We start from the raw sequence: 57,671 nt of genomic DNA, 5'->3' as shown, positions 1-57,671 counted from the left end.
GAGAAAGTTATTTAATTAATACATCAGATACTCATACAGAAAAAGGTTATGAAGAGTTTAAAAAAGTCAGTTTCGAAAGATTTGAAGATATATTATCCAAAGAATACTGGGTAGAAGATCCCTTTGGGAACAAAGAGAAGGTAAGTAGAAATAAAGAATGTATTGAAGAGTGGCCGGTAAGAAAAAAAGAAATCGAAGATAAAGAGGGGCAAGTTTTGCAAGAGGAGATATTACCAGCGGAAACAGTTGAAAATAGTATCCCTGCGGATATATCTATAAAACAATTATTATTCTCCGTGAATTCATTGCTATTAATTTTAATTTGGCATATTTTTCTCTACCATAACCAGGTCATGATTTTATAGATTTCAGAAATATTAAGTGTAACTTATGTCCAATCTTAATAATAGAGCGTATTATTGTCCATTCTGGCTTGATATTTGTCCAATCTGGATAAGTGCACTTTAAATTCATATTAAGGCGAGTCTGACAGGCGAAAAACCAGGGAACGTGTCTATTTTTTAAGAAAGTATGACTCTGGTAAAAAATAGAAACGTTCCCTATCTAACTTACGTTTTGGAGGCCAGAAATGACATTGTTGCCTATGATCCGGGGGATGTTTTAATCACTTAACTATTGCATATCCCGAGGGTTTTGGCTCTGATAAATAAAAAAGAAAAAAAGTTAAAAAAATACTTGACAAGGCTTTTAAATATTGTATACTTTACAACGAATCTGAGAGAAATAGTTTTTAAAAGTTTTTCTGAAGCTTATAATTTTCTAGTTAGGTAATTAAAGACAGCCACGGTTTTTAATTGAGCTAACAACTCCGGCTTTTCGCCGGAGTTGTTAGCTCAATTAAAAAAATCGCGGCTGTCTTATTTGTTGCCGGCCGCGAGAAAGGAAGGAGAAAATGTTGGAAAATAAGCCTCATCGCGGAAAAATTCTAATATTCTTAGCGATCCAATTCTTTTTCTTCTTTGGAATTAGCTTAGCAAGCCCAACCTCATTAGTAAAAACCATCAATATTCCCTCCATATTCGGAAACATCAAAGAGGTGTTTGATAGCCAGGACACTACACCTGTCAATACGCAGAATTCTAATTTAGGTAAGACGATTATCCATATCCAGGATGCCCATTGTAATTATGAAGCCCAGAAAAATATGGCGCAGTTGTTGGATTATCTGGCCAAGGAGCAAAATCTTAAATTGATCATGGTTGAAGGCGGCAGCGGAAATGTCAACCTTGAGTTTTTGCGCAACTACGCTGATAAAAAAGCCCGGGAAGGCGTGGCGGATAAATACCTGAAGCTGGGAAAAATCTCAGGCGAAGAGTATTTGGACATTGTTGCCGATTATCCTCTTGACCTTTACGGGATAGAAGATGAAGCCTTGTATGAGGCGCATTTGGATGTTTTTCATAAAGTAGATGCCCTTAGGGACGAAAGTTTAAAATACTTAGAGGATTTAGCCAAAGTTGTCAACGCTTTAAAGCCAAAGATCTACAGCGAAGAAGTAAAATATTTAGAGAGCGCCAAGAAAAACTATGAGGATAAAACTTTATCTTTGGGGGAATACTGCGGCTATCTTAAAAATATTGCCAGTAATAAAGGTTTTGACCTTCAAAGCTATCCTTTTTTAAGCGCTTTCGCGGAGCTTGCCCGGATGGAAAAAGAGGTTGATTTTAAGGAAGCGGAAGCCCAAAGGAATGAGTTTATCAAGAGCTTAGCCAGCCTGCTCAATGAAAAGCAGGTAAAAACTGTAGTTGACAAGAGCCAGGATTTTAAGGCTGGAAATATCACCTCCGGGGAATATTATTCATTTTTGAAAGACCTGGCGGCAAAGAAAAGAATCAACCTTGAACAAAATTATCCCCAGTTGGCCGCCTATATCCGCTACATAAACGAAAACAAAAAAATAGATGTCGCCCAGCTCTTAAAAGAAGTCGGTTCTTTGGAAGAGAAAATAAAAGAGGAGCTTTTCGCCAACGCCGACCAGAAAAAATTGTATGAAATTTCAAAAGCGCTTGATGTGCTTAAAGGTGTTGTCAGTTTAGAGTTGACCCCCGAAGATTACGGATATTTTAAGGCAAACCGGGCGGATATGTCAACCGGTTCCTGGTTAAGTTTCTTAAGCGATAACTGCGCCAAATACAATTTAGCGCTGCGGCCGTCGGCCTCCGGGGTAATCGATGAGAACATGAGTAAATTTGAGGAATTTTATAAATTGGGTTCTGACCGCGAGCAGGCGTTTATTAAGAACATTGTCAAGAAAATGGATGAATCCGGAGAAAAAATAGCGGTATTTATCGCCGGCGGGTTTCACACGCCCGGTATGACGCAGATGTTTAAAGAAAAAGGCTATTCCTACGCGGTAGTCACCCCGACAATCACTAAGAAAACCGACTCCAGCGTTTATCTTTCCGTCTTAAGAAGCGAAAAGAAAAACCTGCAGAGCGAGAATATAGATAAAGGTAACAGCGGTACAAATGGCAGTGATGAGGAATAAATAAATGAAAATTAAGAAAACAGGAGGAAGGAAAATGTTAGGGCAATTAAATAAAAAGATGTGGTATAGGTTAGTTTCATTGGTAGTTACAGTAACTTTTGTTTTTAGCAACATTGCTACCGCAGGCGTGGTTTCTACGTTTAATTTAAGAAATAACTCAGCTAAAACTAATCCTACGACCACAGCAGACGCGGAACAAATTTTTGCTATAAAAAACGCGATAAAAACCGGAGTTGGAAAAGGCGACTTAATTGTTACGAAAGAACCTTCCGAAGGGCTTTTTGCTTTATTAACAGCACAGGAATTGAATCCTTTGCCTTATTTATTAGCCCTGAACAATGGCACCGCGCACGGTAATAATTATGATGCAGACGGCAATTTAATAGAAACAAAGATGAATTTACCGGGTACTGATGCTATTTCTCGTATTCTTGCTTATTATGGAATACTTGTAGTTCAGCATGGCATAACCGGCACACCGATTCCAAACATTCCGTCCCTTAGAAAAGTAGGGATGAGGATTGGCCATGTGGGAACTAATTGGCAGAATATAGCATGGGAAGTTATAATTCAGGAAGCAAAGACAACTCACCCTGAACTGCAAAATTTAGTCAATAGGATGATCGATGATTTGATAAAAACTTACGGTAAGAAATACGATGTTACCCAGAGAGAAGGAGCTAGCCAAAAGAATTTAGAAAGACTTATTGGTAAAGAGCTAAAGAATCTCATAGGTAAATATAGTCAAGAGTGGGAAAATTTACCTCCCGATGTAAAAGAAAAAATTGATATAGCTACAGAAAAAAGTGCTACTGAACACATGATCGCTTTTGGCAGCGCGGGAACGGATGCTTTAGTGAATGATTATTTAAAATCCGGCCTTGTTGTTCCGGTTCGAAAAAGTTCGGTATTTAAAATAGGATATGAGCCGCTTAAGCCCTTAGTAGATGATTTTTCTCTTCAGATCACAGGCGCAACCGCTGCTGTTTTAACTGTAAAAGGTTTACGTGGGAAAGCGCTAGATTTAGTAATAAAGAAAGAAGCTTTGGAAAAGGAAGTAAAAGAACTAGAAAAGGCGGGAAATAACGAATTAATAATTAAAACAAAAAAAGATGAAACAGATGCTCTTAAAAATCAAATAAACCTTATTAAAGATGAAGCAGATGGAGCGGCAAAAGCAATATTCCAAGAAATAGTGAATCGTGAAAAAATTATTTTAATAGCGCGTGTAAGTGAAGGATTTGGCAGGGATGCGCTAAAAGCCAGCTTTAAGGCAGGCGATGTTATAATCCCGGAAAGCCTTAAGGCGGAAGAAGCAGCGATTATTAAAGCCGCGATAGAGGATGGTTTAGATGAATATACATCAACAAGCGGAGAGAAGTTTAGAATAGAATATGGGATTATGGATGTAATCGAGGGAACAAACGCGTTTGTTGCTAATGTATATGGAAAAGCAACAGCAGATTTAAAAGAAAAAGAATCTGGGGCAACCAGCATTATGCTTTATGGGCCCGGTGTTAAAAGATTTATGCGTAATACCTTAGATGCTTATATAGATCAGGTTGTTACCCGGGTGCCTCCTGAGAAGTTGATAGAATTTATTGCTAATCCATTAGACCCGGAGTTAACCGCGGATGGTGATATTAATAAAATAGAAGCAATGCTGGATAGGATTGCAAAAGCTAACGGGAAAACCATTGGCGACTTAGAAGTTGTAATAATGGATAGGCCCAGAGAAACAGCAAGAATAGCCGCAATAAAGCAATTGCAGGAAAAATATAAAGGATTAACGCTTACGACTATCAAAGACGGAACGGTAGCGCATGGTATCGATGCCATCCTTGGTATTAAAACAAGAGAGAAACATAAAGTTATGATGACTTTAGTCGGCGCTCCGGAAGGAGAATATATTCGCGCCATAGGCAGTGGATTTAAGGCATTAGGCGCGCTTGTCTTTAATCGGTTAGTTTCTGAGAATGTAAATAAGGCTTCGGATGGTAAAGATGCAAAGGATTTAAAACGCAGGTACGCTTTTAGCGACAAACCAAAAGAAGGGGAGCAAGAAAGTGAAATAGACGCCATAAAGAAAGCCTATCCCGAAGAATGGAAGGATATTATTGCCGGTAAAGTATTGTATATGCATAGCGATATAGATGCCAGTATTCGTGGATCTATGGCATTTATCAGCAATAATGGCGTATTCAGAACAGATGGCGTAGAAATTGGAGAGCAAGGAAGTAAAATCAATTTTTTGCGTTTAGGTGTGGTAAACGGGAAGCCCTGCGCTTGGTTTGAAACCAGATTAGTCGATAATAATGGCGGCATTATTGATTCTGTCAAACCCGAGCCTTTTATAGTGCCGGAAGGCGCCTCTTATCCGGGGCGTATTGTTTTGGACGCATTAAAAGACACAGATCGCATCATTATGGCTGATAATATTCGAACGCCTTTGAGTATAGATGGAATTATTAAAGCGGCAATCAACACAAAGAGCTTTGTTATATTCCAGCAGGCAATGAGCGAATTGGATTATACCTATGCGGGCGGTTTTTCGTTCGACAATCCTAAAAAGTTTGCTGAATTGATAAAAGCAAGAACTAAAGCGCTTGGGTTTAAAAATTTCATTATCAAAGGAGACCATGTAACCGTAAAAGCGGATAAGGAGTTTTTGAAGGATAAGGAAGCCCAAGAAGAAGTTGCCAAGCTTCTTAATAATATTTTAAAAGAAAAAGATATTGTTCAGAGAAAAGCGATTTTTGCAAGTAAAGTTAAGGAATTAAAAGAGTTATCCAATCCTACTCAAACTCAAAAGAATGTATTAGGCGCGCTTAAAGCAATTGAAAAGGCGTATAAATTAGTTGAGGTGGAAGTTGCAGCTGGTTTTACCGAATTTGCTTTAGATGCTTCATTTATGCCAATGAGGTTAAACGCATTGGTTAGCGCGTTTTTGGCAACATTAATACACCAAGACAGCGGAGTCGAGACTGAGGTAGGTGAGATAGGCGGGGATGAAAACTCTACAATTGCCGATGTTTTAGAGCTTCTTTTCGGTAAAAGGTATTTAGAGAAAGTTTCCTTTAAGGGCGGGGCCAAAGTTTCTAAATTAGTTAAGTATGGCCCGGCGGTGCCGATTATGGATGCATTCTCAGATGATATCGACGTTAATGTCCCTGATGCTGTTGTGGAAAAAAATACGCGTGGTGATAAGGCCATCCCAGTAGTTATAAACTATGCCGCTCTTGTTGAATCAGGCCCTGATGGGGTTATGGCTTTGGAAAACGTGCTTAAACAACTTCTTGAAAAGCAGGGAAAGTTTCTTAAGAAAGGCGAGCTTAGCAAAAACAACATTAAGTTTATTATCGATGTTCCTAGTAAAATAAGTGCTGAAGAAGCGAATAAGTTGGTGGATAAGTTCTTTGCGAAAGTAAATGATATCAATGGAGATTTCACTAACTTAAACCGGGATATGTTCGCCAGTATTGTGGTAGGCAAAAATCCCGCGAATGTAGTTAACGTTGTAAACGAGAAATTCGGCACGGGTATTTATGTCGTAATTGGTTCTCAGGGCTATATTGAACAGTTCAAGGGTTCTTCTGAGAATATGATCGTACTTGGGGAAACAAAAGAAAAAGGACAGACAGTTTCAATGGCTAAGGCATTGAAACTAGCGTTAAATCTCATTTCAGAGGGTACGTTAACCAATGATAAATTGACGGCATTGGATGCATTATTCGCTCAAGATGCAAAGGGCAGTTTTACAGTTAAATCTAATGCGGTAATACCTTCTATTGCAAATGCAGTTGAAGAATATAAAGCAGAAGTCGCGGCTGTAGTTGCAATTTAATTCATTTAAGGAAAAATCGGGGACGGGAATTTCCCGTCCCCGGTTACAAACATATAATCAACAGTTTTTTGTCCTCATAATTAATTAGCGCATGCATAAAAAATCAAAAACTTATTTAAAAAAGGAGAAGAAAATGTCCGCGCAGTTTTCTAAAGACGGCCTGGTTTCAAAGTTTATTATAGGAGTTGTGTTAGCCAGTTTTATTCTCACTAATGCGTCTATTAAACAGGCCTATGCAGCTGCGGACAAGCTAAGACCAGAAGCGTTCACAGAAGATTTGAGCATAACCAGCATTAAAAATGACTTTATGCGGGAAATGCTGGGTGATTATAAAGTTTCTTCAACCGTTAATTTTTCATTCGATACTTACTCTAAACAGGTAATTGATTTAGAGCATTCTCCTGAAGCGAAAAAGAAAATGGAAGAAGTGTTTGGCGCTTCGGTAAAGGACGGAGAAGAATATTCTGTGCTTTATTTTATCGGTGAACCGGTGGCCTTCGTGAAAAAAGACAACGCGGGTTTTAGCATAAAGAAAATTGGTGAAGACATAAAGAAGATTCCGCTTGAGGCGTTCGTTGAAGATGCCGCTAAGGCTAAGGCAGAAGGTATAAAAGCTATAGATATTGTATTATCCGATTATCTTTTCTTGGAAAAGAGAGCTACGATAGCTGTCGCGGACAGAATGACTCTGGATTACCGTGAATTAAGGCTATATCACGATCAGGAATTTACGAATAAAAACGAAGAATATAAAGAAAAAATAAAACAACTACAACAACAAAATACCCCAGATGCTAAAAACCAACTTAAAATATTAAAAGAAGAATATGCGGTTTTCTTAAAAAATGACGGGTTGAGGCTTGCGGGCGGCAAGGGGTTGAGCCTGGCCATTATGGATGATGTAGTCAGCGTTCCCCCCGGATTTAATGTTACCACAACCGCTTATTTTAAATTTGTGAAAGCAAACCCTGAACTGTATGACTTAATCAAAGAAGAATTAAAAGTATTAGATACGATGGATGACCAGAAAAGGGACGCAATAACTAGAAAAATCCGAGAAGTCATGAAACGTTCTTCGATTCCGGATGATATCAAAAACGAGGTATTAGTAATGTATCGCCAGTTGAATGTCCTGCGCGTTCTGGCGAAAAAAGACATCCCCGCAAGAGTTGCGGTGAGAAGCTCGGGTATAAAAGAAGATATCAAGGTCTCGTCTTGGCTTCCGATTACTACTGGTTCCCAGGCAGGCCAATCCGATACTTTTCTTAATGTCAGCGGTGAAAAAAATGTGCTTGATAAACTGAAAGCTGATTGGGCCAGCCTTTTTACAGATAGGGCAGTAAGCTATAGAGATGATGCTATATTTTTGATTTTTTCCAGCGCAATCGAATTTGAAGGCAAGCAGCCCAAGCGCGTATATTATGATTTAATCAATAAGCTCCGCGAATACGCTGTAAGATTGAACAAGCCGGAATTTACCGACTATGCCGAAACTTTAACTAATTACCGCAATCCCGGTTCGGTAAATTTAATGAATGCGATGGAAGAGATTTTAAAATATGAAAACAATCCCGAGATAAGACACAGTTTGGAAACGATGCAAAAAATCGCTTTGGAATTTATCCATCCTGAAGAGATCGGAATCGACGTTGTGATTATGCAAATGGTTAGGAGTTATTTGGCCGGTGTAATTTTTTCGGTTAACCCGGCGACCAAGATGGCGGGTGTTTCACAGGCATTATATAAGGCCTGGAAAGGCGACAAAAGCCTGGTGCAGTTAGATAAAGAAGGCAATATAGTCGGCACAAAGCCGATAGTAGTCAGCTTTGAAATCGCTTATGGTTATGGAGAAAATGTAGTTGGAGGGAAAGTCGATCCGGATAAATTTGTTATGGCTACTTATGACGGCATAAACTGGTTTTTCTTAGAAAGGCATAAGGGCACTAAGCTTATTCAGATGATTAACATTGAAAAATCGATCGACCTCTTAAAAAGCAAACTAAGCCAGGATAAGATACGGTCATTGGCAGGTATGGTGGAAAAAGCAATTAGTTACGATGAGGTTGACAAAAGGATAAACGGCATTTTGGTCACAAATTTATACGGGACACGGTATTTAAACGAATTACCGGATAAAACAGAAACCGAGAAAGATAAAAAAGCGCGAGTACAAAAAATCGCCACAGATATAGCGAATATGATCAAGGCGAATAGTTCAATAGGCGCGGTACAAGAATATATCAAGCAGAATTTCCATGTTTCTCCTAATAATGAAAAGAATGGACTAAAGGAATCGGCAGTTAATAAATTAATACAAGAAGTTTTTGCTTCGGTTGAAAACGCCAGCAATGAGGCAAAAGCCGGGATGAGTAGTTTGCATGAGTTTTTTGGCAATAGCATAGAAACAGCCGAAGCGTTTATACTGATGACAAAAGAGGTGTGGGAAAATAAGGAATTCGATTTAGTGCATAGAGGCGACGTATTAAAAAAATTGGGGTTAGAAGCTAAAGAAATGAGGAACTTAAGTTATCTCATAAGGGCGCTGGTAGATAATAGCTTTACCTGTAATTTGGAAACCACGCCTACTCATCAGGACTCATTTAGTATTAACGATGAGGAAGCAATTGAGATTGCCCATATGGCATGGAACATTGCAAATTTTTATAAAGACCAGAGAGATATTGAGTTCGCGGTTGAGATAGACCCTTCTGTGCCTAAAGGCCAGGAAGGCCGGCTCGAAGCATATACTGCCGATGTGGATGGCGCTCGCCTTAAAATGCAAAAAGACGGCAAACTGGTAAAAGTTGAAGATACAGCTAGGGGAGGAAAAGTTGTTTTAAAACTCTATAACGTGCAGGCGCGTCCTTATACCGCCGCTATTCAAAAAACCGATGTTGTCCGGCAAAGAAGTGAAGTGGACGAGAAATTTATTGAGGATAATAATATAAAAGCTATTACCAGCGGTACAAAAGGCGAAAATGCGACCGAAGCGTATGTGCTGGTATTTGACCCAAATAAAACCATTGATTGGCATGCTGAGACAATAAGAAGATTAAAGGCAGGACAGTTTAGCGATGAAGAAAAGAGGCAGATAAAGAAACTGGGATTTAATCCCGATGAATTCGGTATAGGTAAAGATAAGGTTTTGCCGATAGCGTTATATTTGTTAGAAGCGGATCCGAACCATGATCCGATTATGCGGCTGGTGGACGCGGTAATTACTATTAGAGGAGGAGATACCTGCCACGCGGCAATTTTCTGCAGAGAGCAGGGTATTCCGGCTGTAACAGGGGTGGGTAAGTTTACACTTGAGGAAAGGCTTGTGGCTACGGGAGATGGTTTAACTGTAGACGCCAATAATGGTCTTCTATACAAACTTGAACCTGATCCAGCAAAGAGAATCCCGGTCAATTTCGTAAAATTCAGGATTAAGCCATACGGTATCCCGGGAGATGACGATGGAATGCCATATCCCTCAATCGGCCAGATTATTGCTTCGGATTCGACCGCTCAACAGAATGCGCCGATTATGCTGGCTGAAGATGACGCGGGTAATGCATTAACCCGCGCTGAATTTAAAGCGGAGCAATTAGGTTTGAATGTATTCGCGGGTTACGGCTACGATCTTATTCAGAATATTAAAGCGGGCCGTTCAAAAATGCCGGAGCTGGTAACCGTAGAGCAGTTAATTGAAGGAAAGATTGAAGGCTCTGAAAAATTTGTTTCTAAAGTAAATAATGAAATTTTTAAATATTATAAGGATAAGCCGGAGATTTTAAATGGCTTTAAAGAGCAATTTAGCAGGGAATATAAGATTGAAGACGGCATAAAATTGTTAAGTATTTTCGATCTTATGAAATTACGAGAGCAAGATTCCCCGCTAAACAGGGAGCAACTGCGTTTATTAGATTATTCCATGAAAATACCCGGTATAGTGTCAGCGTTAACAGATCAATACGGCGCTATGCAAAGAAGATTTAATTTTGATTATAATATTATTTCTCAATTAAACAAGAGCCCTTGGATTCTTAAAGAGATAGAAAACAAGTTGGTAGAAAAAGGGTATTCGTCATTTGGGAAATACGTCGGGACAGAATTTCGTACTTTCTATAACTTAATGGGATTTAGTGTTAGTCCGGATCAGAAAGCAAAGAACAGGGCCTATGACTTCGCGCAGGATAAAATTAGGGGGATGCCCGGCTCTGAAATATTTTCCTGGCCCGGTGTCAATCCATTAGTGGGCTTAAGAGGCGCCTCTCTGGAAATTGAGGGAATAGATGAGGATTTTGATGGTAATCAGAAGGTGTTGAGCTTTTTGTTGGACTCGGTTATTGATGCTAACCAGAACACCCATAACCAAGCCTGGTTTTATGTTTTTATACGATTCGTCAGGGAATTGGACATGTTAGATATCGCTCTTGAGAGAATAGCGGCTAGAAAAGGAAAGCTGCCTAAACAGATCGGTATTATGATTGAAGTTCCCAGTGACGCTATACTGGCGGATAAACTCGGTAAGAAATTGCTGGCAATGAGGGAAAAATACAAAAAATACGGGGTGGAACTTACCTTTTTTTCTTTTGGAACAAACGATTATTCTCATCTTGCCGGTAAAGGCGACAGAGAAGATCCGCGGATGAAGCTGGAGCTTCTTGACCCTGCGGCTATTAAAGCGATTAACGCGATTAAAGAGGCGGGATTTTTCTATAATGATAGCATTAAGAAGTTGCCTTTAATTGACGAAGGTGCGGATGTAATGATTCAGTTAATGGAGGCGGTAGTAAAGGAAGCGAAAGAGCTAGGTATCCGAATAAACCTTTGCGGAGAATCGGTTACCAGTTTAGTGGGAAGAGGGGATTATGATTCTGCCGGAAAGATTATGAATTTATTGGATTCTTTTGGCATAAGCATGATGTCGGTCCGGCTTTTGGCATCGATGACCCGGCTCGATACAATGTCGGCAACAAAAGAAATCATCGCGCCTGAATCGGAAAAAGAGGTATTGTTTGATCTAAACGCAGGGGAAGTTAAACAACGCACAGGAGTTATTAAAGGCGAAGTGATTTACGTAGAGAAAGCGGAAGATTTATTGCCCGATGCGTTAAAAGGGTTGGAAGGCGCGGAGTTAGAAGAGAAAAGAGAATTCTTAAAGTTACAAAGCTTAGAGAGCGCGCGCAGCACAATGAAAACATATAATAAGGTCGTTGTTTTAAACCGAAACCTTGTCGCTATTTCTGAAGATGAATTAGTGAAAGCGATGACCCCGGCATATTTTGAACAGTTTAAACGAGAGGGGTTGCTTAAGCCTATAGGAAATAATCTTTACGTATGGACCAATCTTAACGTGCACGCTAAGAAATTTTCCGCTCAATTAAAAGATAGAAGATTCAGTGATGATGAGCGGACTAAAATAATGGCTATTTGGCAGAAATGCTGGGACAATACCATTGAAGGGCTTGAAAGAAGGGGCATTGATTGGGATGATTTGCAATACGCGAAGGCAATTATTGTCGATGGCGACGTAAATCTGGATGGCTGGGATGTGTTTCGCCGCGACAAGGGTATCGTACCTACAAGAATAAAAGCTATTGCCAAGGGTATAGGCGCGATGCGCCCGCAATTAGAAGGGCAATTTGTCACGATTGACTACGCAGCCAAGAAGATTTATAAAGGTAATCTTAAGGTTGAAAAGAAAAAAGCAATTGTCCGCTCCTTGCCAATACCGCAGTATGACCCGCAAATAGATACAAAACAGGCCGTTGAAGAAAATGCGAATAGCGTTTATTCGAAGATTGAGTTTAACCCGTTAGTTCTGTTGGCGTTTGAAAATGAACAGATAAAAGGTAAAACTTTAGAAGATTCTTTAGGAAAAGTATTTGACGAATATGTGGGGAAATTAATCGATGAGCTGGATAAAATCGCAAAAGAGAAATACCAGGATAAGAAACTGAGTTTAATTAACGAAATACAGGAAAAGATTAAAAAAGAACCTGAGAAAATCATAAAAGAATTTTTACAGGATAAACTTGATAAAATAACCCGTAATGATGGAGCAGCGTTATCTAAAAATTGGCTGGAAGAATTAAGGAATAGATATTTCGCGGACATGAGGAAGAGAATTGTCAGCCGCCTTAACGGAAAATCCGCTAAGGAATTCATAAAGGATTCGTTTAAGCAGCAGATGCAAGAAATTATAGAGAAAAATAAAGGGCAATTTGTGGTGCATAAGACAACAAGTTTGAATTGCCTGGTATTTAGGAATATGAATTTCGGTTTCTTGGTGGAACAGGTTAATCCTAACCCTGACTATGGTTTATTAGGAGCAGCCAGGGCGATTGGCGATTTTTGGGAGATCAACCGCCTTGAGTTAGAGGCATTTAAAGAAGTAAGAGCGGCATTGCCTGTCAAAGAAAGAAAGGATTTTGGTTTACAAATTACCGAACTTAAAGGAACTCAGAGCGGCGCGGTAATTATTGCTTGGAAATATATCTTGAAAGATATGGGTATTATTCCCGGCGAAGACGGCTTACAGCTGGGTGTTAATATTGCTACGCCTAGCGATACACTGGCTGTGGATAAATATTTCGAATATTTCAAAGATCTTGGAACGGGTTTAAATTTTGTAACTTTTGACAAAATAATGTTGGGAGCAGCTTGGGCAGGCGTCGATATCTACTGGAAAGAGTGGAGAAGATTGGCTAAAGAAGGAGAATTACAAGAGATCGGCGATGTCGCCATCAAAATCGTTAAAGGAAAGATGGAAGATATAAATAAGAATGACGATCAAAATAAAAAAATAATAGTTTCTTTCGCGCCACTAGTGAAAGAAACCAAAGAAATTAATGATGCAGCTGAGAAGCAAAAGATAGAAGAGAACGCAGTAAGCGGTAAAAATTAATTTTATAAGGAGGAAGAAAAATGTTCGCACAGTTTCCTAAGAAATCATTGTTTTCAAAATTAATTTCCGGCCTCGCCGTGGTAAGTTTTATTATTACCAGTGTTCCGGTGAGAAGCTATGCCGCTTTAGGTACTGTGGATAAGCTGCGCGCTCCGGTAGTAGAGAGTAATTCTGGCATGATAGATTCCATTGAAAGGGAACTAAGTGGAACGCCTTTACCTAACGTCAAGATTTTTGCAGAAAATTTTAAAGTTGGAGGTAAGACTACTAAGGAGCAAGAGAAAAATGTTGGTCAAATTATACTCTTAAGTCAATTATTAGAGAGAAAACTTGCAGGTGCTCTTTTAGGACATTCGGCAACAAGGGAAGATTGTATTAAGGAGTTAACTAAAGTGGGAGAGCGCCTTTTAATTTCCGGCGGCATTGATAAAGATTTAGCTAAGATCAAGATTAAAGAAATCGCAGAAAATAGTTTTAATTCAGCTGTAGGGCCAGTGAAAATAGGTGATTCGACATTAGGCACTGTTCCTTTAATAGTAAGAGATGCTTGGATTAAGACAATGACTAAAGCAATGGAAAATCTATTAACAGAAATTCCTGTTGCGAATGATAAGGCTCGAATTGAAGCTAAAAATATCGCTTCAGCAAGATTTAATGAAGTTATAAATCATCGTATCCTCGCATTGCTTGATGCCGGAATCAAAGATATACCCATTTGCGTTGGAGGTTCCAAAGAGGAGATTTTAGCGCAGTTAAATGCTTATTTTAATCATATTCCGGCAGAGCGGTTAAAAGATACTAAGTTTTATGTCGCTAATGAACCTCCGGACAAAATCGGAAAGGTCGCAGATGCGGGAGGTAAGGATGTAGCCGCAGATACTGATGAGGTTCGCGATGTCCATCAAGCTATATATAATTTACTTGAAGTAAAATACGGTAAAGATATTGTTAACTCAATATGGGGTAAATCATTTTTAATGCTTTATGGCGCAAGCGTAGACGGCAAGAATATCGATAGGATTATGTCGGTTAAAAGTAATAGGCCGGATATGGCGGGCGTTCCGCTTGTCCATGGCGTATTATTTGCCTCTTCAGGCAAAAAAGTTCCCGGTTTTCTTGCTGTGGCTAAAGGGGTAAGCAGGGCAGCCATAGCAGACAATAATAAGTACGTTTGTTTCGTTAATTTAAAAGCATTTGACAATAAGGATAAAACACCTCCGGATCAATTCTTGGCAGGAATTTATGAAGCAATAAATAAAGGAGAAATTGATGCTTCCAGGACATCTTTGTTTATTGCCGAACAAGATTCTAATTTGGGAGATTGGCAGCAGGCATTAGCAAAAGCAGAAGCTGAATTTATGCGGACTAATCCAAAGTTCTTATTGGCTTCTTTGAATATGGCGGAACTCAAGGAAATTTTAGCTTCCGATGTCAAATCAGCAGAAATCTTAGACGGTATAGCAAAGAAATTGAATAGCCTCCCCAAAGCCGAAAAATTAGAGTTGAGCAGGCTGGAAGCGGTGGTTGTGTTGGGGAAATTGGCTAACCTTACTGAAACCGAGACGTTTAGCCGGATAAGAAAGATAGTCCATCGTTTAAGCGCTGAGCAGTTGGCTGCGTTAAAAGGCATTGCCAAAGCGGATTTGTTCAAGAATGATGACTTGGATAGGAAATTAGCCATTGCTTTGAAACCGACAAATATCTTTGTCAGCGCCGGCAACGCGGTTATTTTTTCGGAAGGCGCGTTTAATTCATGGCTAAATGAATGGGAACCGGGGCAAAACATCGTTGCCATAAAAACACTCAAAGGAGCTAAACAACTTAATGCTGCGGCATTTGTTCGGCAGAATTTTTATTCCGGCGGAGTGTTCGCGCGATATCAAGTCGCCGGCTTACATCTCGGTGAGCCTGTAAATGTAGATGGGAAGAAGATAGATACTATTATTGTTCCTGAAGATAAAAATTCAGGCCGGCCGGAAATGCGCATTCTTTATTTTGGCCCGGAAATAAGCAATAAAGACGCAGTGGGAATAATGAGGCAATTAGGAATCGGCCCGGATGTAGTCGCGGAATATGGCCCGGGTAAAGATGAAGGAGGCGGTAAAGGCGGCACTTATCAGGCGTTGCGTATCAAAGAATTCATACAGATGGGGTTGCCGGTAGCCTGCGCTTCTCCGGTGAATAAAGACGGAATAAAAGTCGGGCTTAAGGCAGCGGGTTTGAATCCTAAAATTGCTTTCAAGGAAGCATTATTTTCTTTTAACAGAGATAAGGTGACTTCGAATACCTGGGCAGTAGATACTTTATCTTGTACTTCTAATGCCATGATTTCTGCGATTGTCGCTGCGCATGAAGCTTTTGGCGTTGAGTCAGGTTCTGGTGAGACGGTTCATGCGCAGACCGCTTCTAACGCTGTTTTCCCTGAACCTAGCGGCAGGGAAAGAGATCCGGTGGATGTTTTGAGAGGGTTCTCGATAATCCAGGATATCCAGGAAGCTTCTACCGGAGCGGCCAAGAACCTGTTTAAGATAATCCCGGAATTGGAAGGTAATTTCCCGATTACGGCTAAACGGGTTGGCGCAATCACGGGGAGCGCCTTTACGATCACGATGAATCTAAAAAAAGAAGTTACTGAAAAAGAAGTCAGAGACGCGTTGAGGAACTTTGCAAAAAATAAATCAAATGGTATGGTCAGGTTCTATGAAGGAATACCCGGTGTTGCCGGCACTCCTTTAGATACCAACTCTATTGTAGGATGGTCTAGTGTTTCGATTATTGACGGGTTTATGATCCAAGTGCTTAATAACAAGAAAACCATAATAATCAAAGGCCTCTATGATAATCAATCCGCGGCACCTGGCCAGATTGCGCACAGATGGGCGCCCTGGATGGTTGACGCAAGAAGGGCAAAGGAAATTTTGACGCCCGCTCCTGTACAAATTAAAACCACGGAAGTTGCAACTGTTCCTTATATGAGCAGTTGGGGTAAGGCAGAGCTTGAAGGTAAAAGTGTCCTTGAACGTGTAGACCTTAATGTTTCCGGCGCAAAGGGAGAAATTAAATCAACAAAGAAGATCTTTGAAGCCGTACGCACCATGGTTTATCCCTTGGAAAACGGAGCTAAGACTGTGGTAGTTATCAGCCATAATGGAAGGCCCGACGGGAAAGTGGATAAAGCATATTCTATGGGGCCGATTTCCGTAGAAATCCAAAAAGCTTTAGAAGCGCAAGGATACAATTATAAAGCGGTGTTTCATGAGAATAGCATAACGGCTAAGGGGTTAGCAAAAGGATTAAAGCAAAGAATCATTCCTGGCGCGATAAATATCCTTGAGGATAGCCGTTTCTATGAAGGAGAAGAAGGAAATGATCCGTCTTTTGCCGCGGGGCTGGCGGATTTAGTGGATAATGAGGTATTTATTTTTGACGCCTTTGGCGCGGCGGAAAGGACCGGCGGATCATTGGATTTAGTCGCCAACTACGTGGAAAAGATCGCCCTTGGCTTGATAATGGAAAATGAGGATAAAAATCTACAACTTGCTTTGCAAAATCTTCACGGAGTTATTATCGGCGGAGGCCCCAAGGTCAGCGAGAAGGTGCCGATGCTGCAAAAAGTCATCCCGAACATGAAGGAGGGCGGATTCCTAATGATTGGAACCGGGCCGGTTGCTCCATTCTTAAAAGCACTGCATAATATCGAGGTCGGAGCAAAGGTCGGCGAGAACGATCTTAAACAAGCCCAGAGTATTATTGATCTGTCTAAGCAATATAACATCAAATTGGCGTTGCCTTCTGATTTTGTGGTGGTGAATATGGATTTAACCAAACCGGCTGAAGGCAGTGAAAAATCCTGGCTTGAGTTAAAGAAAATTCCCCAAAACGCCAAGATTTATCATGTAACCCTGGAGCAGTTGAAGCAGGGTACATTCGCTGATACCGAATCAGGAGATACATTAATCGCTAAAAATCTTTTCATCTATGATATTTATAAACAGAGTATTGAAGAGTTTAGCAAAATTATTCTTCAGACTCCTGCCGGAAGATGGAATGTTTGGAATGGCGCGCTAGGCGTGAGCGAAATACCGCAGTTTGAGGTTGGCTCAAAAGAGGTTGGCAAGACTTGCCTGGAAGCCGCCAAAAACAAAGCCAATATCGGATTAGTGGGTTCGGATACCGGAGCAATGGCAGAGCAGTTTGGCATCTCCGGCGAGGGGATTTATATCTCAACAGGCGGCAGTTCAGCGCTGGCAGTTATGCAAGCCAAAGAATTGTTAGTAATGATTGGATTGAAAAAAGCGCAAGCTCTAATTGATATCGCCAATGGATTAAAGGTGAGCGCGAAAAAAGTCAGGGATTTTCTACTTGTAAATAAGGCGTCTCTGGAAACGCTCAGCGATAAGAATCTCATCGCAGCGATTAGCACAGGGGTGAAAGCCAAAGATGTTGAAAAAGAAGCTGAAAAAGTAGAGACAGCTGCAGGTGAAGTGATGACAAGGAATTAAATTTGGAAAAGAGATAAAGCCGATGAAAAAGGCAGTTGCTTTATTAATAATAGCGATTTTTCTGTCGCAGCAGGTATGCTTAGCCGTTGGTATCACCGATGAAATTACATCTCGTCTTCCCAGCGTATCCAGCCTCAAATCAAGCGTTCAATCCAGCCTATCCAGCATTAGTTCTACCGCCCAATCTTATGTTTCCAAAGCCAGCAGCACCTATACTGCCGCAAGCAATGTCTACAACACAGTTAAGTCTGTAACTGGCATTTCTACAACAAATTTTACTTCTCCTTTTAGTAATATCAATATCCAGGGCATTAAATCTACTGCTGGCTTGGTTACTGGTGTACTGACCAATAATCCCCAAGCGGGAATCGCAGTAGCTAATACCAATTGGACTAAAACAATATCTAACCAGCTCCCCGGAATAAAAAATGCTATTTACGATAAGGCAAACTGGGCAATAGACCAAACCATATTTAAGCCGGGATTTTGGGATACTCCCGAAGGCAGAGAGCATAAGGAGTTTCTTAGTCAGTATTTTGCATTTATAACCCTCCCGGGTGGAGCAGCTGAAGGAGTACTTTCAAGCGCCGGCGATTTATTAACCACTGGGGTTTCCAGATACGTGCCTTCTTTAGCAATAGACAGCGGCTCTTGGGCATTACGGAGCGGCCGGGTAGCGCAAGGGCTTAATTATGCCTGGCAAGGTAGCAATATGATTTGGGGGAATCCTGCCGTAAGAAGCTATATCGGCCTTGCCGGCGCAGGGGTTTTGGTCAATACAGTCTATGGTCTTTCTCCGCTTAAATCCCCTGCCTATAATACTTTTGCCGACAATAACGGGAGAATCGGTTACCTGATGAACGAAATCAGGCAAGAGGAGCATTTGCTTGCGCCGGGAAAATATAATGATGATATGCTCAGCGGCCTATCTGAGGTAGCCGCTACACCGCAGGGAGTTAAGAATTATTTAGAAGAGAGAAAGATTAAGACTAATGAGCGGGTAGTGGCAGATGCGACTGAAATAGCCAGTCTTAATGTTCAGAACCAAAATTTAACCAATGGTTTTAATTGGTATGAAAAAGGTTTTACCGGTTTGGCTGGTATTAGCGATTCTCTGGTTGTTCCGATTAGTAAAGGATTGGATAATTATGGCGTTCCGTTTGCCGGAGCATTTATAAAGAGCGTAGGGTCTTTTAGCCCGCTTACCGGTTTATCTATTGGCGCCAACGCGGGCGCAAGTCCGAGTTATAGCTGGCGCGGTTTTGCGGATTTTGTAGCTAATCCTCTTGAAGCAGGCGTAGGGTTGCGCCGCGGTTCAATTGTTGACGGCAGATGGGATTACGATTCCGGTTACCGTAACTTAGGTGAGGCAGCCGGTAGTTTATTTATCCTGCGCGGCGGCAGCGGAGAAGCCTTGCGCGGGGTAAAGTCAGCTAAAACGCAGTTTAGCTTATTGTCATTACCGCCCGCGTATGAAAAATATAAGGCGCCGGTAACTATGGCTGTAGTAACTCTGCCATTGGCCGCGGCTGCTTTATGGGAGGGCGGAAAAACCGGCAATTTGGGGACAGCGGCTAGCGCAACAGCGGTGATGGCGGTGAATATGTTTGGGCCGGGTATTGTAAAAAATAAACTTACTCCTGTCGATTTTTCAGGTATAAATACAGGCGGCACAGCCGGAGGTTCCGCTCCGGAAAATATAAAAACCGTCCCCCTGCCTTCTTCTATCGAAGTAAACCCATTTGAATTACCGCGCATCCACGGCGATGATAATTTAAAGGGCGTAGGAGATAATTTAAGGAACGAGTTGGCTGGCATAAAACTTGAGGTTTTAACCGTAGATAATTTAAACGCGATCGGCAAAAGAATAGCGGAGGAAACAAAAAATATATTAGCAGGTAAGGTAGGCAAGGATATAACCATAGATAATTTAGTGGCGCGTGAATTTGCCGGCCTTGTTAAAAACAGGAATTTTAATATCCGTCCGGACCAGCTGGCATTTACATATAGCGTAGCAGTCCATCTTGCCCAATCAAATTTGGAAATGCCTACCAAAGGCCTGGCAGTGGGGCTGGAAATGAGCGGCGGGAAGATGGATGGTTATCTAAGCGGAATAAAGGTGGCTTTGGATATAACCCAAAAGATAAACGCTAATCAAGAATCCAAAATTAAAAATATTTACATCGACCCCGATTCCAAAAATTTAGAGCAGCTTAAAGATAACCCTACGGTGGAAAGGTTAGCAAAGGACTGCAACGTTTTTAAAATAGAGGATGCGCACGCGCCCGTCTTGATAGGTCAATTTAAGCCGCAGAAACCCCAAATTTATCTTATGGAGAATTATGACGCTAAGAGCATTGGTTTGGATGAAAAGGGAGCAAGTGCGCGACAAAAGAAAATTTTAGAAGGCGTAACCGGCGTAATCGTCAATGAAATCCAGCTTGTTTTAGTGGATGCGGATTTGATTAAAGGCCCGCGCGAAGGTATTTATTCCAAGCTTACCGATGAAAACGCAAAGAGTTTGGTAATGAAAGAAGTAAAACTTCTCAGGGTGATTAATGAAGAAATCAACAAGGAGGCGGGCTTGCATGATAATGGGATCGAAGGCATAACCAAAACCCGTTCTCTTTTAAGCGGACATGAGGTTCGCTCGGAATACCAGTTAAAGCCGGCAAGCAGAGGAAAAATTATTGAGAGTATCTCTATCAGCCATAAAGATTTATTGAAAGATTTGGGTTATGGCCGGGCTAAAGAGGAGTTTTCAAATCTTATAGATTTAGCCGCGGATACGCTATTTAATAAAGAAAAAGGCAAACATTATTGGATAACCAGCGATAAAGAAGGCAAATACGTGGATTACCGTATCGCCGATAGCGACGGCACAGAGCGGCCGAATACCAGGTTTGGCAGCCAGGAAGTAGCCGGGCTTATCGCGTTAAAAGAAGGCGCAACCGATGAGCAGGTGGCGGATAATTTATTACATAAACCTACAGACCGTATTACCACCACTGAGCTGTTGAAGAAAATAGGGATAGATAAGGCAATTTTCGGCTCTGCTACCACTGAGGGACAGGGCAAGACTTTAAATGAAATGGGAGTCAGCACGGTAAGAGTTACGCCGGAAGAAAAAGTGGATTGGGATAATGGAATCAATAAATTAGACGTAATATCAACGGATTTGCCTGATGTGGCGGCGGCTGTAAAACACGTCGTGGAGCTTATAAAAAGTAAAGAAGTTTCCCAGGTTGCGGTTACCGATATCAGCGCGTCTAAATTGGAGGAGGTGCGCGCGGGGATACTTAAGGCAATGGATGACGGCATTATCCCGCGCAGTGAAATAGAATTTGTAACCGGGGAGAATCGCGAGTTGCAGGGAAGAAAATTCGAGGAGATAAGGGAGAATAATAAAGTTGACCCGTCAAAGAAGCCGATATTGATTATCCAGGGTATGGGCGCGGGCGTCAATACTTTTAACGCGCCTAACGGCAAATACAAAGTGGCGTTGATTAAGGTGGGAGTGGATTCTAAGGATAAGCTTACTCAGCTTAGCGGCCGCATAAATAAAGCTAACCGCGCCGAAGGAACTTTTTCGGTTATAGTAAATGAAAGAAAAGATAGATTAATTACCACAAAAGAAAAAGAAGAGTTAGGCAAAATTTCCTCTCCTGAAGCTAAGAAGGAAGCTGTATTGGCGATATCCGAGAAGATAAACAAAGAGCAGGACGCGCAGGGGGTAAGCCGGCTGCGGCAGGAGGCGGGAAAATTGGTTGATGTCAGCCGGCATCAGGCGGAAGTTACCGATAAAGATATCGAATACTTACAGTCGGAATATTTAAAAAAGATTAGGCAGCGCGCGGGGGTAATTGCGCAAGGAGACATCGCCACGGCTGCGCAATTAGAGAAATATTTATCTCAAAGAGGGCTAAGCCAACCGGTTGAAGCCCTTAAGTCCCTGGGCCTGGTATTTGACGGACGCGTAAGAGGAACACAGGATGAGCTTACCTTGCGCGGTAAGCGCTTCCTGGAATTCTTGGCAAATTTTGAAGAGCAGATAATGAGAGGATCGGCCAATCCTTATCAGTTCCTTAAAATAGCCAGAGACCAGTTAAGGATCAAGCAGGATGTTTTGCTCGGGCAATTAAATGATCCAAATAATTTTTCAACGGATCTGCCGGATAAATTGAGTATTCTAGCCAAGGAAGAGGATGTTTTAAACAAGATTTTAGAGGATGGCAAAGATATTCCCGCTCCCTACATAATATTGAATATGTGGTCTTTAATAAATAACCCAATATTAAAACCCCAAGTATTAGAAGCGCTTGAAGAACAAAATATTTTTATTAAGTCCAAAGACGTGGAAAATCTACAATTAACCGACCTGCCGCAATATTCTCAGCTTAAGGATGCGCAGGTAAAGGAAATAAAATCCGATTTGTTTGAATACCTTTTAAATATTGAGTCAGTCGGCGGAACCGGGGCGCTGAATAATCTTATAAAAGAGGTTTCGATAAAAGAAACGGATATTCTTGCCGCATCCGAGGGGCAAATCAGAAATTGGTTAAATGCCGAAAATTTCAAAAATGGCGACTTGAACAAGCTCTTTAATAGCGGATATGGCAAAGAGATTATCCTAAAGCTTGTTAAAGAAACCGCGGGTAATCCGGCGTTGTTCAAGGCATGGTTGGCTCAGGTGATTAATATGGATACGGCCGATTTAAAAATCGACTTTACTGTTGAGAAAGCAAAAATGGAGTTCTATAAACAGGCAAAAGTAGACGGGATTGATGAAAAGAAGATAGAGAATATTATTGGAATTATTGATGAAAGATTGGTCGCTCAGCCGGCAATTTCTAAATTTGCAAAAGAACTTAATAAAACCGTGCCGGAGTTGATCGCGAAACTTATAATTGAGGATATAGGATTGGGCAAATTGGATAATCTTAAAAATAAATTATATTATTCTTTTTCTAAAGAAGCAATAACAAAATTAGCCAATAAATATGGGCTTAAAGAAATAGAAGAAATACTTACGCTGAATTTGATTGAAGAGAATAAAAGTATTGTAAAAGAGACCAAAGATTTTCTAGCACAGCCCAGTAACAATAGCTATCCGGCTTCAGCAAATCTTAAGCTTATTGCCGAGGCAATTTTTAATACAAATTCTCCGGAGCGGCTCAATCGGATTATTAGCGATATTAAAGAAACCCTTAGTGTCCTTCCTTCAACAGTATCAACCGCGCCCGTCTTACCCGCAGTAACTAATCTTGAAGCAGTTAAAACGGCCGTAATCGGCGACTGATGTATACAGATATTTTTTTCTTGATTAATTTAATAAATAGGAGATAATGTATGTGTAACTTAGCTTGGTTCAGCAGTTTAGAATTAGGAGTAAATCATGCAGGAACGCAGAAGATTAGCCAGATGGCAGGTGAATCAACACGCCGCGCTTAAGTTAGAGCAGGTGACCGAGGAATTATTCTGCCAGATCAAGGATATCAATTCTAAAGGAGCAAAGGTTACTTTAAATACAAAATTGCCGCAGGATCGCCAGCTTAAGATGAGTTTACGGCTCTCTGAAAATTATACCGTTGAGGCGGAAATTTGGGTTGCCTGGCACAAGGCGGTTAACGGCATTAATCATTACGGGCTTTATTTTAGCAGGATAAAGGACGCGGATAAGGACAAAATTTATAAATTTATCAACATGTATCGTCCTAATGGTTCAAAGCAGAAGCCGTGGCTGGGAGCTGTAAAGGTGGAAAAAGAGAAAGGAGGCGAAGGGATGAATGATCATCGGATCTTCGAAAGGTTCAAGAAGGAGTTTTCCGCCCGGTTTATCGGCTTAGACGGAAGAGAAGGGCAGGCTCAGACATTTGACGTAAGCGCAAAAGGTTTGGGGTTATCCACCGCAAACGAATTGGAATCTAATACTCCTTTAGAGATTTGGCTGGATGTTCCCGGTAGTACCGACCCTTTATACACAAGGGGGCAGGTTGTCTGGTCCAGGTTAGCAGGAGTAACCGGATATCGCTCGGGTATTGAGTTGGAAAGGGCTGATCTTATGGGTGTTTCGCGCCTCCTACGTGCCTGATTTAGCCAATAAAGAACTTGATTTGTTGGCTAAAATATGTTAAATTTTTGTATTATGTCTTTTTATGATCTATTCCTAGGGAATAAATCTCCCACCAAAAACAGAACACTCCGCGCTTATAAGGAATTATGCGGGTGTGCCCGTGTGGGCAAGGAGTATTAAGATGTGGTTTAAGAACTTGTTTCTGGGTATTTTTGTATTATTTTCAGTATTAGGCTGTTCAGGCCAAAAAGTTGATTCCAAGCCCGCCATAACTATTTGGCACTGGATGACCGACCGCGACGCAACCTTTCAGGAACTGGCAAAAAAATATGAGACTTTAACCGGCGTAAAAGTAAATTTCGAGCTTTATGCCCCTTCGGACGCTTATTCGCAGAAGATCCGCGCCGCGGCCCAAGGCATAAACCTTCCGGATGTTTTCGGCATTTTGGGAGAGAAGAGGGATTTTGCTTCTTTTATCAAAGCCGGCCACATCTTAGATCTTACCTCTTATATGGAAGCTAACAATAGCGGTTGGAAGAACAGCTTTTTCCCCAAGGCGCTGGCAGTGAATGAATTTATCTTGGGTAATAGTTATGGGATAAATCCCGGCACATATGGTGTTCCGATCGATATTATGACCATCCAGATGGTCTATAACAAAAAACTTTTTGCGCAATTAGGTTTAAATCCCAATCATCCTCCCAAAACTCTTCCTGAATTCTTGGAAATCGGGGCTAAAATCAAAGCCAACGGATTGCAAGGGCTGGTCTCCGGATGGGGTGAGGTTTGGATGATTGATTGCCTGGCCAACGACTATGCCTTTAATATTATGGGTAAAGACAAGGTAATGGCGACGATAAGAGGGGAAGTCCCCTACACCGATCTGGATTGGGTCAAGGTATTTTCTATCTTTAAACAGATGCAGGATTCAGGTGTCTTAGCTAAAGGCCTGGTAACCATGATTAATAAATCCGCGGAACAGCTTTTTGCCAATGAAAAAGCTGTTTTTGCTTTTAACGGCTCCTGGTGCGTGAATGTTTATAAAGGAATGAATCCTAACCTTGAATACGGGGCGATGCTGCCGCCGCAGGCCTCGGACAAGTATCCGATGTCTATTTGGGGCGGAGCAGGTTCTTCTTTTATGGTTAACGCGCGTTCTAAGAATAAGGAAGAAGCGGTTAAGTTTTTAATTTGGTTGACCGACCAGGACCAGCAGGCGTATTTATCCAAAGCCACCAATAATCTGCCTGCCAACAAAAACTGTCTGGCTAAGATTCCTGAAGTGCTTGCCCAATTTGCCCGCGGTATGGAATATGCGACCCATCCGAATGTCTGGGGGGTTTCGGAGTTTTCTTTGGTCATCGAGGCCTTTGACCGCGGCATCCAGTCCATTATTATCGGAGAGAAAACTCCCGAACAGGTAGCCGCGGAAGTGCAGCAGATTAAGGATCGTGAGATGGCCAAGAGAAAAGCGAAATAATGAAGATAAAAGATACATTAGAAAATTACACCTTTGTCCTGCCGGCAGTAACCATATTTTCCATATTCTATATTATTCCTTTTATTTGGGTTTTTCAGTTGGGCCTCTTTGATTGGGATGGGATTTCTTTTACTAAGGTATTCGTCGGCCTGCAGAATTTTAAAGAGATCTTCCTGCAAGATAGAAACTGGTGGCAGTCAATGTGGAACGCCGGTTATATTACTTTGATTGCCTTGACCTTCCAGAATATCCTGGCTTTTATGCTTGCCTGGGCCTGCGACCGTGAAATCAGGATGAAAAATTTTTACCGGGTGATTTTTTTTATCCCCCCGGTCCTCTCGGAAGTGGTCGTGGGCATGGCCTGGCGTTTTATTATCAATGATATTGACGGAGCAAACGTAATCAACCGGACGCTTACGCAAATGGGTTTTCCGCATTTAGTGCATAATTGGTTATCCGACCCCAATACCGCCCTTACTACCGTGGCGATTGTGCATTGCTGGAAAGGTTTTGGCTGGGGATTTTTAATCTTTCTGGCGGGCTTACAGACTATTCCGCGCGAGCTTTACGAAGCCGCCCGGGTCGACGGAGCCAGCGCCTGGCAGTCATTTAAAAAAATAACCCTGCCTTTAATGATCCCGGTGATGGTGCTGGTTGCCATCCTTACGGTTCTAGGCACGATGCAGGTGTTTGTATTGATTGTCAGCCTTGTCGGGGGAGAATTCGCCGGGCATACTTCGGTTCCGGTTTTAAGGATCCTGGCTTCGATGCGCGGCTCATCGCGTTTTGGTTATGCCTGCGCCCAGGGGATTACTTTTGGCCTGGTATTGATTATAATATCTTTTATCCAATACCGTTTTTCCAAGAAAGGCCAGTAAAATAAAAAATGATGAACTCATTTTATTATAAGAGTAAAAAGATCGTGGTAAATACGCTGATCCATCTTTTCCTAATTACCGTGGCCATAACCTGTCTCTATCCGCTGCTTTGGATGATTGTCTCCAGCCTTAAAACCCAGGATATGATTTTTAAGGATATTTCTTTGATCCCGCACCAGTTCCGCCTGGAGAATTATGTCTTGGCCTGGAAAGAGGGGGGATTCGGCGGCAACTTTTGTAACAGTATTATCTATACCGTATCGGTAGTCTTTGGGATAGTGATCATTTCTTCCATGGCCGCCTATGCCTTTAGCCGCTTACGGTTTGTGGGAAGCAAATTTTTGTTCATCATGTTTATGGCGGCAATGATGATTCCCATTCCGGGAAGTTTTGTCGCCCTCTATGTCTTATTGAATAAATTACATTTAAGGAATACTCCCATTGGTTATATTTTGTGTATGATTAACGTCGGGCTCTCCACGAGTATATTTTTGCTTAAAACTTTTTTTGATAAGATGCCTAAAGAGCTGGAAGATGCCGCGCGCATTGACGGCTGTTCGAAAATCGGGATTTGGTGGCACGTTGCCCTGCCGCTGGCTAAGCCGGTGTTGGCAGTGGTGATTGTTTTTAACGCTTTAGCCGTATGGAATGAATATATCCTGGCGCTGATTATTTTTGATAACCGCAAGTTTATGCCGCTGCAGGTAGCCTTGCAATCTTTTCAAGGCGAGTTTGTTACCAATTATCCGTTATTAATGGCGGGTTTAACGATCACCGCTTTGCCGATTATTTTAGTATACCTATTTATGCAGAAATACATTATTAAAGGCGTTACCCAGGGAGCGGTAGTAGGATAAGATGAAATTCAAGTTTGTAAAATTAATTTTTACGATGGCATTTATCTGCCAGTGTACTAGTGTGTTGGCTGCCCAGCCAATCCCCCTTGCGGCCAAGCCTTCTTCAGGGGAGCTGACCACTAAGGCCTGGATTGCCCACGGCAAGAGGGATATCGAGGCTACGAATAAATATACTCAGGAATGCATTGATCTGTATGCTTCTCAGGCGGATAAAGAGCAGGCAGCTTTAACCGCTTTGCCTAAGAATAAAAAAGAAATTGAGGCAGTGCAGGTATTAAATGATGTGACCACCTGTTATTTTATCCAGGCAGAGAGCCTGATGCGCCAGCAGAAACTTGATGAGGCCAAAAAAATATTCAAATTAATCATCGATAAATATTCTTATGGCCAGGGATGGGACCCGCGCGGCTGGTTCTGGTCGATAAAACTGGCTGCCGAACAAAGCATTAAAAAAATCGAGACCGGCTCCATAGAAGTAGAGCAGAAGAAAAAAGTCAGCCAGCTTCTGACAAAATTATCTCTATTTGATCCGGGTAAAGAAGAATTTGTCGATTACGCCAAATACGGCGAATTTCAAAACACCGGGACCAAAGATTATAAATATGTTATCGCCGACCAGAAGGGTTTAATCGAGGCAGTTGGAGAAGGTGTTTATCCCAACAACAGCGCGGTCAGGAAGGATCCGATTTTTAAGCAGGTGATTAAAGACAAGCGCCTGGAGGGGGATGTTTGGGATTTTCTTTATTCCCCGGATTTAGAGGCGGCGTTTGTCAAATGGACAACCTCCAGCGAGCCGCAAGGGGTAAAGTTGTATGGCACTGGTTTGATTTTGGAGAAGGCCGGTTTAATTACCCAGGCGATTAAATGTTATTATTCGATTGTCGTGCATTTCCCCGGCAGCTACGGTTGGACTTATTGGCATACCCCCTGGTATGTGGGCCAGGCCGCGATTGCCAAAATAAATTTTCTGCTCAGGCGCAATCCCCAGCTGGGTTATAAACTGGAAGGCGCCCGGATCGATATCATTAATGGTTTTGACAATGATATCTCCAATGATATCGCGGTAACTAATCCCGGAAAATTCGTCAAAGTTGACATGGCCCAGGAAGCAGTCAAGCCTAAGCCTACGGCTGAATCGGTGGGGATTAAAAAGAAGATTGGCCATGGTAAAGTGCGTCTAGTGCAGTATAATAATGATGATTGGCAGTTAGTGGTTGAAGATAAGCCTTATATTATTAAAGGGATTACTTACGCGCCGACAAAAGTAGGCCAGTCTCCGGATGACGGAACCCTGAAGAACTGGATGGAGGAGGATCTTGACGGAAACGGAAAAATCGACGGGCCATATGATGCCTTTGTGGATAAGAACAGGAACAATATCCAGGATGCCGATGAGCCGGCTGTCGGTGATTTTAAATTGATGCAGGATATGGGCGTTAATACCATCCGCCTTTACCATCATCCTTTAAAGGTAAATAAAGAATTAATGCGTGATATGTATAATACTTATGGTATAAGCGTAATTATGGGGGATTTTTTGGGCAAATACGCCATCGGCTCAGGAGCAACCTGGAATCCCGGGACCGACTATAATAATGAAGAGCAAAAGAAAAAAATGATTGAGTCGGTCAAAGGAATGGTCAATGAGTTTAAAGATGAGCCTTACATTTTATTCTGGCTCCTGGGCAATGAGAATGTTTACGGGTATGCTTGTAATGCCAATGAATATCCGGAAGCTTATTTTAAATTTGCCAATGAAGTGGCCAGGATAATTAAGTCTATCGACCCAAATCACCCGGTAGCCATATGCAGCGGAGATATTTTATTTTTGGATAAATTCGGCAAGAATGCCCCGGATATAGATATCTTTGGTACCAATGCTTACCGCGGGGATTATGGTTTTGGCGCTTTTTGGAGGCAGGTTAAGGAGCAGGCAGGCAAGCCGGCTTTTATTACCGAGTTTGGCTGCCCGGCATACGCTGAGGGAAAAAGTGTCGATGAGGCTGAGGAACTGCAGGCGCAATATCATTTAGGTTCCTGGGAAGATATTCAGAATAATATGGCATTTGAAAATGGAGCGGGTAATGCCATAGGCGGAGTGGTCTTTGAATGGCTGGATGAATGGTGGAAGGCTTATGAACCGGCAATTCATGATACCAAAGGTTTATGGACCGGGCCGTTTCCCGATGGATATATGCATGAGGAGTGGCTGGGTATGGCCGGCCAGGGGGATGGTAAACTAAGCCCGTTTTTGCGGCAATTGCGCAAAGCGTATTATATGTATCAGAAAAAGTGGAGATAAAGGAAAGTTACCCCGCGCTTATAATGAATTGCGCGGGTATGCCCTTGTGGGCAGGAGGTGTGGTATGAAAAAGTTGTCAGCAGTATTACTGGCTTTAAGTCTTTTGGTTTGCGGCATGGCCGCAGCCGAAGAAAAAGCCGCAGGCCCTAAGGAATTTGTGATCTACTTGGATAAAAACGCCAAGGATAATCATTATATTCCTTCCGGCTGGATGGGTGATTACGGCGATATTAAAATGAATGACCAAGCAGCGGATAATCCGCATAGCGGGACAACCAGCATTCAATTTATTTATAGCGCCAAGAAATCACAAAATCAGGGTTGGGCCGGAGTTTACTGGCAGAATCCTTCAAACAACTGGGGAAACAAAAAAGGCGGTTTTGATTTAACCGGCATGACCAAGCTTACCTTCTGGGCGCGCGGGGCAAAAGGCGGCGAAGTGATCCAGAAAGTGATGGTCGGCGGGATCAAGGGAACCTATCCTGATACCGTGATGGTTGAGATGGGCCCTATTGAATTGACTAACGCCTGGAAACAGTACACAGTTAATTTAGTGGGCAAGGACCTTTCTTATGTTAACGGTGCTTTTGGCTGGACCACCACCGCCGATTTAAATCCGGACGGGGCCACATTCTATATTGATGATGTAAAATTCGAGGCGGATACGGCTTTAAAACCCGAAGGTAAAAAACAGCAGGCAATGCCGTTCTATATTTATGCCGACCGGTCAACTTCAGCCAACCATTTTATACCTAGCGGCTGGATGGGTGATTACGGCGATATAAAATATGACGGAGCTTCAAAAGAAGATCCGTATTTAGGCGATACTTGCATTAAAATAATCTATAACGGAAAAGCCGCCCAAGGTGCGCGCTGGGCAGGAATTTTCTGGCAGAATCCGGCTAACAACTGGGGTGGCGTTGACGCGGGTTTTGATCTTTCCAAAGCCACCAAGCTTACCTTCTGGGCGCGCGGGGCAAAAGGCGCAGAGCGCATTGAAGAGTTTAAGGTCGGCGGTATTATGGGAGAGTTTTCGGATTCAGATAGCGCAACCATCGGCCCGGTCCTCTTGAATAAAGAGTGGACTCAATATACCATTGATTTAAAAGGCAAAGATTTGTCGTATATTATCGGCGGTTTTTGCTGGTCGGCAAATGTGGACAATAACCCGGAAGGCGCTACCTTCTATCTGGATGAGATCAAGTTTGAATAATAAAAATAGTAATTCCAAAGCTACAGGTTACAGGCATTTTTTGCTTGTAGCCTGTAGTTTTTTGTTTGTATTTATTTTGTCCGCCTGCCAGCCCAGGGAAGGCGTCTATATCCAGAAGTTAAAAAATCAACATTATCGTCTTATGGCCAACGGCCGTCCCTATATCATCAAAGGAGTCTGTTACAGCCCGATCCCAATAGGCTCAAATCAAGAGTATGACTGGTGGGGTGATCCAAATAAGCCCTGGATGGTTGACGGTAAGCTGATGAAGGAGATGGGGATTAATACTATTCGTCTTTATCAAGCGCATGATAACCCCGAAGAAGTAAAGCGGGTAATCCGGGATTTATATAACTTATACGGAATCCGAACGCTTTTGGGTGACTGGCTGGGGTTCTGGGAATATCCCTGTCCTTTTTACGGCGACCAAAAATTCCAGGATAAAGTAAAGGCTCAGGTATTAGAGATGGTCAAGCTTTATAAAGATGAGCCCGGAATCCTCGGGTGGATCTTAGGGAATGAGAATAATTATTCCTGCCTGGGGCATGTGAATCCCTGGTCAAGCCCCGAGGTTGATCAGGAGGCCAACCCCCAGAGGCAAAAAGCACTGCGCGCAAAAATTTATTACTCTTTTGTAAATGACATATCCAAAGAAATACATAAAATTGATTCCAAGCATCCCGTAGGATTAGGTAATGGTGAGTTGGTGGGGTTGGATTCTGCCGACAAATTTTGCCGGGATGTTGATTTTGTGGCCTGTATAATTTACCGCGGTAAAACTTTCGGGAATCTTTTTAAATCCCTCAGGATGACTTTCGATAAACCGGTATTATTATCTGAATTCGGCGCGGATTGCTACGATGCTTACTTAAAAAGAGAAGACCAGAATATGCAGGCGTTCTTCCTGCAGTCACAATGGCAGCAGATCTATGAGAATTTAGCCAATAACAAAAAAGGCGCGGGTAATTGCATAGGCGGGACGGTTTTTGAGTGGACGGATGAATGGTGGAAGCATAATCCTGATAATCCGGAAGGCTGGAAGGTTCATGATACCGAAGGCGGCTGGTCCAACGGCAGTTATTATTTTGACATAAGAGTGCCGGGCGGCATGAATATGAATGAAGAATGGTTTGGTATCTGCGCTTTATCGGAAAGCCTTGAGAATGGTTTAAATAAACGTATTCCACGCAAGGCTTATTATGTTATAAGGGAATTCTGGAAGCATCCGGTAATAAAGAAAACACACAACAAAAGAGCGGGAGGCTAGCCTATGTTAGTTTTTTTAAGGTCTGCGGTATTATTTTTAAGCCTATTGATATCTGTGCCTTTGGTTTATTGCGCTCAAACCTCCGGCTGCTCCGGTATTGAAGAATCCAAATCAAAATATCTGGCGGCTAACCAGTATAATGAATTTATCGAGTTCCTGGATAATTTTAAGGAGAAGGATAAGGTTGATCCGCTTTGCCTAAAATTTTATAAAGCCCAAGCGCGTTACCTGCAGCTTAAGTACCTGGAAGAAAAACAATCCTGGGATGATTATTTTGCCAACGGCAATACTTACCGGCAGCAGCTGGTAGAGAATGCCCAGAAGGTTATCGAGCAGGCTGATACCGGTAATCCCTTGAGGCCAAAGATGAGGCTTCTGCTTTGGCAATTTCATTATGGCCAGCAGGATGCTTTTGTGCAAGCGTCTTTGGATGATTTGATCGCCGACCTCAACGCTTACGCCAAAGTTAAAAGCGACCCGGAGTTGATTAAAGATATTGCCGATGCCCTCTTAGCCGGCGAAGAAAAAACAAAAGCCCGCCAAATTTATAAACTTTATGTGGATCAGCTGGTTGCCGGAAAGATAACCGATCCAGAGCTTAAAAGCGTGGCCGCCGGATTCTACAAAGGGGGCAACGTAGAATTAGCGCAGGCTGTTTATAATATTTATACGGAAAGGATTTCAAAAACCCTGGCTCCTGAGAAACTTGTTCAGGAGTTGTTTGAAATTGCCAGCCTTTTTGTTTATAAGCCGCAAGGCCTTTATGACCTGGCTTATGCTGAAGAAATTTATGCCAAGATAGAAGGATTGGGAAGCAAGAATGTTTTTAATCAGGAAACAATCTACTTGCGCGCCTTTAACTTAGAGAAACTCAGGGATTATAAAGGAGCAGAGAAGCTTTATTTACAATTAACCCGGCTTTATCCGGATACCAAGCATTTTGATGAGGCCGTTTATAAAGTTGCCATGATTGAGGCATATGTTTTGGCAAATATTAATGAAGCAAGGAAATATTTTGAAATGCTCGCGGCTAAAACCGTATTTAGCCCGCAGGTTATTTCCAGCTTCTATCAGTTAGGGTTGTTAGCGCAATGGGAAGGCAATTTAGTTAAAGCCAAAGAGTATTATGGTTTGTTGTTAAAAAATTCCGCGGATAGCTATGCCGCAACAGCGGCACTGGTTAAAGACAGGCTTAAAGAGATCCAGGAGGATAAGCAGATCGATTACAACTTGAAGACTTTTCTTGACCTGTCTTTAAAAAATGCCAACCCCTTAGTTGAGATGGGCAAAGCAGAATTAAAATCTTCCAGTTATGTGCTCGATAAAGATCAAAAAGCCACAATTTCCTCTCTGATTGAGATGCCGCAGAGCGGTTGTAATCAAGTTGAGCTGCAGTACCTCTGGAGCGGTGATTTAGGCGGGGCTAGCCCGGCAGTAACTGATGGCAGTTTTCAATGCGCCTATCCTGATGCCGGGACAAAAGCAATAAATATAGTGATAATCTCACCTGCAGGAGCCATAGACCGTTTTTTTACAATGGTTGATGTCTATTAATCCAGCCTCACCTTAAAAAAAACCAAGACCCTGTTTCCTGCTCAATCGGGAAACAGGGTCTTGGTTGAAATCACTTGACTTAAGGCTTCTTTGGTAGTAAAGTAAAATAAATATTTTATTTATTTTTATAATAAGAGGTAATTTTCTCCTATGCATTTATTAGATTTACAAAAAGAAGATTTTAGCGAGAAAGAAAAACGCAATATTGAGATATTGGGTATCCTTAGAAAACAGGGGCCGATAAGCCGCCCGGACATCTCTCAGGAGATGGGGATAAATATAGTGAGCGTTTCTAATTATATCGATGATTTCATCAAGAGTAACCTGGTTTATGAAAAGGAGCTGGACGTATCCGAAGGGGGCCGCCGGCCGGTGTTGTTGGATTTAAACCCACGCGCCGGATACGCCATCGGGGTGGGATTAAACCTGATGAATATGGTCGGTCTTCTGGTAGATTTAAAAGGCAACATTATTACCAAAACTCAAATTGCCCGGCCGCAGGCTTCGGTTAAGGAAGTATCGGAGTGCCTTTTAGAAATTGTACGCGAAATCTTAAGGCGTTCCAAGGGGTATGTTGAAAACATAAAAGGTATCGGTATAGGCGTTGCCGGATTAATTAATAAAAAAGACGGCTCTATCCGCTGGCCGCAGAAAATGGACCATTATTATACTTATGCCTCAGTAGACCTTCCTTTAAAGGGGTTAATCGAGAAAGAATTTAATCTGCCGGCATTGATCGAAAATGACGCCAGCAGCGCCTGTTTTGGCGAACATTGGCTGGATTTAGGAGGAGCTTATAAAGATATTATTTATATGTTCTCCGGAGTCGGCTGCGGGATCATGATTAACGGAGAACTTTATCGCGGCTGGCAAGGATATGCCGGCGAGGTTTCTATTTATAATTATAAGGAACAGGATCTTTTTAACTGCCCGGCTGGGTCCCCTTGTTTTGTCAAGCGTTGGGATATGGATTTGGGAATTATCGATGAGATAAAAGCAATTTTGCTTAAAGATAAAGGAAAGGCAGCAGAATTTTTACGGGCGACATCAACCAGCATAGAGAACATAGATTTAAAAAGCATATTTAGCGCTTCCCGTTTAAAGAATGAAGTGGCCCTGGCGGCACTAGCCCGGGCGGCCAAAAGATTAGGGATAAAAATTGCTTATTTAGTTAACCTGCTTAACCCGCAGGTGGTAATTATCGGCGGAGGCTTCGAAGAGTCAGGAGAAGAGTTTTTAAATAAAGTAAGGAATACAGTTGTAGATTGGGCTTTTCGCGAAGTAACCGCTGATTTAAAAATTACTTATTCTCAATTAAGAGAGAACGCCGTGGCCATGGGCGCGGCAAGTCTGGTTTTAGAGAGAGTATTCGCCCAATTATAAGTCGGAAAACGATGGTTTGCCTTCCGCTTGGCAAAGCCATAGGGGGTGTTATGGAACAGAAAACAAAATTTATTATTGTTGGCTTAATAGGTTTTTCCGTAGTCTGCCTTTTTCTTTTTATGCAGGCAACTAACCAGCAGCAAACACTGCTTAGGGAAAGCAATGACTTAAAGAGTGAGAATGCTACTCTGCTGAGCAAGGTTAACCGGCTGGAGAATGACTTAAGAGGAAACCAAAGCAAGATAGATTCTCTCAAAGGCGAAAGGGATAAGTGGGCCGAAGAGCTGAACAATTTACAGAAAAAGTATGACTCGGTAACTAAGGTCAGGGATGAATTGATTGATAAGTTAAAGAAGCAGAACCAGCGTCAGCAGGAGGCTTCTGTCACCCAAGACGCCCTGAAAACACTTAAGGCTGAGAATGAGGAACTTGTCCGGCAATTAAAGAGTTTGAGCATCCGTAAGATGACTTTGAGCCAAAAAGTCCAAAGCCTTCAGGAAGCCAAATCTACGCTGGAGAAGCGTTTGGGTGAAATGAATATAATGCTCACCGAAAGGATTTCCCAGATTGGTTCTGTTAAAAGGGAATCGGATGCGCTTAAAAGCGACGGGCCCGCGGCTGTTTCAGAGAAGAAAAGGGAATCCGTGGAACTGCCGGCGATAATCGTGCGTTCTTCTCCTTATTCGGAAAAGGCGGAGGTGCCGTTGTTTCCCGGTAAGATTTTAGCGGTAAATGCGGAGAATAACTTTGTAATTATAGATTTGGGGCTTTCATCGGGAGTTAAAGTCGGGGATATGTTTAATGTTTACCGTGCGCAAAAATCAATCGGCTCTATCGCGGTAATCCAGACAAGAGACAATATTTCCGCCTGTGACATAAAGAGGACAAGCGCCCCGTTAAAAATCGGCGATAATATAAAATAGTTTTTCACTAATGACACGCACTAAAAAAGCAGCATCTCCCTCCAGAAATAATTCTATCGTTGATGTCGCACGGGCCAGCGGAGTATCCATTACTACCGTTTCCCGGGTGATCAATAAAATCGGCTCGGTCAAAGAATCCAATCGTATAAAAGTAATGAATGCGGTCCGCGAATTAAAATTCCAGCCGTCTATCTTTGCGCAGCGCCTGGCAACCGGCAAAAGCAATGTTGTGGCTTTGGTAATTCCGCGTTATGAAGGGGTATTTTATTCATTCTACGCCCTGGAGCTTATCCGCGGGGTAGGCACGATGTGCGAAGCTCTCAAGCTGGATTTACTTTTGCATTTAACCGACGCGCGCGCTCCCTTATCTTTACGCGGGGTAGGCGGGATAATCTTTTCCGATATTATCGGTAACCGCGCCCAGCTGGAAGAGTCTTTAGTCAAAGGCATACCTAGTGTCGTGATTAATTATTATGTGGATGACTTGAATGTTTCCTGTATCGCCATCGATAATGCCGGGGGCGCCGAGAGCGCGGTCAATTATTTGATCGAGTTAGGGCATCGAAAAATTGCGCATATTACCGGGGATGTAATGACTCAGGCGGCAGCCAAGCGCCTGGAGGGTTACAAGCACGCATTAACGAAAAATAATATTAAGGTCAGAGAGGATTATATATTTCAAACTGATTATTCCCGCGGGGCAGCCAGAAGCGCGGCCGAGAAGTTAATTAAGGCCTTTGATCCGGCAACCGCTGTGTTTGTCGCCTCTGATGCGATGGCCTTGGAAGTAATGGCCGTGGCCCGTGAATTAGGCAAGAATATTCCGGATGATTTATCGATTGTCGGTTTTGATGATAACCCTTCGGGGCTTTACGGCCCGGTTGGGCTGACTACCGTGCGCCAGCCGTTGATCCGGATGGCCGAAGAAAGTGTCAAAGAATTAAACCGCCTGATTGTTTTAAATAAAAATGCGCCGAAAAAAATTCTGCTTCCCGCGGAATTAGTGATCCGGGAGTCCTGCAAGCCTTTTGCCGGCGGATAAGCTCTTGCTACAATCAGTAGTATATTATAATAAATGGCTACCCCATATATTGTAAAGTTTTTTGTTGACAATAGTTATTGCCTTTGTTATATTGCTTGAGTAATTTATAATCAACCTTCCTAATATTCGAGGTGAAAAATGGAATTAAAGTTATCCCCTAACGCCGTCAAGGTTCTTGAGCGCAGGTATCTGCGCAAGGATCAAGAGGGTAAACTTATCGAAACCCCGGAGCAGTTGTTTGTCCGCGTTGCCAATGCTATTGCTGTTGCGGATAAACAGTACGGCGTATTAGAGCAGGATGTAAAGGTCCTGGCGGAGGAATTTTTTAAGATGATGGCTAATTTAGAGTTCCTGCCTAATTCCCCGTGCCTGATGAACGCGGGAAAAGAATTAGGGCAGCTTTCCGCTTGTTTTACCCTCCCCATTGAAGATTCGATGGAATCGATTTTTGAAACCTTAAAAGTCACCAGCCTTATCCATAAATCCGGCGGCGGCACAGGTTTTAATTTTTCGCGCCTGCGCCCCAAAAATGCCGTAGTTAAAACTACCGGCGGAGTCGCCAGCGGGCCGATTTCATTTATGCGCGTGTATGACGCGGCGACTGAGGCGGTCAAGCAAGGCGGCACCCGCCGCGGCGCCAATATGGGTATTTTGCGCGTGGATCATCCGGATATTATGGAATTTATCACCTGCAAGGAAAACAATAATCATATTACTAATTTTAATATCTCCGTTGCCATTACCGACGAGTTTATGCGCAGACTTGCCAAGGGGGAGGATTATGATTTGATCGATCCGCACACGCATAAGCCGGTGCAGAAGATTAACAGTAAAGATGTGTTTAATTTAATCGTAAAACAGGCGCACAAAAACGGCGAGCCGGGAATCATTTTTATTGACCGGATTAACCAGTATAACCCTACTCCGAAATTAGGAGAGATTGAAAGCACTAATCCCTGCGGTGAACAGCCTTTATTGCCTTATGAGAGCTGCGATTTAGGCTCGATAAACCTGGATCAGATGTGTAAAAAGGTTGGAACACGCTGTGAGATTAATTGGGACAGGTTAAAAGAGGTTACGGTTTTAGCGGTGCATTTTCTGGATAATTTGATTGATGTGAATAAATTCCCGCTTCCGGAAATCGAGAAGGCTACCAAGGCTACCCGTAAAATTGGCTTAGGGGTAATGGGTTGGGCAAGTTTATTGATCCGCCTGAATATTCCTTATAATAGCGAAGAGGCCGTAGCCTTAGCGGAAAAATTAATGTCATTTATTTTGGAGGAAGCGAATAAAAAATCCTTGGAGTTGGGGAAAAATAAAGGCGTATTCCCGGCTTTTGAAGGAAGTATTTATGATAAAAAATACGGTTCAAGCAGGATGCGCAACGCCACGTTGACAACCATTGCCCCCACCGGGACAATCAGCATCATCGCCGGCCCCTGCTCTTCGGGAATCGAGCCTCTATTTGCCCTGTCATATTATCGTAATGTTATGGATAATGATAAGCTGGTGGAGGTAGAGCCGTTGTTTGAGCAGGCCGCGCGGCAAAGAGGGTTCTATAGCACCAAGCTTATGGAAAAGATTGCCGAGAGCGCTTCAATAAAAGATATTAAAGAAATTCCTGAAGATGTGCGCAGGGTTTTTGTGACCAGCCATGATATTGCTCCTGAATGGCATGTGCGCATGCAGGCGGCTTTCCAGAAATACGTGCACAATGCGACAAGCAAGACGATTAATTTTCCGCATGAGGCGACCATTGAAGAAGTGCGTAAAGCTTATGTTATGGCGTTTGATTTAAACTGTAAAGGTATAACTATTTACCGCGATAAGAGCCGTGAAGAGCAGGTGTTAAATGTCGGCAAGCCCAAGGAGAAGCAGGAGAGAATCATTCATGAGATTAAGAAAGAGATTGCCCCGCGCCCGCGGCCGGAAGTAATTATCGGCACGACCACCAAGGTTTCTACCGGCTGCGGCAATCTTTATGTCACCATAAATATCGACGAAGACGGTAAACCATTTGAATTATTTACCCAGATGGGTAAAGCCGGCGGTTGCGCAGCGTCTCAGCTTGAGGCAACCGGCCGCCTGGTTTCTTTGGCCTTTCGCGCAAATATCGAGGTAAAATCTATTATTGAGCAATTGCGTAATATCCGCTGCCCGTCTCCCTCCTGGGAAAAGGGCCAGAGAATATTCTCTTGCGCGGATGCGATTGCCCGGGTTATCGAACGCCGGCTGATCAATACGCAGCCAGCTGCTATGGCTGCCGCAGAATCAGCAACTATCCCGATGAAGCATTCGCATGATGACCAATTACAGTCATCGGATTTGGATGAGCAGGTCAATATCGTTGGAATGTGCCCTGATTGCGGAGGCGCCCTGCGCCATGAGGAAGGCTGCGTTAAATGCCATGGCTGCGGATATTCTAAGTGCTAAATTTAAGGGGACGTGCCAAAAAGGGACACCCTTAAAAAGGGTGTCCCTTTTTGGCACGTCCCCGGCTACCTGTCCCTAATTATTTCCCATGAATAATTTTGATGTAATTATTATCGGTGCCGGCCATGCCGGTATTGAAGCAAGCTTGGTCTGCGCCCGGCTTGGCGCTAAAACCCTGATGCTTACCTTGGATATCAATTCCATCGGAAGGATGAGCTGTAATCCGGCTATCGGCGGGGTAGGTAAGGGCCAGTTAGTAAAAGAGATTGATGCTTTAGGCGGACAAATGGGCCGGACTGCTGATGCCTGCGCAATCCAATTCCGTATTCTTAATTCCTCAAAAGGCGCGGCCGTGCAATCATCGCGGGCCCAGATCGATATGCATAAATACAGCCGTTATATGCGGCGCATCGTTTTACATCAGAAGAATTTAACGGTAAAAGAGGCAGAGGCAAAGAAATTAATCGTTAGAGATGGCAGGGTTTTGGGAGTAGTTACGGATAAGGGGGAGATCGGCGCTAAATGCGTAGTTATTTGCCCGGGGACATTTTTAGACGGTTTAATTCATATCGGGCTAAAACATTTCAGCGCCGGCCGGATTAATGAACGCGCTTCTGTGGGGCTGGCGGATAACCTGAAAAGTTTAGGTTTTAATCTTTTGCGTTTTAAAACCGGGACCTGCCCGCGCCTGAATAAGCATACCATTAATTTTTCCAATCTAATAATCCAGGAAGGCGATTTAATTCCTAAACCGTTTTCGTTCTCGACAAAAAACATAAAGCAAAAACAAGTTTGCTGCCACATTGCTTATACCAATAAAGATACGCATGAGTTGATCCGGGCCAACCTTGACCGCTCGCCGCTTTATGCCGGCATAATTAAAGCTGCCGGCGTCAGGTATTGCCCGTCAATCGAGGATAAAATTGTTAAATTCGCGGATAAAGAACGGCATCAGGTGTTTTTAGAGCCCGAAGGTTTAGGGGTGGATGAAATTTATCCTAACGGCATATCCACCAGTTTGCCCGAAGATGTGCAGCTTAAACTATTGCATTCTATTGCCGGGCTAGAGAAAACCAAGGTTATTCGTTTTGGCTATGGTATTGAACATACCGTGGTTGATCCCACCCAACTTTTCCCGAGCCTGGAAACAAAATTAATCAAAAATCTTTTTTTGGCCGGACAACTTAACGGCACAACCGGTTATGAAGAAGCAGCGGCCCAGGGGTTAGTTGCCGGAATCAATGCTGCGCTGCGCCTTAAAGAGAAAGAGCCTTTTATCTTAGATCGGGCAAGCAGTTATATCGGCGTGTTAATCGATGATTTAACTACTAAAGGCACGGCTGAACCCTACCGTATGTTTACCTCAAGAGTGGAATACCGTTTAATTATCCGTGAGGACAACGCGGACCTGCGTTTAGCCAAGGCGGGTTTTGATTTGGGTTTGGTAAAAGAAAATGTTTACCGTAAAATAAAAAATAAAGCTCAAGGTATTAAAGATGGCCTGATCTTTTTAAGAAAAACCCGCGTTAATTGCGCCCCTTTTAATAAGCCGTTAACTTTGGAAAAATTGTTAAAACGGCCGCAGATAAGCATCAAAGATATAAATAAGATGCATAAATTAAAAACCTCAATACCTGAATCCGCTTGGCGGCAGATTGAAATCGAAGTAAAATATGCCGGGTTCATTCAAAGGCAGCTCAAAGACGTAGAGCGGTTTAAGCATATAGAGAAAATCAAACTGCCGCCGGATTTTGATTATAGCGGTTTAGCCGGCATATCCCGGGAGATAAGAGAAAAGCTGGCTAAATTCAAACCGCTTAATCTGGGCCAGGCCTCGCGTATTTCCGGCGTGACCCCCGCGGCAATTTCCCTGCTTATGGTTTATTTGAGGAAACTAAAAGGCGAAACTATTTCCTAGTTGTTCGGGACGCGGGGTATCCCTATTTCCCGATTGGAGTGGAAACAGTTTCGAGGTTGGGGATGGATAAAGATAAAAATTATCTGGCTTTAAAGAAATTTTGCCTTGATGAAGGCATCGATCTTTTTGGGGTTGCCGATATAAGCAAGATCAGGGATGAGTTTAAGATCTCTCCTAAAATCTCACAGAATTTTGATAAGGCCATTTGTTTAGGAGTTATGCTTTCTGCTTCCGTGCTTTCTGAAATAGATATTGTGCCAACCAAATTATATTTCCATCATTACAAAATAGTAAATTCTTTTTTAGATCACATAGCTTTAAGATTAGGCAATATAATCCAGAAACAAGGTTTTTTGGCGCTTGCCGTGCCGGCAACACAAATCATTGATTGGGAAAATAATATTGCCCATCTTTCGCACCGGAAATTAGGGGTTTTGGCCGGTTTAGGCTGGATTGGCAGAAATAACCTTCTGGTGAATGAGAAATTAGGCAGCCAATTTCGGCTAGTTTCGATATTAACCAACATGCCGTTAAAGACAGATGAGTTAAGTAAAAAAGATTGCGGGCAGTGCCGGCTTTGTGTTAAGATATGCCCGTCAGGGGCAATCCGAGAGTCTGCCGCGGATTTTGATCATATCAAATGTTTTGAAAAACTTAAGAGTTTTCAAAAACAGCGCCAGGTGGAGCAGTTTGTCTGCGGGATATGTGTGAATGTTTGCCGGGGTAATAAAAAATGAAAGAAAAAATTCTAGTTGTTGAAGATGAAAAAGATATCATTAAAATGCTTGAGTATAACCTTGAGAAGGAAGGTTTTAAGGTTATTACTGCCGGGGACGGAGAGGATGCTCTGGATCTGGCGGTGCGCCAGCATCCGGATCTTATCTTGCTGGATTTAATGCTTCCGGGAATGGATGGTTTAGAGGTATGTAAAGCTTTAAAAAAAGAAAGCAAGGCCGCCGCCATACCCATCATTATGCTTACGGCTAAAGGACAGGAATCGGATAAAGTTGTAGGTTTAGAGTTAGGTGCGGATGATTATATTACTAAGCCGTTTAGCCCGCGTGAGTTAGCCGCCCGCATCAAAGCGGTCCTGCGCAGGGTAACTGAAAAAGAAAAGCTTCCGGAAATATTCCAGACAGGAGATTTAAAAATAGATTTTGCCAAGATATGTGTGACGGTCAAAGATAAACCGGTTGAGTTAACCGCTAAAGAGTTTGAGCTTTTAAGGACACTGCTTAAGGTCAAAGGCAGGGTTTTATCGCGGGATTATTTATTGGATACAATCTGGGGTTTTGATCATGCCATGGAGATCCAGACCCGCACCGTAGACGTGCATATCCGCACTCTACGTAAAAAACTTAAAACCGAAGCTAAGCATATTATCACAGTGAAAAATTACGGTTACCGTTTTGAAACCGAGGATTGAAAGTTGTTTGATTTGCGCCTAAAGAAGAAAATCATTGAATTAAATTCCGAACTGGAAATATTCAAAAAACGGATTAACATTTTAGAAACTGAGAACAACCGCATCCACGCCATATTAAACAGCATGGTTGAGGGAGTGATTGCGGTGGATAAAGATACCCGCCTGCTCTGGCTTAATCCTACAGCCGAAAAAATTTTTAATATCTCCCAAAAGAGCGCCCAAGGCAGGATTTTCCTGGAAGTATTCCCTAATAATGATGTAGCCGAAGTAATTGCTTTAGTTTTAAAAAGCGGGCAACTTGTTTCTAAAGAGCTAACCCTTATTTGGCCGGTACAAAAAGTATTTCAGGTGAATGCCTCCCCGATTTTTGAATCTAAAGCAACCAGCGGCTGCCTTTTAGTTATTCACGATATTACTGAAATTAGGCGCCTAGAGGCTATGCGCCGGGATTTCGTGGCCAATGTTTCGCACGAACTGAAAACCCCGCTTACCTCTATAAAAGGCTTTGTGGAAACCTTGCTTGAAGGGGCTTTAGAGGACAAAGAAAACAGCGTCCATTTCCTCAAGATCATCAATACGCACGCTGACAGGCTAAATACTTTAATTAATGATTTACTGGAGCTTTCGCATATCGAATCCAAAGAAATCGTGCTGAATAAGGAAAAATTTGTTATCGCTAAACTGGTTGATGAGGTTATACTGGGATTTAAGTCGCAGGCAAAAAAGAAGGCAGTTGAGATTAAAATCGAATTACCCCAAAGCCTGGAGATTGTTGCCGACAAGAGCAAGATTGAACAGGTCTTTGCCAACCTGATCAACAATGCTATTAAGTACAATAAGGAAAAAGGTTCCGTACGAATTTATTCCGAAACCCTTGCGGAGAAAATAAAGATTGTCGTCGAAGACTCCGGCTCAGGAATACCCGCAAAAGATATCCCCCGTATTTTTGAGCGCTTTTACCGCGTAGACAAAGCGCGCTCGCGCGAACTTGGAGGCACCGGCCTTGGGCTTTCTATTGTTAAGCATATCATCGAGCTTCATTCCGGTTCTGTAGGAGTTGAAAGCACCGAAGGCTTAGGCTCCAAATTCTGGTTTATCATCCCCCAGTAAACACCTCAAGTTTTAATTCCCAGTTTCCAACACGCTTTTAACTTTACCCACATTTTACTTTCCCTTGAAGTGGATTTAACCCCTTTCTCTTATACTTTAGTCATGGTTAAGAAAATAAAAGAAATAGCGCAATTATTCATTCTGGCTTTACGACGGATTGTTGATGAAGAATCCAAGAGCTTGAATAAGTTTTACGCGCAGTACGGATAACAGGTAAGTAATATGCTTAACAATAAAAAAGTATTAGTCGTAGAAGATGATAAGGATATAAATTACCTTATTGCCTATAACTTGCGCAATGAGGGTTTTTATGCGGAACAGGTTTTTGACGGATTAAGCGCGCGGGAGAGACTTAGAAGAGAGAGTTTCAATATCGTTATCCTTGATATTATGCTTCCCGGCATAGATGGGTTTGATATATGCAAACTGATAAAAGATGACCCGCGGAATTTTCACACCTTTATTATGGTGGTGAGCGCTAAATCCCATGAACAGGATAAATTATATGCCCATCTTTTGGGGGCAGATTGTTATTTAAGCAAGCCGTTTAATTTAGCAGGCTTATTAAGCACGGTAAGAGAAATAAGCGCAAACCTGGATAAAGAATTTTTAGTAAAAAGCAGGTAAACTGAATTTACATGGATTTTACTTTTTCTTAATTTGGAATTGATATGGAAAATGTAATATTGCGAGGTGGAGTTAAATTTACGCCAGATACGCAAGTTGTGCGTGGAAGGCTAACAAAAAAGGAGGAAACAAAATGAGGAAGTTTTTAACGGCAATTGTATTAATCGGAATTATCTCGTTGGGCCTGGGGATGCATTTTTCTTATGCCAGCGAAGTGGATGCCCTGCTTCAGAAACTAATTGATAAGGGGGTTTTGAATGCTTCCGAGGCTCAGGAAATAAGGACTCAGACTAATGAACAAATTACAAAAGCAGATAAGCAAAAAGAAGAAGATTATAAAAAATTGGCAAAAGATAATATGCCTGATTGGGTAAAAAATACGAAACTAAAAGGCGATTTCCGGTTAAGGTATGAGTGGGATAAAGATAAAGGCTCCCAGGATAACTCAAGGGCAAGAATTAGGGCAAGGTTAGGTATTGAGTCTCAAGTAAATAATAAATTGAAAATGGCAGTGGGTATTGCAACGGGCGCAACCAATGACCCGCGTTCAAGGAATATTACTCTTGGCAGCGATGCAAATACGACAAATACTCCCGGTTCGCCAAAAAGTATCGTTTTGGATTATGCCTATGCCCAGTATACGCCATTTAACGGATTAGCGCTATCCGGAGGAAAAATCCAAAATCCTCTTTGGCGGCCGTGGGATGTGTTCTGGAAAGGCGACATTACTCCAGACGGAGCCGGTGTGAATTATAGCTATAAACTTAATCCAAAGGTTGATATTTTCATGAACGATTTGGTTTATGTCATGAAAAATGACACCAGGACCGATAAACAAGTAGCGCTGGCAGTATTCCAACCAGGAGTTAATATTGCCGTTAATAATAAAACTAATTTGAAGACTGCGGTTGCGTATAATCAATTTTTTAACGTAAAAGGCGCAAATGCATTTAGTAACGCCGGTTCCCGTACAAATTCAGGTGTAAGCGGAAGTGGCAGCAGCGCTACCGGCCAGTATAGATATAACTACAATTCAATTCAGCCGACTGCTGAATTAAGCTTTAAGCAGCCATTTTCCGGTTTGTTGCCTTACGCTGCTATATTTGGGGAGTATATGTATAATGTTAGCCTGCCAAGTGATGCAACCGGAGCAGGAGGTTATCAGGCTGGTATAAAATTCGGAACGGAAAATATAACCGATTGGGGGCAATGGAGAACCCAGCTTGTATATTCAAAATTGGGCCGCGATTGCTGGCTGGATATTTTTACTGATTCTGATAGATATGGCGGGAAAACTAATTCCAAAGCCTATGAAGCAGTTTTTTCTTACGGCTTAGCGAAAAATACGTGGCTTGATCTCGATTATTATTACGCAGAGAGCCTTACTCAGAGCGCAACTACCGGGAGGACGCCGGAGCATGTCTTACAGGTTGACTGGAATATGAAATTCTAAGTGAGACCACGATTTATGGAACGAAGTGAACATAAAAGGAGGTTTTTAAAATGAAGAGACGAGTTTTAAGAATAATTACTGTAGTATTGGCAGTCATCGGCTTGACCGTTGGCACGGCACTGGCCGATAAACTGCTATTGGTAAATGGAGCGGGAGCAACTTTCCCCTATCCTTTATATTCAAAGTGGTTTTATGAATATACCAAGGTTGATGAGAGCGTAAATTTTAATTATCAATCTATCGGCTCAGGCGGCGGGATAAGGCAGATTACCGCTCAGACAGTTGATTTTGGCGCATCGGATGGCGCATTGACCGATGAACAACTAAAACAAGCTCCGGGGGAATTGTTGCATATACCGATGATCGCGGGGGCTGTGGTTATTACTTATAATTTACCGCAGATAAACCAAGCATTGAGGTTTAGCCCGGAAGTGGTGGCGGATATCTACCTGGGCAAGATCAGCAAGTGGAATGACCCCAGAATTGTTTCTGATAATCCTGGCGTAAACCTACCGAGTCAAAACATTATTGTTAGCCATCGTTCGGATGGAAGCGGGACAACCAATATTTTTACGGATTATCTCTCATCTGTATCTAAAGCATGGAAAAACTCGGTCGGTAAAGGCACATCGGTTAATTGGCCGGTAGGATTAGGCGGGAAGGGAAATGAAGGGGTTGCGGGTCTAGTTAAACAGACTCAGGGAGCAATCGGCTATGTGGAGCTGGCTTACGCAGTTAAAAATAATCTTCCCTGCGCAGAGATTAAGAATAAGTCCGGGAATTTCATAAAGCCGAGCATCGAATCAACCACCGCGGCGGTAAACGGCAAAATTAATTCTATGCCTGCTGATTTTAGGGTCTCTCTGGTGAATCCCGACGGAGCGGATGCTTATCCTATCGCGGGCCTGACTTGGATTTTAGTCTATAAAAATCAGCCCGATAAAGTAAAAGGGGAAAAAATAGTCAAATTCCTGCGTTGGGCTGTGACTGACGGCCAAAAATACTCCGCTGATTTACTATACGCTCCTTTACCGGAAAGCTTGGTCAAGCAGATTGAAGAAAAAATAAAGCAGATAAGCTATTAAGCGCAATAGGGGTAGTGAATAATAGGTAATGAAAATAAAATTTGTTGACCTGGGGTTTAAAGAGGCGGTTACGCTATTGGCCTTATGCGTAGCCGCCTTAACCATACTTTTAGCGTTTAGCATGGCAGCGCATGCTCTGCCGGCTATCCAGAAGTTTGGGTTGCGTTTTTTGTTCACCAGCACCTGGGACCCGGTTAAAGAAGTCTTTGGGGCGCTGCCTTTTATCTATGGCACGATTATTTCATCATTATTAGCTTTGTTAATTGCTGTGCCGGTTTCATTAGGGGTAGCTATTTACCTGGCGGAATTGGCGCCTGCCTGGATAAGAGAACCCCTAAGTTTCTTAATTGAGCTATTAGCCGCAATTCCCAGTGTAGTATATGGTTTATGGGGAATATTTGTCTTAGCGCCATTTTTAAGGCAAGATGTGCAGCCATTTTTAGCCAAATATTTTGGTTTCTTGCCGATATTTCAAGGCCAATTCTATGGCGTAGGAATGCTGACCGCGGGTATTATCTTGAGTATAATGATTATTCCTACAATTTCTTCTGTATCAAGGGAGGTTTTCCTGGCGGTACCCTCTACCCAGCGGGAAGCCGCGTTAGCCTTAGGAGCAACGCGTTGGGAAACCATAAGGCTTGGGGTATTGAAATATACCCGGCCAGGGATATTAGGCGCAGTAATATTAGGCTTAGGAAGGGCATTGGGCGAAACAATGGCGGTTACCATGGTTATAGGTAACAGGCCGGAGATTTCCGCTTCTCTATTTGCCCCCGCATATACTATGGCATCGGTTATCGCTAATGAATTTAGCGAAGCAACCAGCAATCTATATCTTTCAGCCCTTATTGAAATAGGTCTGGTATTATTTTTTGTTACCTTACTTCTTAATATCGCAGCCAGGGTGCTTATTTGGCAGGTTTCGGGTAAGCTAAAAGGCGAGATAAAAGAATGAACAGCTACAAAAAAAGAAAGATTACCGACAAATTAATGTGCCTGGCCGCGTTTCTGTGCTCAATTTTGACCTTAGTGCCTTTGATTAGTATTTTGGGTTATGTCGTCTCAAAAGGGATTACCAGCGTAAATCTTAACTTTTTTATTCATCTGCCCAAACCTGTGGGAGAACCCGGCGGAGGTATGGGTAATGCTATAGTGGGAAGCCTGATTTTAATGGGTCTTTCCTGTCTATGGGCAATACCTATAGGAGTATTGGGCGGGGTATATCTTTCTGAATTCGGCAAGAATAAATTAGGCACAACGATCAGGTTTACCGTGGATGTTTTAAACGGGATTCCCTCTATTGTAATCGGGATATTCGCCTATACTTTATTCGTCCTGCCAATGAAAAGCTTCTCAGCGGTAAGCGGCGCTTTCGCTTTGGGGATAATTATGTTGCCAACAGTAATGCGCACAACCGAAGAGATGCTCAGGATGGTGCCCCGTAATTTACGCGAGGGCGCGTTAGCCTTAGGCATCAACCAGTTCAGGATGATAATTAGCATTGTGTTAAAAACCGCGTTACCGGGGATACTGACCGGTATTCTGCTGGCAATAGCGCGCATTGCCGGAGAAACAGCCCCGCTTCTTTTTACCGCCTTTGGCAATAGGTTCTGGCATCAGAGCCTGCAGCAGCCCATAGCCGCTTTACCTCTTCAAATATTCGCCTACGCGATTTCTCCTTTTGATGATTGGCACAGGCAGGCTTGGGCAGGCGCTTTTGTCTTAATTGTCATAGTTTTTTTAATGAGTTTCATCAGCCGGTTTGTAATTAGATTGCGGTATAAATTCCCAACGTCAAGATAATACCTGGCGCTTATTTGAATTGCGCCAGTATGCCCTTGTGGGCAAGGAAGGAATATGGAAGAAACAATCGGGGTTTCAAATTTGAACGCATATTTTGGCAATATCCAGGCATTAAAGGATATCAACATTTCGATTAGAGAAAAAATGGTTACCGCTATCATCGGCCCTTCAGGTTGCGGCAAGTCCACGTTTATACGCTGTATAAACAGGATGCACGAGGTTGTGCCGAATACAAAAGTATCCGGCAAGGTTTTATTAGACGGTAAAGATATCTATTCGGCTGATATCGACCCCATTGAAATAAGGCGGAAGATTGGTATGGTATTTCAGAAACCTAATCCCTTTCCCGTGCTCTCTATTTATGACAATGTAGCCGCGGGCTTAAAATTAAATGGCTTAATGAAGAAAGGCCGCCTTGATTTAATAGTTGAGCAATCTCTTAAAATGGCTGCTTTATGGGATGAAGTAAAAGATAAACTCAATTCTTCGGGCGTCAGCCTTTCCGGAGGCCAGCAGCAGCGGTTATGTATTGCCAGGGCATTGGCAGTTAAGCCGGAAGTAATTTTGTTCGATGAACCCTGTTCTGCCCTGGATCCTATTTCTACCGGGAAAATCGAAGAGTTGATATTCAAATTAAAACAAGATTATACCATGATAATCGTTACTCATAATATGCAGCAGGCAGCCCGCGTATCCGATTATACCGGTTTTTTTCTTTTAGGGGAATTAATAGAGTTTGGCAAAACGCAGGATATATTCACTGCCCCCAAAGATAAGAAAACCGAGGCTTATATAACTGGGAGGTTTGGTTAAATGAAAAAACTTTTTATTAGAGAGGCCTGATTATGGAAAGGCATTTTGACGCAGAGTTGGCGGATTTAAAAGGTAACATACTCCGGATGGGCGATTTAGTAGAGGAGGCGATTATCGATTCAGTTGAGGCATTAAAGCAGTTAAGTAGAGATAAGGCTCAAAAGGTCATTCATGAAGACCAGTTTACCGATGAGCAGGAGTTAAAGATTGATGAAAAATGCCTGGATCTTTTGGCTTTAAGGCAGCCGATGGCAGTAGACCTGCGTTTTATTACCATGGCGATGAAGATCTCTACTGATTTGGAAAGAATGGCGGATTTAGCTGTAGATATATCCCAGCGGGTGCTGGAGTTGGCGGATAAGCCGCTGCTTAAGCCTCTGGTAGATATTCCGAAGTTAACACTCCTGGCCCAGGAAATGACCCGTAATTCTATAAGCGCATTTGTTAATAAAGACGCGGAATTAGCCAGGAGCGTAATATTAAGCGACAGCCAAGCCGATAACCTGCGCAATCTGGTCCAGCAGGAATTGCTTAATGACTATATATCCAAAAATAAATCCACCATCCCGCGCGCTATCCCCCTGCTTTTGGTTGCCCGCCACCTTGAGCGTATCTGCGACCATGCCACCAATATTGCCGAAGATGTAATCTATATGGTTGAAGCAAAAGTAGTAAAACACCATCTGGAAAAATTAGATGAAAACAGCTGATCTAAAAGCTGCCGCAATATTATAATGTCGCGTTATATTTAAAAGGGGGTATTTTAATGGATAAAAAGAAAGTTTTATTTGTTTGCGTGCATAATTCGGCCCGTTCGCAAATGGCCGAAGCGTTTTTAAAACAGATGGCAGGTGATAGATTTGAGGTAGAAAGCGCGGGCCTGGAGCCAGGCAAGTTAAATCCTACAGTTGTTGAGGTGATGAAAGAGGCAGGTATTGATATTTCACAGAATAAGACCAAGAGTGTATTTGATTTTTTCAAGCAAGGTAAAAAATATGATTACGTTGTGACTGTGTGCGTCGAATCGCAGGCACAAAAGTGCCCTATTTTTCCCGGCACAGCAGTCACGCAAAGAATGCATTGGGGTTTTGATGATCCTTCAAGCTTTCAGGGGAGCCAGGATGAGATAATGGAGAAAACCCGCCAGGTTAGAGATAAGATTAAACTCCGGATTATGGAATGGCTATTACTACCCGCCTTTGATCTAAAACCACTAGAATAACAAGTCAATTCTCTGATTAGGATCTAACCTGTTTGATTGTTAATCCCGATTGACAGCAAAAGTTTACAAGGAATTTACCCTCCCTTAATGATTAGTTAACAGATTTATTGTATATTTTTTATGTATCAATAAGTTAAAAGCCACGGAAGGGAAAAGCCTCGTAAAAGAGGTTTTTCCCTTAAAATATCACGAGGGAATCAAGAATGTTAAAAATAAGAGGTGCTATTTTATCCATAATATTTATCCTGGTATCGTCGCGCTATGCCCGGGCTCAAGTAGTTACCCTTAAATCCGGCAAAGTTATTGACGGTGAAATTGTCGAAAGAGCCAAGGATTATATTAAAGTTAAGTATGACGGGCAAGAGATTTATTACGAAAATAAATATATTAAAAATATAGAGGCGCAAAATGCGCCTGAACTTGCGGTAATTGCGCAAAAAGAAAAAGCAGTCCAAGATCCAATGCCATCTTTTAAGAACGCAATAGAATTGGCTTCGGCAGGGAACTTCGGCCAAGCTAGACAGGAATTTCAAAAGCAGCTCAATGACATAAATGGAGGACTTAATATCCTTGATGCTGCAGAGAAGGGCTCAATTAGTAAAGAGTATGCCATCTATTTATTTCAAGGGTCATTGCATATGATTAACGGGGAATATAATTCAGCCATAACATCTTTGGAAAAGGCATGGGAAATTAACCCTAAAGACCCGGATCTAAATTATAATCTTGGTTCCGCTTATTTTTCCTTGGGGGAATATAAAAAATCAATCGCCTATTTGTCCGCTGTTTTAAAATTACAACCGCTTGATACAGAGGCCCGGGAGCTTCTAACCAGGGCTTATCATGGACAAAGCTAAACATTTAATTCTTCAACATGTTTAGAATGTTACGTAGGATCATAGCCTGCCTATTGTGTTTTACGCTTCTTTTTGAACAGAGTGGTTTTGCCCAATCTGTGGCGGAAGGAAATTTTTTAGGTTTTTTTGCCCCTGCCCATCTAAACGGCGCTTTTAATCAAGCGCGCCTTCGCTATGTTGCATACGCCGAAAACATCAATAAATTTAAATTTTTATTTGATAAGGGTGATTTGGAAGATGCTGACGATCCTGCTTTAAAGGATTCAATCAGCGGCCCTTTAAATTATTTTTTGGTAGGAATAACTTTACCGAGCGAAAGTTTCTGGGTAAATCTGCGGCCGGATTCCCCGGGCAATATTATCGATGATCTACTGGCTGAAACTGATGTGGGCAAGATTTTCTTAGAAGCCGACTTGCAGTTAAAGAAGGAGTTTGCCCGGTTCACTATGTCTGCCCGGCAGGGAAAAGAATACCGTCTTCAAATCAGGAAAAAAGCCGAAGAGCTTTTTGGCTGCCTGGCGTTGGCTCCTTCAACTTTTACCCGCGTATGGATTAATCCGGGTGAGATAATCGTCAGAGAAACTCAAAACAGCGCCTATATATATAAAGCCAACTTGAATGTGCTTACGGAGGAAGATTATTTTGGAAATTCCCCGGCCTCTGAAGATAAACGGGTGCAGGCTTTTAACGATTATGCCTCAGAACTTATAAAAAATTTAATTTTACCTAAGCTTATCAAGGAGGTAAATACCGGCAAAGAGTTTGCCGCTTTAAGGCAGGTTTATTACTCTTTTATTTTAGCTCAGTGGTTTAAAGATAGGTTCCTGCAGCGTAACGGCCCGGCGCCCAGGTTCATCGACAGCAAAATTTTATCCGGCCTTAATTCTAAACATCCCTGGTCCAAGGAGGATTATTTTGCGCAATACCAGGAATCAGTACAAAGAGGGGATTACCGTCTTGACGAAAGAGAACCTTTAGTTTTTGGAGAAATGGTAACCAGCTATTCTTGTGGAGGGGTAACTCTGGCATTAAAAATTCCGCCTTTTGCTTCTGCGGGGATGATTACCAGCAATGGAGGCATGACTTTAATAGGCGGAAGAGAAATAGAAGGCATTTTGTCCCCTGGCCGGGTTCTTGCCCCAGGGTTAATCAGCGCAACTGCAAAATTTGATCTAAAGGATCCGCTGGGTAATGTTATTGTTCAATCCGCGGCAAGTTCAGTTCGTAATGCTGCGCCAGTTGCTCCTGCTTTTGCTATCAGCAGCGCGCAGGCGATGAATGACGGTGGAAGCCAGGTATTGAAAAAAGTAAAAGAAAAACTAAGCGCAGTAGAATTAAATAATCCCGCTTATTTAATTGCCGCGGAGCTATTGCTTGGCGCTTTATTTATTTTTGGATTTTTTGTTGACGCCGGGAGTATGTTTTATAACTATGGGGTATTTGGACACTCCTTAATGGAGAAGTTTGTCGGCTATCCCCTGCCAAGTTTAAATGAGTATTTCCAGATTATCTCGCTTTCTTTTATTGCCTTTAACGCCTTGTTCGGATTATCAAAATCACCCGCGCTTTGCGCAAAAACCGGGCTTGCCCCCATTTTTTCAATACTTTCGGGATTTACGCTTTTTGGAATAGTGCCGCTGGCTATCAGCCTTACGGGTTTAGATAAATATTTTAATTTGCAACTGGCGGTTTCTCCTTACGCGATGGAGGCCTTCGCGCTTTTGGGCGCGGCAGTTATAGGTATGCTGCCGGGGATTAATACTAAAAAGGAAAGGCCGGTTGATTTTCCTGAGGGTGGTCCGGATATAGAAAACAATACGGGTTGGGTGGAGCCTTCATGGGACGCTGTAGTAGAGGCGGCTTTGAATGAAGTAAAAAAAAGAGCCGGTATTTCCGACCTTACCGATAGGGCCTGTCTTGAGTTTCTGGAACAAACGCGCAAGCTCAGAAACCTACTGCCTTTTGAGTCGCATATCGTTGCCGATAAAAGAGTCGCCTATTATCAGATTTACGACGAAGCTTTGCAGTCTTTGTGCAAGAAACTCCAGGAGATTATGGATAGGCTGTGTGTAAATACAGACGAGTTGGAGCGAAAACGCCTGAATATCTACGCTTCTGAAATATTGGTTACTGCCGAATATTTTAATGAGTGCCTGCGCGCTCTTAATGAGGTAGAGAATATACCTCTTTCATCCGGTGACCGGCTTGACCGCAGCACCCCTTTTCGTAAAACAATCTCTTTTATTGTCGGGCATGCGTTTGGGTTTAATAAGACATTCAACTATTCCAAGAAGGAGCTTATGAAGCAACTAAAGGAGAAAATCATTCCCTTAGGCAATAGCTTGGATAACCTTTACTCGGCAAAAGCCGGTATCGATAAGCAGGTTATTAAAAAGTGGGGGGAATGGATCCAAAATTGTTATGAAGGCAAGAGAAAAAGGCTGGGCGCAAGAAAAGGATGGGTTTTTTGGAAAGAGATGTTCGGCCCCCTGGTCAGCTTGGTCTTGGTGGCTTCTGCCCTTCCGATTGGCGGCAATACCGGTTTTATAGATTTCTTGTCCGCCCCTGATTTTAGTTTGAATGCTTTATGGAACGCGAAACCATTGGTAGGGCTTTCACTTATTTTTTTGGGTTGGTATGTATTACTGTTTCCCGGTAGAGGTAAAGCCGACCAGATTTATAAAGAACATAATAAGACAATTGAGAAGTTAAAACGGCAATTTAAAGACACTTTTCCCCTTATTGAAGGGGATTCAAGAAACAAGGCATTGCAATTTGCTTATGAGCAGTCTCTTGAAGCGGCTTCGAAAGAAGTTTCTAGCGCCAGCGCCAGCGCGCAGGCAGTCATTGTTGTCACGGAACAGCCTAAAATAATTCAGGATTTTCTTGAAAATTTGCGCGGTACGATATTGCGAAAAGATGTCGCATTATTAGCTATTTCCGCCGAAAATAAAGGCAGTGCCGCGGCGTTTATCGAAGGTATGTTAGAAGCGCAGAAATTTAAGAGAAGTATAGTGTTGTTGGGAAGAGAACAGGATATTGCGCGTTCATTGCAGCTTTTGCCGCTTCCGGCGCTTGAGCCGCTGGGGCGGCCATTGACTCCTTTGGAATTATCGCTGATTAATGGTTATCAGCTAACCCAGGCTTTAAAACAAAAAGGCCGTTGGGGAACAGCGGTAGAAGTTACGCATAAATGCTTGATCCGTGATCTGAATTCATCATTGGAAGAAGTGCCTGACATGGAATTAACAACGTCATTGGTTGATATAGAGCAAATGGCCAGGCAGGATCTGGCATTAATTGTTGAAAATAACGGTAATGGCGGAAACGGTAAGCCAAAACCGTATGGGTGGATCCGCAAGATATTTAAACATTTGAGTTTAGAAGACGTGAGGAGTAAGACCGGGCCAAGGCATTTGCCTGCGTTTTCTGTTGACTGGCGCAATAAAGAAAAGCGGCAAATGCGCGTATTCAGCGGAGAGATATTGGTAAGCATTCGGGATAAAGAACGCAATGAGTCTTTTATGTCGTTTCTTTCGCAAATGAAGGATTATATGGCTGAGCATTCCAAAGATAGCTTTCAACCCAATCTTACTACCCATTTTCTCGTTCCTCTGGTCATGCTTACTAATAACGAAGGAGCGGGGATTCACCGTTTTCGGGAGGGCCTGAATTTAAAAAATAAAGAGGATATTTTTTTAAAGGGGCTCTTCAATTTGTTTTGGCCTGAAGATGATACAGAGTATCACAGTAAATTAGCAGCCCTCCAAATAGAGGCCCTTATACCCCACCAAAGTTCATTTTATACGCGTTTAGACGGTACCGCGGATGCGGATACGGTATTGAAACAACAATTAGGCAGCCTTTATACCGAACCGCCTAACAAAGAAATTTTTACTTTAGCATACAGAAATGTCCAAGTTGATAACTCGAATGCTGGCAACTCTGCGGGCTGGGGGAGATTGCCTAGCTCAGGCAAGTATACAGGTGGATTAGACGGCGGTCATTCATCATCCAGCACAATATCCCCCAGCCCGCAGAGAGTTGTAATTCCATCATTGGGAGGCGGCGCCGGCGGCATAGATTTTTCTTCAATGAAAGTTGTCCTGAACTATGATAATCTGCTAAAAATAGACGGGGAATGGGGGCAAATTGAAAAGATGTTGGAATCCGGAAGCCTTCCCTCAATACCTTCGGTCACAAATTATGTGGAAACGGCAGTAAAAAATACTGATTCCGGTATGCAGTTGTATAAAGCAATGGCCTGCGTCGCCGGTATCCTCAAACTGGAAGAAGAATTAGTAATCCCGGCGCAGATGGAAATTAAAAGACTGTTACTGGTGCTGGAAGAAAATCTAAACCGGCAGGGCAGCCAAATGAATTCCAAGAATCTTGCTTTAAGGTAAGGAGGTATCTACGGCATGAAAAATTATATTATAAAAAATAATTTAAGGCGCAAGAATACAAAATTTCTTACAACAGCCAGCATGGTTTTAAGAACGTACGCTTGGTTTGTTCTTATTTTAAGCGTGTTCTCGGCAATGTTGATAATGTCGGGGGTTTTAAGCAACGTTCCGCCGTGGGCCGGCCTGGTTGTTTTATCCGCGTATACATTTTTCTTCTTTTTCTTCTACGCTATAGCTGAAATTTCAGATTTATTGGTAGCGATCAAAGAGGCATTACAAAATAACTAAAGATTAGCCCCGCCGCGGTCTGTCCCAATATCCGATTACTGTTAGCCAACAGTTAACAATTTCCGGTGAGTATAAATTCATCCATGGATTAAAAAATTATGGCGTATTTAATTTTACATAGATTTAACATGGATTTGACGCAAATACAAGTATAATGATAGCCAATATAAATTATCAACAAAAGGGAGGGATGCAATGCTTAAAAAAGGTCTGTTTATTTTGGCTGTACTTATGTTTACGGTCTCAGGGTATGCCGCAGGAAACAAAAATTCTATCCAAATCAAAGGCTCCGATACCATGGTCAACCTTGGCCAGGCTTGGGCAGAAAAATATATGGAGGCTAATCCCGGAGATTTCGTGGCGGTAACCGGAGGAGGCTCTGGTACGGGAATAGCCGCGCTCATTAATTCAACATGCGATATAGCTGAATGCTCCCGTTCTATGAAAAAAGAAGAGATTCAGCTTGCCGAAAATAAGGGAGTAAAACCGGTTGAGCATATCGTGGCTTTAGACGGGATCGCTGTAGTGGTGAGCCCGAAAAACCCTGTAAGTAAGCTTACTATGGAACAACTCCGCGCAATATTTATGGGTACCATAAAAAACTGGAAAGAGGTTGGAGGAGAAGATAAAACCATAGTAATATTATCTAGGGAAGTCAATTCCGGTACGCACGTATTTTTTAAAGAACATGTCTTACGCCGCGGGCATGAAAAAGGCCCCGAAGAATTTGCTCCGGGGGCCTTACTTATGCCGTCAAGCCAGGCAATCGCCGATGAGGTAGCCCAGAATCAAAATGCCATAGGCTATTACGGCATGGGATACATCAGCCCTAAACAGAAAGTTATTTTAGTTGCCAAGGATGAGAAATCCGAATATATCACTCCGACAACAGAAAACGTGGTGAAGAGCAAATATCCTATATCCCGGCCTTTGTATCTTTATACTAACGGAGAGGCTCAGGGGCTGGTGAAAAAGTTCTTGGATTTTACGCTTTCCAAAGAAGGGCAGGATATTGTGGTAAAAACCGATTTCGTGCCGATTAAATAATGCGTAAGTTAAAAGAATTTGTCATTGAGAAGCTAATCCTGATCTGCGGATTAGCTTCTATATTTTTTGTCATTTTGATTTTCTTATTTCTGGCCAAGGAAGGCCTATCCGTATTTAAATCAGTTACTCCCTTTAATTTTATTTTTGGCAAAAGTTGGTATCCCATTTCAGAACCTCCGCAATTAGGCATACTGCCGTTGATCTTCGGCTCTCTTTTGGTAACGATGGGCGCGGCGATTATCTCTATACCCATAGGCGTGGCCTGCGCGGTTTATATCGCCGAAATCGCGCCTTTAAACATCAAGGAAATTTTAAAAGCGGGAATTGAATTATTGGCGGCTATACCTAGCGTGGTTTTGGGTTTTATCGGTATGGTTACGCTTGTGCCCTGGGTCAAGGCGGTATTCCATTTACCTACCGGCTTGACTGCCTTATCCGGCTCGATAATTTTAGCTTTTATG

35 protein-coding genes (2 of these 35 cut by a window edge) are annotated in these 57,671 nt (G+C 42.5%); all 35 read left to right on the top strand.

Features of this window, described 5'->3' with window-relative positions; genetic code table 11:
* A protein-coding gene (locus PHG87_06610; GenBank protein MDD5477848.1) for a protein kinase crosses the window boundary here: on the top strand, positions 1-365 show its 3' portion. 20,485 nt of this gene lie to the left of the window's left edge; 365 of the gene's 20,850 nt are visible here — the last part of the coding sequence; the start codon falls outside the window, past its left edge; the stop codon is at positions 363-365.
* 548 nt (positions 366-913) lie between these two features.
* Positions 914-2,509 (top strand): hypothetical protein, encoded by a 1,596-nt coding sequence (locus PHG87_06605; protein ID MDD5477847.1) that lies wholly within the window; start codon positions 914-916, stop codon positions 2,507-2,509.
* A 4-nt stretch (positions 2,510-2,513) separates the two neighbouring features.
* Entirely contained in the window at positions 2,514-6,353 is a 3,840-nt protein-coding gene (locus tag PHG87_06600) for a fructose-bisphosphatase class II (protein ID MDD5477846.1), read from the top strand.
* Between the two features lie 91 nt (positions 6,354-6,444).
* Positions 6,445-13,248 carry a PEP/pyruvate-binding domain-containing protein gene (locus tag PHG87_06595; GenBank protein ID MDD5477845.1) on the top strand — a complete coding sequence of 2,268 codons (6,804 nt, stop codon included), beginning with the start codon at positions 6,445-6,447 and terminating at the stop codon, positions 13,246-13,248.
* 20 nt (positions 13,249-13,268) lie between these two features.
* Positions 13,269-17,750, top strand: coding sequence for a phosphoglycerate kinase (gene pgk / locus PHG87_06590; GenBank protein ID MDD5477844.1), 4,482 nt, complete (start codon positions 13,269-13,271; stop codon positions 17,748-17,750).
* A 22-nt stretch (positions 17,751-17,772) separates the two neighbouring features.
* The gene (locus tag PHG87_06585; GenBank protein MDD5477843.1) at positions 17,773-23,049 is read left to right on the top strand and encodes a hypothetical protein; all 5,277 of its coding nucleotides are present in this window, start codon (positions 17,773-17,775) and stop codon (positions 23,047-23,049) included.
* 96 nt (positions 23,050-23,145) lie between these two features.
* Complete coding sequence (locus PHG87_06580) at positions 23,146-23,841, top strand: PilZ domain-containing protein (GenBank protein ID MDD5477842.1); 696 nt, start codon at positions 23,146-23,148, stop codon at positions 23,839-23,841.
* Between the two features lie 163 nt (positions 23,842-24,004).
* Positions 24,005-25,303 carry an extracellular solute-binding protein gene (locus PHG87_06575; protein ID MDD5477841.1) on the top strand — a complete coding sequence of 433 codons (1,299 nt, stop codon included), beginning with the start codon at positions 24,005-24,007 and terminating at the stop codon, positions 25,301-25,303.
* Positions 25,303-26,181: a sugar ABC transporter permease gene (locus tag PHG87_06570; GenBank protein ID MDD5477840.1), complete on the top strand. Its 879-nt coding sequence runs from the start codon at positions 25,303-25,305 to the stop codon at positions 26,179-26,181. Before PHG87_06575 ends, PHG87_06570 begins: the two co-directional genes overlap by 1 nt.
* Before the next feature lie 8 nt (positions 26,182-26,189).
* Positions 26,190-27,038 carry a carbohydrate ABC transporter permease gene (locus PHG87_06565; protein ID MDD5477839.1) on the top strand — a complete coding sequence of 283 codons (849 nt, stop codon included), beginning with the start codon at positions 26,190-26,192 and terminating at the stop codon, positions 27,036-27,038.
* A gap of 1 nt (position 27,039) precedes the next feature.
* A complete protein-coding gene (locus PHG87_06560) occupies positions 27,040-29,340 on the top strand; it encodes a glycoside hydrolase family 2 TIM barrel-domain containing protein (GenBank protein MDD5477838.1) in 2,301 nt (766 codons plus the stop codon).
* 64 nt (positions 29,341-29,404) lie between these two features.
* Positions 29,405-30,553: a hypothetical protein gene (locus tag PHG87_06555; protein MDD5477837.1), complete on the top strand. Its 1,149-nt coding sequence runs from the start codon at positions 29,405-29,407 to the stop codon at positions 30,551-30,553.
* Positions 30,534-31,820 (top strand): hypothetical protein, encoded by a 1,287-nt coding sequence (locus tag PHG87_06550; GenBank protein MDD5477836.1) that lies wholly within the window; start codon positions 30,534-30,536, stop codon positions 31,818-31,820. The genes PHG87_06555 and PHG87_06550 overlap by 20 nt, the downstream gene beginning before the upstream one ends.
* A 3-nt stretch (positions 31,821-31,823) precedes the next feature.
* On the top strand, positions 31,824-33,374 hold the full coding sequence (locus tag PHG87_06545) for a hypothetical protein (GenBank protein MDD5477835.1): 1,551 nt from the start codon (positions 31,824-31,826) through the stop codon (positions 33,372-33,374).
* Positions 33,375-33,524: 150 nt separating this feature from the next.
* Positions 33,525-34,757 carry an ROK family protein gene (locus tag PHG87_06540; protein MDD5477834.1) on the top strand — a complete coding sequence of 411 codons (1,233 nt, stop codon included), beginning with the start codon at positions 33,525-33,527 and terminating at the stop codon, positions 34,755-34,757.
* Positions 34,758-34,807: 50 nt separating this feature from the next.
* Positions 34,808-35,680 (top strand): hypothetical protein, encoded by an 873-nt coding sequence (locus PHG87_06535; protein ID MDD5477833.1) that lies wholly within the window; start codon positions 34,808-34,810, stop codon positions 35,678-35,680.
* A 10-nt stretch (positions 35,681-35,690) separates the two neighbouring features.
* Positions 35,691-36,722, top strand: a complete 1,032-nt coding sequence (locus tag PHG87_06530) for a LacI family DNA-binding transcriptional regulator (GenBank protein MDD5477832.1) — start codon at positions 35,691-35,693, stop codon at positions 36,720-36,722.
* Between the two features lie 138 nt (positions 36,723-36,860).
* The gene (locus PHG87_06525; protein ID MDD5477831.1) at positions 36,861-39,155 is read left to right on the top strand and encodes a vitamin B12-dependent ribonucleotide reductase; all 2,295 of its coding nucleotides are present in this window, start codon (positions 36,861-36,863) and stop codon (positions 39,153-39,155) included.
* Positions 39,156-39,243: 88 nt separating this feature from the next.
* Positions 39,244-41,073, top strand: coding sequence for a tRNA uridine-5-carboxymethylaminomethyl(34) synthesis enzyme MnmG (gene mnmG / locus PHG87_06520; GenBank protein MDD5477830.1), 1,830 nt, complete (start codon positions 39,244-39,246; stop codon positions 41,071-41,073).
* A gap of 62 nt (positions 41,074-41,135) precedes the next feature.
* Positions 41,136-41,810, top strand: a complete 675-nt coding sequence (locus PHG87_06515) for a 4Fe-4S double cluster binding domain-containing protein (protein ID MDD5477829.1) — start codon at positions 41,136-41,138, stop codon at positions 41,808-41,810.
* The gene (locus PHG87_06510; GenBank protein MDD5477828.1) at positions 41,807-42,499 is read left to right on the top strand and encodes a response regulator; all 693 of its coding nucleotides are present in this window, start codon (positions 41,807-41,809) and stop codon (positions 42,497-42,499) included. The genes PHG87_06515 and PHG87_06510 overlap by 4 nt, the downstream gene beginning before the upstream one ends.
* Positions 42,500-42,511: 12 nt before the next feature.
* Complete coding sequence (locus tag PHG87_06505; protein MDD5477827.1) at positions 42,512-43,609, top strand: ATP-binding protein; 1,098 nt, start codon at positions 42,512-42,514, stop codon at positions 43,607-43,609.
* Between the two features lie 222 nt (positions 43,610-43,831).
* Positions 43,832-44,236: a response regulator gene (locus PHG87_06500; GenBank protein MDD5477826.1), complete on the top strand. Its 405-nt coding sequence runs from the start codon at positions 43,832-43,834 to the stop codon at positions 44,234-44,236.
* Between the two features lie 133 nt (positions 44,237-44,369).
* Positions 44,370-45,689 carry a putative porin gene (locus PHG87_06495; GenBank protein ID MDD5477825.1) on the top strand — a complete coding sequence of 440 codons (1,320 nt, stop codon included), beginning with the start codon at positions 44,370-44,372 and terminating at the stop codon, positions 45,687-45,689.
* Positions 45,690-45,739: 50 nt separating this feature from the next.
* Positions 45,740-46,774: a phosphate ABC transporter substrate-binding protein PstS gene (pstS, locus tag PHG87_06490; protein ID MDD5477824.1), complete on the top strand. Its 1,035-nt coding sequence runs from the start codon at positions 45,740-45,742 to the stop codon at positions 46,772-46,774.
* A gap of 28 nt (positions 46,775-46,802) precedes the next feature.
* Positions 46,803-47,729: a phosphate ABC transporter permease subunit PstC gene (pstC, locus tag PHG87_06485; GenBank protein MDD5477823.1), complete on the top strand. Its 927-nt coding sequence runs from the start codon at positions 46,803-46,805 to the stop codon at positions 47,727-47,729.
* Positions 47,726-48,577, top strand: a complete 852-nt coding sequence (gene pstA / locus PHG87_06480; GenBank protein MDD5477822.1) for a phosphate ABC transporter permease PstA — start codon at positions 47,726-47,728, stop codon at positions 48,575-48,577. Before pstC (PHG87_06485) ends, pstA begins: the two co-directional genes overlap by 4 nt.
* A gap of 54 nt (positions 48,578-48,631) precedes the next feature.
* A complete protein-coding gene (gene pstB / locus PHG87_06475) occupies positions 48,632-49,390 on the top strand; it encodes a phosphate ABC transporter ATP-binding protein PstB (GenBank protein MDD5477821.1) in 759 nt (252 codons plus the stop codon).
* Positions 49,391-49,422: 32 nt separating this feature from the next.
* The gene (gene phoU, locus PHG87_06470; GenBank protein MDD5477820.1) at positions 49,423-50,100 is read left to right on the top strand and encodes a phosphate signaling complex protein PhoU; all 678 of its coding nucleotides are present in this window, start codon (positions 49,423-49,425) and stop codon (positions 50,098-50,100) included.
* A 56-nt stretch (positions 50,101-50,156) separates the two neighbouring features.
* Positions 50,157-50,612 (top strand): arsenate reductase ArsC, encoded by a 456-nt coding sequence (locus PHG87_06465; protein MDD5477819.1) that lies wholly within the window; start codon positions 50,157-50,159, stop codon positions 50,610-50,612.
* A gap of 203 nt (positions 50,613-50,815) precedes the next feature.
* Positions 50,816-51,469 carry a tetratricopeptide repeat protein gene (locus PHG87_06460; GenBank protein MDD5477818.1) on the top strand — a complete coding sequence of 218 codons (654 nt, stop codon included), beginning with the start codon at positions 50,816-50,818 and terminating at the stop codon, positions 51,467-51,469.
* Between the two features lie 26 nt (positions 51,470-51,495).
* The gene (locus tag PHG87_06455) at positions 51,496-55,875 is read left to right on the top strand and encodes a hypothetical protein (protein ID MDD5477817.1); all 4,380 of its coding nucleotides are present in this window, start codon (positions 51,496-51,498) and stop codon (positions 55,873-55,875) included.
* A 15-nt stretch (positions 55,876-55,890) separates the two neighbouring features.
* Complete coding sequence (locus PHG87_06450; protein MDD5477816.1) at positions 55,891-56,163, top strand: hypothetical protein; 273 nt, start codon at positions 55,891-55,893, stop codon at positions 56,161-56,163.
* A gap of 195 nt (positions 56,164-56,358) precedes the next feature.
* A complete protein-coding gene (locus PHG87_06445) occupies positions 56,359-57,210 on the top strand; it encodes a phosphate ABC transporter substrate-binding protein (protein MDD5477815.1) in 852 nt (283 codons plus the stop codon).
* Positions 57,210-57,671 carry the 5' portion of a phosphate ABC transporter permease subunit PstC gene (gene pstC, locus PHG87_06440; GenBank protein ID MDD5477814.1) on the top strand. It continues 402 nt past the right edge of the window, so the window shows 462 of its 864 coding nt (coding positions 1-462); it begins with the start codon at positions 57,210-57,212; its stop codon lies off the right edge, out of view. Before PHG87_06445 ends, pstC (PHG87_06440) begins: the two co-directional genes overlap by 1 nt.

The organism is Candidatus Omnitrophota bacterium (genome assembly GCA_028716245.1).
Taxonomy (GTDB): Bacteria; Omnitrophota; Gorgyraeia; order Gygaellales; family Profunditerraquicolaceae; genus UBA6249.
This window is presented reverse-complemented; position numbering and strand designations above follow the sequence as displayed.

Excerpts from the sequence above, each read along its gene's own strand:
- PHG87_06605 (MDD5477847.1), top strand. The coding sequence starts at position 914 with ATGTTGGAAAATAAGCCTCATCGCGGAAAAATTCTAATATTCTTAGCG.
- PHG87_06600 (MDD5477846.1), top strand. The coding sequence starts at position 2,514 with ATGAAAATTAAGAAAACAGGAGGAAGGAAAATGTTAGGGCAATTAAAT.
- PHG87_06595 (MDD5477845.1), top strand. The coding sequence starts at position 6,445 with ATGCATAAAAAATCAAAAACTTATTTAAAAAAGGAGAAGAAAATGTCC.
- pgk (MDD5477844.1), top strand. The coding sequence starts at position 13,269 with ATGTTCGCACAGTTTCCTAAGAAATCATTGTTTTCAAAATTAATTTCC.
- PHG87_06585 (MDD5477843.1), top strand. The coding sequence starts at position 17,773 with ATGAAAAAGGCAGTTGCTTTATTAATAATAGCGATTTTTCTGTCGCAG.
- PHG87_06580 (MDD5477842.1), top strand. The coding sequence starts at position 23,146 with ATGCAGGAACGCAGAAGATTAGCCAGATGGCAGGTGAATCAACACGCC.
- PHG87_06575 (MDD5477841.1), top strand. The coding sequence starts at position 24,005 with ATGTGGTTTAAGAACTTGTTTCTGGGTATTTTTGTATTATTTTCAGTA.
- PHG87_06570 (MDD5477840.1), top strand. The coding sequence starts at position 25,303 with ATGAAGATAAAAGATACATTAGAAAATTACACCTTTGTCCTGCCGGCA.
- PHG87_06565 (MDD5477839.1), top strand. The coding sequence starts at position 26,190 with ATGATGAACTCATTTTATTATAAGAGTAAAAAGATCGTGGTAAATACG.
- PHG87_06560 (MDD5477838.1), top strand. The coding sequence starts at position 27,040 with ATGAAATTCAAGTTTGTAAAATTAATTTTTACGATGGCATTTATCTGC.
- PHG87_06555 (MDD5477837.1), top strand. The coding sequence starts at position 29,405 with ATGAAAAAGTTGTCAGCAGTATTACTGGCTTTAAGTCTTTTGGTTTGC.
- PHG87_06550 (MDD5477836.1), top strand. The coding sequence starts at position 30,534 with ATGAGATCAAGTTTGAATAATAAAAATAGTAATTCCAAAGCTACAGGT.
- PHG87_06545 (MDD5477835.1), top strand. The coding sequence starts at position 31,824 with ATGTTAGTTTTTTTAAGGTCTGCGGTATTATTTTTAAGCCTATTGATA.
- PHG87_06540 (MDD5477834.1), top strand. The coding sequence starts at position 33,525 with ATGCATTTATTAGATTTACAAAAAGAAGATTTTAGCGAGAAAGAAAAA.
- PHG87_06535 (MDD5477833.1), top strand. The coding sequence starts at position 34,808 with ATGGAACAGAAAACAAAATTTATTATTGTTGGCTTAATAGGTTTTTCC.
- PHG87_06530 (MDD5477832.1), top strand. The coding sequence starts at position 35,691 with ATGACACGCACTAAAAAAGCAGCATCTCCCTCCAGAAATAATTCTATC.
- PHG87_06525 (MDD5477831.1), top strand. The coding sequence starts at position 36,861 with ATGGAATTAAAGTTATCCCCTAACGCCGTCAAGGTTCTTGAGCGCAGG.
- mnmG (MDD5477830.1), top strand. The coding sequence starts at position 39,244 with ATGAATAATTTTGATGTAATTATTATCGGTGCCGGCCATGCCGGTATT.
- PHG87_06515 (MDD5477829.1), top strand. The coding sequence starts at position 41,136 with ATGGATAAAGATAAAAATTATCTGGCTTTAAAGAAATTTTGCCTTGAT.
- PHG87_06510 (MDD5477828.1), top strand. The coding sequence starts at position 41,807 with ATGAAAGAAAAAATTCTAGTTGTTGAAGATGAAAAAGATATCATTAAA.
- PHG87_06500 (MDD5477826.1), top strand. The coding sequence starts at position 43,832 with ATGCTTAACAATAAAAAAGTATTAGTCGTAGAAGATGATAAGGATATA.
- PHG87_06495 (MDD5477825.1), top strand. The coding sequence starts at position 44,370 with ATGAGGAAGTTTTTAACGGCAATTGTATTAATCGGAATTATCTCGTTG.
- pstS (MDD5477824.1), top strand. The coding sequence starts at position 45,740 with ATGAAGAGACGAGTTTTAAGAATAATTACTGTAGTATTGGCAGTCATC.
- pstC (MDD5477823.1), top strand. The coding sequence starts at position 46,803 with ATGAAAATAAAATTTGTTGACCTGGGGTTTAAAGAGGCGGTTACGCTA.
- pstA (MDD5477822.1), top strand. The coding sequence starts at position 47,726 with ATGAACAGCTACAAAAAAAGAAAGATTACCGACAAATTAATGTGCCTG.
- pstB (MDD5477821.1), top strand. The coding sequence starts at position 48,632 with ATGGAAGAAACAATCGGGGTTTCAAATTTGAACGCATATTTTGGCAAT.
- phoU (MDD5477820.1), top strand. The coding sequence starts at position 49,423 with ATGGAAAGGCATTTTGACGCAGAGTTGGCGGATTTAAAAGGTAACATA.
- PHG87_06465 (MDD5477819.1), top strand. The coding sequence starts at position 50,157 with ATGGATAAAAAGAAAGTTTTATTTGTTTGCGTGCATAATTCGGCCCGT.
- PHG87_06460 (MDD5477818.1), top strand. The coding sequence starts at position 50,816 with ATGTTAAAAATAAGAGGTGCTATTTTATCCATAATATTTATCCTGGTA.
- PHG87_06455 (MDD5477817.1), top strand. The coding sequence starts at position 51,496 with ATGTTACGTAGGATCATAGCCTGCCTATTGTGTTTTACGCTTCTTTTT.
- PHG87_06450 (MDD5477816.1), top strand. The coding sequence starts at position 55,891 with ATGAAAAATTATATTATAAAAAATAATTTAAGGCGCAAGAATACAAAA.
- PHG87_06445 (MDD5477815.1), top strand. The coding sequence starts at position 56,359 with ATGCTTAAAAAAGGTCTGTTTATTTTGGCTGTACTTATGTTTACGGTC.